Raw genomic sequence first — 57,671 nt, forward strand, 5'->3', positions numbered from 1 at the left:
GTTACAGTAGCGGTATCTGTTCCACCGTTCCCATCAGAAATGGTATAGGTAAACGTATCAGTTCCGTTGAAGTTTTCGTTTGGAGTATAAGTAACTGTTCCGTCAGTATTGATTACTGCAATTCCGTTTCCAGGCTGAGTTACTTCAGTAATTGTTAGTTCATCTCCATCAGGATCAGAATCGTTGTTTAGTACATCGATTTGTACAGGAGTATCTTCAGAAGTAGTAGCCGAATCGTCCACAGCCACCGGCGCATCATTTTCAGCACCAATAGTTACGGTTACAGTAGCGGTATCTGTTCCACCGTTCCCATCAGAAATGGTATAGGTAAACGTATCAGTTCCGTTGAAGTTTTCGTTTGGAGTATAAGTTACTGTTCCGTCAGTATTGATTACTGCAGTTCCATTTCCTGGTTGAGTTACTTCAGTAACGGTTAGTTCATCTCCATCAGGATCAGAATCGTTGTTTAGCACTTCGATCTGTACAGGAGTATCTTCAGAAGTAGTAGCCGAATCGTCCACAGCAACCGGTGCATCATTCACTGGGTTGATAGTGATCGTTACAGTTGCAGTTAAATTACCACACTCTCCATTAGTGATTGTATAAGAGAAAGTATCCTCTCCATTATAATTCTCATTTGGAGTATATTCGAAAGTATCATCATCATTTTTAGTAACAGAACCATTTCCAGGCTGAGTGAAATCTACAATTGTTAAGTTTCCATCTCCTGGATTAGTATCGTTAGCTAGAACGTTAATAGTTACAATGTTGTCCTCGTTGGTAGAAGCAGCATCATTATTGGCAGTTGCGCCGATAGGCTGCTGATTTATAGTTACAGAAGTAGCTGTTGAAATACATCCGTCAGCATTTTTAGCAGTTACATTGTATGTGCCAGCGGCAAGACCTGTAAAAGAACCGCTGGTTTGATAATCACCTCCAATACTATATTGAAGACCATTAACTGTATTTACTGTAAAAGATCCGGTTGCAGTCTCACAAGTCGGTTGAACTGTAGCAGAAACTACTGGTGCATCCGGAGTGTTTGGTTGCTCCTGAATTACTACTGAAGTAGCTGGCGAGATACAACCATCAGCATTTTTAGCAGTTACATTATATGTTCCAGCAGTAAGACCTGTAAAAGAACCGCTGGTTTGATAATCACCTCCAATACTATATTGAAGACCATTAACTGTAGTTACGGTAAAAGAACCAGTTTCAGTTTCACAAGTTGGTTGCACTGTAGCAGAAACTACTGGTGCATCCGGAGTGTTTGGTTGCTCCTGAATTACTACTGAAGTAGCTGGCGAAATACATCCGTCAGCATTTTTAGCAGTTACATTGTATGTGCCAGCGGCAAGATCTGTAAAAGAACCGCTGGTTTGATAATCACCTCCAATACTATATTGAAGACCATTAACTGTATTTACTGTAAAAGATCCGGTTGCAGTCTCACAAGTTGGTTGAACTGTAGCAGAAACTACCGGAGCATCCGGAGTGTTTGGTTGCTCCTGAATTACTACTGAAGTAGCTGGCGAAATACATCCATCAGCATTTTTAGCAGTTACATTATATGTTCCAGCGGCAAGACCCGTAAAAGATCCGCTTGATTGATAATCAGTTCCATTGATGCTATAGGTAAATCCTTGAGCAGTCGTTACTGTGATGGATCCAGTTTCAGTTTCACAAGTTGGTTGCACTGTAGCAGAAACTACTGGTGCATCCGGAGTGTTTGGTTGCTCCTGAATTACTACTGAAGTAGCTGTTGAAAGACATCCGTCAGTATTTTTAGCAGTTACATTGTATGTGCCAGCGGCAAGATCTGTAAAAGAACCGCTAGTTTGATAATCACCTCCAATACTATATTGAAGACCATTAACTGTATTTACTGTAAAAGATCCGGTTGCAGTCTCACAAGTCGGTTGAACTGTAGAAGAAACTACCGGAGCATCAGGAGTATTAGGCTGCTGATTTATAGTTACAGAAGTAGCTGTTGAAACACATCCGTCAGCATTTCTAGCAGTTACCTGATATGTACCAGCACTAAGACCTGTAAAGGATCCGCTGGTTTGATAATCACCTCCAATACTATATTGAAGACCATTAACTGTATTTACTGTAAAAGATCCGGTCGCAGTCTCACAAGTCGGTTGAACTGTTGTAGAAACTACGGGAGCATCAGGAGTGTTTGGTTGCTCCTGAATTACTACTGAAGTAGTCTGAGACTCACATCCATCAGTATTTTTAGCGGTTACATTATATGTTCCAGCAGCAAGACCTGTAAAAGATCCGCTTTCTTGGTAATCACCACCAATACTATAAGTAAATCCTTGAGTAGTCGATACGGTAAAAGATCCAGTTGCAGTTTCACAAGTTGGTTGCACTGTAGCAGAAACTACTGGTGCATCAGGTCTTGAAGAGCTATTTGCGATGGCAATGTCTTCAGAGGTTTTACTACAACTACCTTTGTCTACTCTTACCGAATAGGTTCCTGGGGAAAGGTTGGTAAACATTCCAGCACTATTTATTGACTGCTGGATACTTTGTCCATCCTCATCAAGAAGCGTATAGTTATAATTTAAGTTGAAATTTAGAATTGAAACTTTTCCATTTTCCTGATCACAAGTAGCACTGATTGATTCGATTGAAATATCAATCGACTCCACTTCGATTTCAAATGGAATGAAGCAATCATTTGTACCTGGTACAATAGCATTGTACATATCGTTTTGTACAGGAAATGGATTGTTCGTGGTATACTCAATAGTATTAGCATCTATTGGGAAACTATCATAAAATCTTGTTCCTGATGGAAATGCATTTCTAATTTCACTTACAGGAATATTAGTAAGTGAGTCACAAAATTTGAACTTCTTTCTATCCGATGAGTCAGAACAATTTTCTTCAATATAGCTTTGTGCATCAATTGGTATAGATAACGATCTTGTGATTGGCTGACCATCACAGGCTCCAGACTGATCAAAACCCTGGATGAAATCTGTGTTTTCAAAGTTTACTCCAGATAACTTCCCTTTACCGTTAAGAGATCCTTTAAAATCTAAACTAGCTTCACTAGAACAATTCAAAAATTTAAGGATGTCACAATCTTCAGTTACTTTTATTTTTAAAGTTATTTCAGCCAGTACCGTTGAATTGTCTGCAGTGGTAGGTAGATCACCCAGATTCCATACTACAGAACCTGTTGCACCAAGAGTGTTATTAAAACTAATGGAGTTGGGAGTAGGTGTTGGTGAGTAGAATATCTCGCTTTGTCCTGAATTTTCGACGTAACTTCCATTATACGGTAGTGGTATAACCAGTTTTACATTTTCCAGGTCTTCTGAACCTTTATTACGTAATTCAACCTTGTAGGTGATTTCATCACCAGGTTGAACAGATTCCGAGCCGGTGTAAGGTTGGCCATTTATAGATTCAATCGAGTTAATCCCTTCGATCTTAGGTTGATAGGCATCAACAGACATTGCAAGAGAATATATGATGTAAGTATCTTGCGTTGTACCATACCTGAAGGTAGCTTCACTTTGATTATTGCCAATAACTGAATTGTTCTGGTTCGGTACATTGAACATACTAATATCCAATCCAGTGTTATTTACCAGATCCGGATTTCTATCACCATCTGTATTAATAGAAGAGTTGAAGAAGTTTCCGTTAGAATTTTGATCATGAGACAGTCTCTGCCACTGGTTGTTTCTTTTTTTAATTTCAAAATAATCTCCGGAAATACCTCGATCTCCTTCACCAGCCATCAATCCCAGTTTGATATTGATATCTCCATCTTGAGCAGTATTAAAACCCTCAACATCAATTTCGTAATCCTCGGTAGCATTTCCACGAACGTAGGCATATCCATCGAATATTGTTACATCCCTCGGGTTCATTAAGGCATTTTCGTAAACAACGACCATTCCCCAGCCCCCATAATATCCCGTAGATCCACCATTACCTTCACTTAAAGCAATATCAGCAACCCAGTACTCACCAGCGCCAGAATTTTTAACTAGATCGGTAACTTCAGAATATCCTACATACATATTGTTATCACCCGGATACCGTATCTCATTCTGAGCTGCAATAATATCCTGATAATTTCCATTTGGTGTTCTGAATTTAATCGAACGTTTCCGGTTGGTAGTAACTGAGGAATTCGCTCTTCCAGTCCAGTATAAACCCGCGTAAACTACATTAGAGCATTCTGATGATGCTCCATTCTCGGTAGAAAAAGTTAATTCCGCACTAGATGAGTTATCAGTTCCATCATTATTGTCGGTATCCACGAAAACCATAGTATTGTTACTATTCAACCGGTTTTCATTATAAAACTGAAGTGTAAGATTGGAATTTCCAATAAGCGTAAAATCTCCATTTACATTATAGATTTTCTTATTGTCTGAGTTTTCGGATACTCTTGGCTCAAATTCTTCACGAACCTGGGCTTGTAAACTACCAGCGCACAGAAGACCAAAGAAAAATAATAGCGCATAGCTATTCAATTTTTCAGAAATATTGTTGTAAACGTAGAAATGTTTCATATTACTCGTTTTGTAGTATTATTATTCGGACTGGATTACTTGATAAAGGATAGAAATTCCTTTCGCATTAGTGAAAATATTTGCTAATTCCTTTTCAGTACATGAGGATTCACATTGGATAAAGAAATATTTCAAGCTTGAAAAACTGTTCATTTTTGAAACATCAATATTTATGTTGCTATTCTTGTTATAACGTAATTTCACCATTTCGATATTTTGAAATAGATCGTTTTCAGTATAGATAATACGATAACTGTCATCTTCAATACTTGCCATAATAGGTGTAGTATTTTCGAATTGATGAACATTATTATCCTGAATATATATTGTAGGAGACACATCAAATACTAGTGTCTCTATCTTTTCAATATTTAAGGAATTGTCAGTATTTTTTTTATTAAGAGAAGACTTTTGAGAAGAAACTTTTTGAGCTCTTTGCTTACTATTTAATAAGGTTTCTAGGTTAATTACCTCATAATCTTGAGCTGTTCCTTTCAGTGTAAATGCGAAAAGGAAAACCAATAAAGCTGTTATAAATTTGGAATTACTTGACATAGCTATGACTTTAAAATAGATTGTTCTTAATTTTCCATTAAGTATTGATATATAATATCTTCACTTAATAGTACGTGGGGAGTACATTAAATATGTTATTAGTAATTGCTTTTGCAGTTTAGCAAGACTACTTTAGAGAAGTGTGGGGGTGACTCTGTAGTTGCAATTCTGAAGTAAAATTAGAGAGAATAAATGCCTCAAATGTGCAATAATCATCTTTTTAGATATAGAGCGTTATAATCTCGTTCAAAGACTGTATACAATCCCTAGACTGGGAAATAAAATGCAATCTAAAAAGTCATCTGTCAGAATTTTGTAGGAATTTAAGATTTGTCGCAGAATAAATAACCTAAATTTATTGACTAAATAAGCTGTAAACAATTGATTGACAGTTGCAAAGCAAATAAAAATTTTGTAGTCCGTTAAATTTTAGAATTGTGGGTAAAAAAGAAGATTTGTGTACAATATCCGACAAAATGCATGTTTATTATTTCCGACATTAAATGTTCCAGAATCCGTCAGAAACATTTCAATCTTACTTTCGAAACTCGTAAATTGCAGAAAAAGCGGCCTATACATGAGCAAAAATCTCAACCATTATCGTAAATCCTACAAAAAGGATCGAATAGAGGATAATGCTATTCCTGAAGATCCTTTACAATTTTTTCAGGAGTGGTTTAAACAGGCTGATAACTCAGAAGACATTCTTGAAGCCAATGCGATGAACATTGCTACGGTTGGAAAAGACTTGATCCCAAAGTCACGAATTATTTTATTAAAAGCTTTCGGACTGGAGGGATTTCATTTCTATACAAACTACTCTTCAGATAAAGGTAAGGCACTGGCTGAAAATCCTAACTGTTGCCTGTCATTTTTCTGGCCAGAGATGGAAAAACAGGTCATCATCCAGGGAACCGCAGTAAAAATTTCCGAAGAAGAGTCGGAAGAATATTTTCATTCGAGACCTAAAGGCAGTCAGTTAGGGGCAATGGCTTCAGATCAAAGTTCTGTGATTCCTTCGAGGGCGTATCTTGAAGAAAAATTATCCAGTCTTGAGGACAAATATGATTCAGAAGAAATTCCGAAGCCAAAAGACTGGGGAGGATATGTTTTCCAACCAGAAACTTATGAATTCTGGCAGGGAAGGGAAAGCCGCCTGCATGACCGGATACGTTACAAAAAAACTACCAACTCCTGGAAATACGAACGTTTAGCACCTTAATTTATGAAGCGACTAATTTTAGTAAGACACGGTAAATCATCCTGGGCGAATGAACTTCCGGATCATAAGCGACCACTTAAGAAAAGAGCTTATAAAGATGCTGAGCTGGTTCTAAAAAAATTCCAGAATTTCTATCAGCAAGGTGGTTTGTTCTGGACCAGTTACGCCGTTCGCGCGCATGAAACTGCGAAGTTATTTAAGAAGAATCTGAATATAAAAGATCCAGATTTCAAGGTGAAAGAAGAACTCTATACCTTTAACCAGAATGAACTACTCAGAGAAATACAGGAGTGTCCAGATGATCGGGATCAATTGATCGTTTTTGGTCATAATCCTGCCATGACCATTCTGGTAAATTTTCTTGGAGATAAGAAATTCGATAATGTTCCAACGACCGGTCTTACTGTGATCGATTTTGAAACGGAATCCTGGAAAAATATTAACCAAGGCAAAACTATTTTGCATCTGTTCCCGAAAAATCTTCGCTAAACCTTATGGCTAATAAGAAATATACTAACCGCGAGCTAAGCTGGTTAAGCTTTAACGCAAGAGTTTTACAGGAAGCGGCAGACGAAACAGTGCCTTTGATAGAAAGATTGAGATTCCTGGGAATTTTCTCCAATAACCTTGACGAATTTTTTAAGGTACGTTACGCAACCGTTAAACGAATTGATCTTGCCGGGAAAGCTGCCAAAAGTGTTCTTGGCGGAATCAAGGCGAGTAAACTTCTAGAGGCCATAACTAAAATTGTAATAGATCAACAATCTGAAAGTCTTAAGATCCTCGAAGATATCCAGGAAAAGCTGAAGGAGAATAATATCCATGTCATTAATGAGAATGAAGTAACCTACAAACAGCAGGACTTTATCAAAAATTTCTTTCTGAGTAAAGTAAGTCCGGCTCTAGTTACCATTATTCTGAATGAACTTCCGGAAATGCCGTCATTGAAAGATTCTGCAGCATATCTGGCGGTGAAGATGGTGATGACCGAGGAAGTTGAGCAGAAAGATGGAATAGACAGGATTTTAAAGAGAAAAACTAAGGAAAAGCGATATGTTTTAATTGAGATCCCGCGCAATATCGAACGTTTTGTGGTACTTCCAGAGGATGATGGTAAGCAATACATCATTCTTCTGGATGACCTTATTCGGTATAACCTGCATACGATTTTCAATATTTTTGACTATGAAAGTCTTTCAGCTCATATGATTAAAATTACGCGGGACGCTGGACTGGATCTGGATAGTGACCTTAGTAAAAGCTTTATTGAAAAGATTTCAGACAGTGTAAAGGATCGAATAAAAGGAGATCCTGTTCGCTTTGTTTATGATAAAAATATTGATAGCGAGACTCTTACTTATTTGATGAATAAAATGGGTATCGATTCTACCGATAGTATCATTCCCGGTGGAAGGTATCATAACAGGAGGGATTATATGGATTTTCCAAGTCTGGGGAGGCCAGAGCTACAATTCGAAAAACGGGAGCCCTTGCCAATTCCCGGCTTGATTCTCCAAACTAGCGTTCTAAAAGGTATTGCTGAAAAGGATTACTTATTATATACTCCTTACCAGAGTTTTGCTTATGTAGTTAAATTCCTGAGAGAAGCAGCACTGGATCCTAAAGTTAAGACCATAAAGATCACAATTTACAGGCTGGCAAAGATTTCCCATATTGCGAGCTCCCTGATCAACGCTGTCAAGAACGGTAAGAAAGTAACCGTACAAATCGAATTGAGAGCACGGTTCGATGAAGTGGCGAATATTCGTTACGCCGAACAAATGCAGGAAGAAGGTGTGAATTTGATTTTTGGAGTTCCAGGACTGAAAGTACACTGTAAAACCTGTGTGATAGAGCGTGAAGAAGAAGGTAAACTCAAGAGATACGGTTTTATAAGTACCGGAAACTTTAATGAAAATACCTCTAAATTATATACAGATTATACGCTGTTCACCGCAGATGCTGCTATTCTAAAGGAAGTAGATATGCTCTTTGAATTTTTCGAGACAAATTACAAGGTAAACAAGTACAAGCACTTGATCGTTTCGCCACATTATACAAGACATGTAATTTATAATCTTATTCAAACTGAAATTGATAATGCGAAAAATGGAAAACCTTCAGGTATCAGGCTAAAGTTAAATAGTCTATCAGATAATGGAGTAATTGATAAATTATACATGGCCAGTAAAGCCGGTGTAAAAATTAAATTGATCGTTCGTGGAATCTGTTGTTTAAATCCGGGCATCGAAGGAATTAGTGATAATATAGAAGCTATTAGTATTGTAGATAAATTTCTGGAACATCCAAGAGTTTATATTTTTGAGAATGGTGGAAATCGTAAGCTTTACATTTCATCTGCAGACCTTATGACTAGAAATCTGGATCAACGGGTCGAAATTTCCTGTCCAATCTACGATGAGGATATCAAGCAGGAACTTATAGAAACCTTCGAAATTAGCTGGAGCGATAATGTGAAAGCCAGAACACATTGTAGAGGTATGGACAATCCTTACAGACGTACCGATGGTGAAAAGGTAAGATCCCAGTTCGCACTTTATGATTATTATTTAAGAAAAACTGAAATTTACGAATGATCAAACAAAAGAATTTCGCCGCTATAGATATTGGATCCAATGCCGTAAGACTATTGGTGTCAACTATTACCGAAAAAGAGGGTAAAGAACCAATGTTTCGGAAGACATCCCTGGTGCGTGTTCCTATAAGATTAGGTGCAGATGTGTTCCTGAAGAAGAAAGTTTCAGAAAAGAATACTATGCGAATGATCGATACCATGCATGCCTTTAATCTATTAATGAAATCTCATGGCGTAGAAAAGTATAAAGCATATGCAACTTCGGCGATGCGGGAAGCTACTAATGGTAACGACATTGCTGCTATAATTAAGGAGAAATCTGGAATTGATATAGAGATCATTGATGGATCGCATGAAGCTGCGATCATTGCCGCTACAGATCTTCACGCACTTATCCAGAACGATTGTAATTATTTATATGTAGATGTTGGTGGTGGAAGTACAGAGTACACCATGTATAGTCATGGGAAAACGGTTGCTTCCAGATCTTTCAAAGTTGGAACTGTTAGAATGATGGAAGATCTCGTTGAGCATCATACCTGGGAAGAAATGCGGGAATGGGTTAAAGAAACTACCAGGGATTACAATGATATCGATCTTATAGGTTCTGGAGGAAACATCAACAATATTTTCAAAACCAGTGGAAAGAAGGAAGGAAAGGCTCTTAGTTTGAAGTATATGAAAGACTACGATGAAAAGCTAAATTCTTATACTTACGAGGAGCGAATTACCGAACTGGATCTAAAGAATGACCGTGCAGATGTGATCATTCCAGCCACAAAGATCTACGTAAATTCCATGAAATGGGCTCGAGCCAACTGGATCCATGTACCCAAAATCGGACTCGCAGATGGCATAATTAAATCTCTTTATAATGATTCTAAGAGGAAAAAAGGTTAACCGTGAATGCTTTCCTTTGTTCCCAGATCCTTCATGATTTTAGCTTCAAATTCCAGTAGATCCTCCCATTTTTGATCTACTACTTGCCGGTCTTCACCATATTGCCGGGCGAATTTCAGAAACATCGTATAGTGGTTCGCTTCGCTTATCATCAAATCCCGGTAAAATTTGGCCAGATCTTTATCTTTCAGTTCTTCAGAAAGTAGTCTGAAACGTTCGCAGCTACGGGCTTCGATCAAACCAGCGATAAGAAGACGATGAACCAGTTGAGTGGATCTGCTACCACCTTTAGGGAAAAACTTCAAAAGTTGTACGACATATTCATCTTTACGGTCCCAACCCATTTTGAAACCCATATTCAGCAGCCGGTCGTGTACCATTTTGAAATGCCCCATTTCTTCTCTTGCAAGCGCAGTCATAGCGTTAACAAGGTCTGAATATTCCGGGAAACTAACAATGAGGGAGATCGCTGTAGAAGCTGCTTTTTGTTCACAATAAGCATGATCAACAAGAATTTCTTCAATATTTTTCTCAGCAATATCAGCCCATCTCGGGTCGGTAGGTAATTTTAATCCTAACATATTTATACATCTAAATCAAAAGTTGCTCGCAATTTGTCGAGTAGAGGATTGGCCTCTTTCAGTTTTTCGTATTTTTCCTGCGGAGTAAAGGCGTATTTTTTGGAAACAGCTTCGTCCACATGAATGATCAGCCGGATATGCGTATTTCTAAGTCTGGCTTTAAGAAAATTCATCAGTCTGTTTTCTTCCCTTTCAAGATCGATCTTCATCGTTTCATTAGGAAAGGTGAGATGAATATCTCTATTTTCAAGGCTGGGTATTTGCGATTCGAAAATAGAAGCGAGAATCTTTTCACCTTTATTCTTCAGTTTTTCTGAATAATTTTTCCATTCCCGTACCATATCTACTTCGGAAAACTCATCATCCATTACCTCTTCAAAAGGTAACATCGCTTTTTGTTTTTCCGCCAGTTCCTTTTTCTTACCAATACTTTTTAAAGATAGGCCAGAGACTTTTTCCCGGTTGATCTTCGGAAGAATCTTTTTTGTTCTAACAGGTTCCTCTTCAATAACTTTCCTAACCTCCTGTACTTCAGTTTTTTCAGTAGCGTTCGATGTTTGCTTCGGAAGGTTTAAAGAATCTTGATTTGCAACTGCTTCAGATCTGGTTTCAGGAGTATAAATCTTAGTATCAGCTGAAGTTTCCGTAGAATCTGAAGGACTCTCGTTCGAATAATAGGATGCCTCTTCTGGTTTAGCACATGATTCTGGTGCTTTTTTAGGATCTGGAAGGCTAATTTCTTCAGCAGGAGTAGAGCTGTCATGCTCATTTTCCCTGAGCAATTCCTTTTTATCGTTCGATATCTGAACCGAATGCTGAGCGAAATGTTCCGGAGGGACTATGTTGCGATCAGACTTTTTTTTTTGAGTATCGAAAGTGATCGATGCCAGTTGCATTAAGCAAAGTTCAACCAGCAATCTTTGATTCTGACTCGTTTTATATTTCAAATCGCAGGAATTTGCCAGTTCGATTGCTTCCATCAAAAATTGATGCGAAGTTTGTTGAGACTGTTCAAAATAACGGGATTTCGTCTGTTCTCCGACTTCTAGTAATTGAATGGTTTTTTGATCTTTGCAAACCAGTAGATCTCTAAAGTGAGATGCCAATCCTGCAATAAAATGATGTCCATCAAACCCTGTAGATAGGATGTCATTGAATTTCAGAAGTAATTGAGGAATATCATTCACGAGAATCATATCGGTGACCTGCATATAGGTGTCATAATCCAATACATTCAGGTTTTCTGTAACTGCCTGTCTGGTAAGCTCATTTCCGCTGAAACTAACCACACGATCATAGATAGACAATGCATCACGCATGGCACCATCAGCTTTTTGAGCGATAATATGCAAGGCGTCATCTTCTGCTTTTACACCTTCCTGTTCAGCGATATAACCAAGATAGTTCTTCGCATCTGTAACAGTAATTCTCTTAAAATCAAAAATCTGGCAACGAGACAGGATCGTTGGAATTATCTTGTGCTTTTCAGTCGTGGCCAGTATAAAAATAGCGTGTTTTGGCGGTTCTTCTAAAGTCTTTAAAAATGCATTGAATGCAGAGGCAGATAGCATATGCACCTCATCTATAATATAGACCTTATATTTTCCAACCTGCGGCGGGATACGAACCTGGTCAATTAGATTTCGAATATCATCTACCGAGTTGTTCGAAGCCGCATCCAGTTCAAAAATATTAAAAGCAAAATCTTCGTCTGGAGCCTGGGTGCCATCATGATTGATCATTTTTGCAAGGATACGCGCACAGGTAGTTTTACCTACACCTCGTGGTCCAGTAAATAATAGAGCCTGGGCGAGATGATTGTTATGGATAGCGTTCGCGAGCGTATTGGTGATCGCTTGCTGTCCAACAACATCTTTAAATGTTTGAGGCCTGTATTTACGTGCTGATACTACAAAATGTTCCATCAAAATCTATTGAACTACAAATATAAAAATCCCATTTCTAATCGTAGTGGACCGTGGTGTATTTTATGAACAAATGACTTGAGAAATGAACATAATTTGACTTACATTTGCCGGAAGCAGGCCGCCTTATCGCTTCGACATATACCTCGGAGAGGAAAGTCCGGACACCACAGGGCAGTATAGTGGGTAACGCCCACCGATCGTGAGATCAGGACCAGTGCAACAGAAAGAATGTACAGGTTATGCTGTAGTGAAACCAGGTAAACTCTATGCGGTGCAATGCCATGTAAACCGGCATTTAAGGATCGCCCGTCCGTTGCCGGAGGGTAGGCAGCTCAAGATTAGTGGTAACGCTAATTTTAGATAAATGATAAGGAATCCGATCTTTTTATCGGATGACAGAATCCGGCTTACAGGCCTGCTTTTTTATTCTCAATTTGTTGGTACACCCGTACGTAATCGATCATGAATTTCTGCGGAAACTTTGAATCATCGATCTCACCAGCCCATTTTCCTCCAAGTGCGAAATTGATCAATATAAAGAATGGTTTCCTAAACGGATTGTTCCTGCTTCCGGCATCTGAAATTTTAAACGTATGGTAAACCATATTATCTACCAGAAATTGTATGCGATCTCTATTCCAGTCTACTGAATACACATGGAATTCTTCTGAAGCGTTAGGAACAAAAGTGGTGTCAGTTTTTGAAACAATCTCATTTTACTCATTCGCATAATGAACACTTCCATAAATTTCTCCCTGGTTTTTCCCAACGTGTTCCATAATATCGATCTCACCAGCTTCCGGGTACACTACGTCTTCGAAGTTTGAACCTAACATCCATATAGCTGGCCAGGATCCCGCTGCCTTTGGTAAACTAGCGCGAACATCTATTCGGCCATATTTGAAATCAAACTTTCCTGAGGTGTGAATGCTACCAGAAGTGTAATTAGTTTCCGGTGTGTTCATTCGATAATCTTTTATCTCAGGATCGTAATCTGGGTTTTCATAATACTCATTTCTGGCCGTTATGATCAGCTTGCCATTTCTAACACGTACGTTTTTCTTTCGTGAAGTATAATACTGTGCCTCCAGATTTCTTATGAACCCAGTCTCGTAACTCCATTTTTCCGGATCTGGTTTTCCAGATTTCTCAAATTCATCCTGCCATACCAGTTGCATTTTCTGAGCATTCATCATAGCGCTTGTAAAAAGTAGAATAGTAAACGTAGCGGTTAAATGTAACCCTCTAATACTTCTAATTTTGGGACAGAATTCCATTGGCCCAGGCAAGAGCTTCATATTTGTTATCAAACATCTCGAAAGGAATTGTTGCGAATTGTTTTTCAAAATTTGCAGTAAGAGCACCATCACTTTCACGTAGGACAATTGCGATCCCTATTAGAGATTTTCTCTGTATTAGATCAATATATATAACTGGGTTAACGTTATACTTGTTCTTCCTATTGCTAACATATACCCATTTTCTATCTCCAAAATGATCATAGAAGATCTCCCTCATTTCTTCGATCTGTTCCTTATCCAGAACCTGATCTTCTTTGATCGTCGAAATCACATATTGCTCATGTAGTTCAAGATCGGAATACGTGAGGCTAAGTATTCTTACCTAGTGTGTCATAGTATGAAGGTAATAATTATTCGAAGAAACTAAAAACGCTGCTTCCGTATTTTCTTTGATGACTATAATGAGAAAACTGACTTAGATCGGTGTGTTTGGAGTGTTCAATGATCAAGGCACCATCCTCGTTTAGTAGGTCACGATCAAAGATGATTTCGGCTATCTTTCCAAATTGATCGGTCGTAAAATCGTAGGGAGGGTCTGCAAATATTAGATCAGATTTCATGGCTCCTTTTTCAAGATATTTATAAACATCACTTTTAATGGCCATTATTGGAAGCTCCAGTTCTTCAGAAGTTTTTTTTATAAATTTAACGCAGTCAAAATGAGCATCTACGGCAGTTATATCTTTAGCGCCGCGGGAACCGAATTCAAATGCTAAATTCCCTGTTCCTGAAAATAGATCAAGTACTTTAAGCTCTGAAAGGTGATACTGATTATTCAGTATATTAAACAGCGCTTCTTTAGCCATATCTGTTGTAGGTCTCACTGGCAATTTGGCGGGAGCGGTAATCCGCCTCCCTTTATGCTTTCCTGATATAATTCTCATGATAGACTTTTAATAGTTAAATAATCGGCCAGTGGATACTTCGGCTTCGCTTCTTCGGAAAAACTGAAAGTATGGAATACGTCTAAAAAGGAAATATTTGTGATGTATCTGTACGCTATATTATATTCATCTGAATTCTTTTTGATATCACCCAGCAAGATCAATTCAACCTCTTGAGGTTCTAGTTCAAGTTGTTCCAGAGTAAATAGTAGGTAATAAATAAAATCCTCTTTAGTATCAAATTCAAAGCTATTAGCGAAGATCAACCTTGAATTTTGAATCACTACCAATTCGTAATGATGCAAATGAGTATGTAAATAAGCGATAGGCTTTTCCGAAGATTTTATTTTCAGTAAGCTATCAATAAGAATACTCAGACTATGCCGGTATTCAAATTCACCGAACATATCAAAAAAATAATTAATGATATTGGCGTAGGGGATATATACATTAACCAGTTCATTGTTGATCTGGTCATGAGCAATAAAGTCGGTTTTGAGGATCTTAGTATTAAACTTCAGAAAACTTACTGCCTGTTCTTCATCAAATAAATCTGAAGGAACCAGCGTGAAAAGTGTATTGGTAAAAAATAAACTTGCTTCCTGAACCGGTTGCTGTAGAATGGACTCTTCTTCAATAATAAGTTCTATCCTGGAAAGTACTTTTATAGGATCAAGTTGTTTCTCGAAGTCGAAACTTTTCAAATATTCGATTTCCTGGTGCTCTTTATCCAGAATACAAAAAGAAAGTCCATCCAGGCTAACCTGAATGGACATCTTTTTATTTGCTTTGAAATTACTAGTCGTTGTCGCTATCTCCACCATATCTGTCAAACCCATTACCACTGGTACTAACTTCTGTCATACTACCAACGCTAATGTATCTCCCGTTTACATCATCTACAGACTGTACTTCATTTTCCTGAAGAATTAGAGTTCTATCCTGATCTGATAGTACTACCGCTTTAGGAATTCTAGCCTCGAATACTGGAATTTTATTATCACCTTTTTGAATCGTACCTGCTCTAAGTTCGAACTTTTCGTTCACCCCTTCTACCGGAACATTCATCATAGTTTGATACCGCTCTTTGTTACCTTTAAACAATGAATCACTTACTGGTACGAAACCTAAAGTATCGATGATCACTTTCTCAATGTTCTTATCTACACCGTATGTTTTAGCATACTCCTCGTCTAGCATTACAGTATCACGTCTTTGAGTGATCGCAAATTCAGCAGTGTCAAGGAAACGAACCAGGCTATCCCAGTTACCAGTGAACTTTCCAGTTACTTCCTGATGTGCAAGCTCAGCAGCTCTGATATCCTTAAGATTTTTAATTACTTTGGTATATCTTTTTTCCTTAATCTTATTAAATTGTAGTGGTTCGTAAACCGCGTTGAAAGTAAGATATGCCAGGAAGATAATAACCAACCAAAGAAGTATCTGAATTACAAATCTCATGCTTTTAAAATTTAGTTTAGTTTAAAGGTTAATGGGTTACACGCAAATCTACAACTTTTTTTTATTCGTAAAAGTTTCTGTCATAAAAATCCATTAGTATCTTTGAGTTTTTACGCACTTTCTATGGATAAACCCACGCCGGATTCCTTCTTCAAATTACTTATTCAGGACCTTGAATTTCAACCAACCACAAAACAGGATATAGCATTACAGATGCTTTCTAAATTTGTGGTGGAAGGAGGGCGAGATAAGTTATTCTTACTGAAGGGTTTCGCTGGTACGGGTAAAACTACTATTATAAGTACGCTTACTAAGAACTTATGGAAGATACGAAAGTCCGGAATTCTACTGGCACCGACAGGAAGAGCTGCCAAAGTGATCTCCAATTACTCTAAAAAAGAAGCATTCACTATTCATAAGAAGATCTATTTTCCGAAGAAATCGGGAAATGGGGGTGTTCAATTTACTTTACAACCTAACAAACACAAGAACAGCCTGTTTATAGTGGATGAAGCATCCATGATCTCAGATGATGGTGGAAACTCCAAACTTTTCGAAAATGGATCTCTACTGGATGATTTAATCGAGTATGTCTATGCAGGACACAACTGTCAACTGATTTTAATTGGAGATACTGCGCAGTTACCACCTGTAAAAATGGATCTTAGTCCGGCACTTGAAGAAGAGAAATTGGGACTTAACTATAATAAGGAGGTTTCTTTTATTGAACTTGATGAAGTAGTAAGGCAAAGTGAAGGTAGTGATATTTTACATAATGCAACTCTTATCCGGGAAAGCCTGCAGGAGGAATTCTATGAAAGCTTTCAATTCGAGCTTTCTACAAATGCTGATGTGATTCGATTAACAGATGGATATGAGATCATGGATGCTATTCAGGATTCCTATGGTGAGAATGGACATGAAGATACTAGTATTATTGTACGGTCCAACAAACGGGCGAATATGTACAATCAACAAATAAGATCTCGAATTCTGTTTCAGGAAGATGAACTTTCTCCTGGCGATTATTTGATGGTAGTTAAGAATAATTATTTCTGGATCAAACCAACTAGTGAGGCCGGATTTATTGCCAATGGTGATATTGTAAAAGTGCTGGAGATCTTCGGATTTAAAGAATTGTACGGATTCAGATTTGCTGAAGTGCAGGTGCAAATGGTGGATTATCCTAAAATGAGTCCTTTTGAAACGGTGATTATGCTGGATACTCTAACTACAAATACACCTTCGCTTACTTACGAAGAATCAAACCGACTTTACGAAGAAGTAAAAAAAGATTACGCGCATGAAAGGTCCAAATACAAACAGTTCATGAATGTAAAGAACAATAAATACTTCAACGCTCTCCAGATTAAATTTTCTTATGCGATCACCTGTCATAAGTCCCAGGGTGGCCAGTGGAAAAATGTTTTTATCGAGCAACCTTATTTGCCAAACGGAGTAGGGAAGGAGTACCTAAGATGGTTGTATACTGCAATTACCAGAGCCCAGGAAAAATTATATCTCATTGGATTTGGGGACGATTTTTTCGCTGGCAAGTAATTCCTATTTTTACATAAAATTTCTTACATGCAAGATTCTTCTAAATTACGTGTTATTGCTATGATCCCAGCGAGATATGAAGCTTCCAGGTTTCCGGGTAAATTAATGCAGGATCTAAATGGACAAACGGTGATTGCCACAACCTATAAAGCTGCCAAGAGTACCGGGCTTTTCGACCAAGTTTATGTGGTGACAGATGATGATCGCATTTATGATGAAGTGATCAAAATTGGAGGTAAAGTAGTGCGTAGCCAAAAAGAACACGAATGCGGGAGTGATAGAATCGCTGAAGCTGTGGAAAACATGGATGTGGATATTGTGGTTAATGTGCAGGGAGATGAGCCATTTATTGACACCAATAGTTTAACGAAATTACTGGAAGTATTTCAGCAACCAGGTTCAGAAGCAATTGATCTGGCAAGTTTAAAAACTGAACTTAAAGAGCTGGAAGAAATCAATAATCCTAATAATGTAAAGGTGATCACCGGGAGAGATCAGTCTGCATTATACTTCTCAAGATTCCCTATTCCTTATCCAAGGGATACTTCGGTGGATACCGTTTACTATAAACATGTTGGAATTTACGCGTTTAGAAAATCTGCCTTAATGGATTTCTATCGTTTACCAATGCTGCCATTAGAAGCTTCAGAAAAGATAGAATGTATTCGTTATCTGGAGTATGGAAAGAAGATCAAAATGGTTGAAACCAGTGTAAAAAGTATTGGGATCGATACTCCGGAAGACCTGGAAAAGGCCAGAAAACTGCTAGCTAATTGCTAACAGCCTTCTTGTAAGTTTCCAGAGCTCTTTCACGAGCTTCTTTATGATCTACCATTTTCTCAGGATAATCATCGGTTCCAAATTCCGGGACCCACTCCTTAATATATTCGTGGTCCTTATCATACTTATCAATTTGAGTGGTAGGGTTAAAAATCCTGAAGTATGGAGTTGCATCCACACCACTTCCAGCAATCCACTGCCAGTTACCAACATTTGATGACATTTCATAGTCTAATAGCTTTTCAGCAAAATAGGCTTCACCCCATCGCCAGTCAATAAGCAAATGTTTACAAAGAAAGGAACCTACTAACATTCTAACCCGGTTATGCATGAAACCAGACTTATTCAATTGTCGCATTCCAGCATCCACTAAAGGATAACCGGTTTCTCCTTTTTTCCATTTTTCAAATTCCTCCTTATTATTACGCCACTTTATCCGGTCGTACTTAGATTTAAAAGCATCGGTCACAGTATCTGGATAGTGATATAGAATTTGCATGAAAAATTCTCTCCAAACTAATTCCTCGAGAAAGGTTTTGTTGTGTTCTTTATTTGCATCCCGAACCATTTGACGCACGCTTACCGTACCAAAACGCAAATGTGGACCTAGTCTTGAAGTTCCTTCCACAGCTGGAAAATTACGTTTGCCTTCGTAATCTTTGATCAAACCCGGAGTAACCTGGTAATCTGGAACTTTCAAATCTGATTCCTTAAAACCAATGACACTTAAGCTTAAATTAGGCAGTCTGCTATTTTCGTAAAAATTATCCATGAATCTGGTCGTATAGTGAAAATCGAGATCCTTTTTTTTGAACTCTTCCATCCAGAGATTCTTGTAAGGAGTATAAACTTTGTAGGGATCGCCGTCACCTTTAACCACTTCATCTTTTTCAAAAATCACCTGATCTTTGAAATCACAGAATTCGATCTCTTTCTTTTCCAGTAATTCTAAAATCTCCTTGTCACGCTCCTTGGCATAAGGTTCATAATCACGATTGGTGAAAACCTTCTTTATGTCATAAGATCTCAGTAGCTCCTGAAATATCTTTTCAGGCTTACCATGGTACATCGCAATAGAGCTTCCGTATTTATCCTGAAGCTCATCACGCATTTTCTGAAGGTTCTCGAAAATAAAAGTCACCCGGGCATCGTCCTCGGGAAGCTTATCAAGAATTTCAGAATCAAAAATAAAAATAGGCAGCACAGGATGGTCATCCCGCAATGCTGCCTTCAATCCCGCATTGTCATCTAATCTAAGATCCCTTCGGAACCAGAAAATATTCACTGTTTTCATTAATTAATGTTTAATGTAGAGAGACCTCCATCTACTCCTAATACCTGCCCGGTGATCCATGAACTTTTTTCAGTAAGTAAGAATCCGGCAAGGTTAGCAATATCTTTTGCCTGTCCAACCCTTTTTAAAGGATGACGCTGATCCATTTTCTTTCTCTTATCATCACTGGAAAGTAATTTTTCTGCTAGTGGTGTATCTGTAAGCGAGGGAGCTATAACATTTACTCTGAAATTTGGTGCATACTCCGCCGCTAAGGATTTAGCAAAACCTTCAATAGCACCTTTTGCTGCTGCAACGCTGGTATGAAATGGCATTCCAACTTTTACCGCTACAGTACTAAAGAAAACAAGACTTGCCTGATCAGATTTTTTTAATTTAGGTAATAATCCGTGAACTGCACGTACAAGTCCGAAGAAATTAAGATTCATCTCTTTTTCAAAACTCTCAGGTTTCATCATTTTGAAAGGTTTCAGATCAATAGATCCTGGGCAATAAACCAGTCCGTCGATTTGCTCCGGAAGATCTATTTCTGAAATATCATTTTCCAATACATCAAATTCAAAATGCTTAACTTGATCTGTGTCCAGATCTCCTTTGGATCTCGAAAGAGCGTAAATCTCATGATCTGCCTTTAGCATTTCTGAAATTTCATTTCCTATTCCACTACTTCCTCCTATAATAACTATATTCTTTCTCATAATGATTAGTTTAAAATATCGTGTTTCTGAGTCTGGATTTGCGTTTCTGGTTCAGAATACTCCCCATATAGCTCAATAAGTTTTTGTCTTCTATAATCAAAGATCTCTTTAAGCTTAGGCTTTACTAGTAGTGGATGAGCCAGACGTCCAAGAAAACCCATAGGAAGTTTGTAATCCACTATATCTTCCATTTCCACACCACCTGGTATTTCCTTGATAAAATGTTTATGGTGCCATAGAGCGTATGGTCCAAATCTTTGTTCGTCTATAAAGAATTCATGATCACGAACCTGTGTGATCTCTGTAACCCATTTTGTCTTAATACCGGCGACGGGTGTTACTATATATTGAATTAACTGACCTGGATACATGGGTCTATCTGCTCCTGAAAGTATTTTGAAGCCCATATAATCTGGAGTAATGATCTTAAGGTTTCTTGGATCTGATAAAAACTGCCAGGCTTCTTCCCCAGAAATAGGTAGATTTTGTTTGCTTTTCAGGGTATAAATTTTCATCAGATATATTTTTTATAAAATTACACGCAAAGTTGTTTAAAGTAAAATATAAACAGTTAAACAAAATGTAAATCTGAGAATTATAGATCATTCAGTCTTGATTATCTTTTTATTTAGTTAGCTGAATAAACCTATCTTTATTAAAATTTAAACTACTACATATGAAAAAATTATTAGCATTTGCTTTAGTACTTTGCACTGGCTTTTCAGGCTTCGCACAGGTTGAAGCACCACAACCAAGTCCGCTTGGAAAAATGGAACAAAAAGTTGGGTTAACCGATATCACGCTTGAATATTCCAGGCCTGCAATGAGAGGGCGTACGATTTTTGGGGATTTGGTACCTTTTGACAAGGTTTGGAGAACTGGCGCAAACCTGAACACTATCATTACATTTTCTGATGATGTAAAAATAGGAGGTAAGGAACTGGCTAAAGGTTCGTATGCTATCTACACGAAACCTCAAAAAGACCAATGGACAGTGATGTTCTACGAAACAACCAATAACTGGGGAGTGCCTCAGGAGTGGGATGAATCTAAAGTTGCCCTAACAGCTACTGCAGCCGTAGAGGAGATGCCTTTCAAAATGGAGACTTTCACGATCGTGATCGACGAACTAAAAAATGATTCGGCAAATCTTAACTTTCTATGGGAGAATACCGTAGCTATACTGGAAATTGAAGTTCCTACAGATAATCGTACCATGGCTAGCATAGATAAGGTGATGAATGGACCAACGGCTCAGGATTATTTCGCTGCTGCATCTTATTATCACGAAGCCGGAAAAGATATGGAGAAAGCATATACCTGGGTTAAAAAGGCGAACGAGATGAGTGAAGGTAAAGCATACTGGATGCTTAGAAGACAATCATTAATCGAAGCTGAAATGGGTAAAACTAAGGAAGCTATTGCCACTGCAAAAAAATCTCTTTCTGCTGCAGAAGCTGCAAACAATGCAGATTATGTGAAAATGAATAAAGAATCAATCGCTGAGTGGGAAGCGAAATAAGCTGAAGACACTATGTATTGAAAAAGGCTTCAGTTCGAACTGAAGCCTTTTTTTAATATTCCAATTTAATCTCTTTCCTGATGGAATCCAGCAATTGCATTAATTCCAGGGTGTTTTCTGTAGACCAGATATCACTTTCGGTTTTATTATTCAGAAGCATTTCTCCTACATGCTCCGCTTCGTATGTGTAGCCATTATTTTCTACTCCGTAATCACGCACTTCATGCTTACCATCTTTATGAGTAGTGATCGATGTTGGCTCATGGAACCTTGAATTCATGATCACTTTAGATTCTTCAAATTCGAGGATAGCTTCAGTAGGAGTTTTTTCCTTAAAAGTTGAAGTAAGCCCTACATCAATATCCTGGTCATAATGAAATTTGATATCACAGGATTCGTCAACTCCTGTTTCTGCTAATTGCGCTTCCGCAGTGATTCTATTGGGCATACCGAGTAAACGATAGGCAAGAAATACGGGATAGATTCCAATATCAAGAAGACTACCGCCTCCAAGGGATTTATTAAACAGTCTTTTAGTTTCGTCAAATTCTGCAGGAAACCCGAAGTCTGCTTTTAAAGATTTTAGTTTTCCATACTCCTTATTTTTAAACTTGGTTTCCAAGTCACGAAAGTGAGGTAGAAAGGCGGTCCAGAGTGCTTCCATGATAAAAATATTCTTTTCCCTGGCCAGGCTTATCATCTCGTTCGCCTGCTTATAATTCAAAGCAAATGGTTTTTCACAAAGTACTGCTTTACCATGCTCGATACATTTGATAGCGAGTTCATGATGGAAGGCATGGGGTGTCGCGATATAAACTACCTGTACCTGTTCATCTTTTAATAGCTCTTCATAGCTGCCATAAGATTTCTCTGCTTCAAACTCTGATGCGAATTCTTCCGCTTTGTTTAGATCACGACTTGCTACTGCATAAAGTTCAGCATTAGAAGCATGTTGTAATCCATCACAGAATTTTCCAGCGATCTTTCCAAGACCCAGAATTCCCCATTTTATTTTTTGACTCATGTTGTGCTTACTTGAGGTTTATCATTTCGAAAAAGTTGAATAAGTAGCGCTATGGACATTACCAATACACATCCTAGAACATTCAACCATAAGTAGGGCATTATATTCATTTTAAAAACAATGATCACGATGATCTGTGTAATGATCGCTGCTATAAAAACGGCATTGCTGCGTACATATTTTATAAAAAATGCTAGTAGGAAGATACCTAGTACATTTCCATAAAAGATACTTCCAATGATGTTTACTAACTGAATTAAATTATCAAATAGATCAGCAAGACTAGCAAACAGGATCGCGATAGCTCCCCACATTAATGTAAACCATTTGGAAGCTGCCAGGTAATGCTCATCACTTTTATTCTCTTTATGATTTCTACGGTATAGATCGATCACGGTGGTGGACGCCAGCGCATTCAATTCTGAAGCAGTGGAAGACATTGCAGCCGATAAAATCACGGCAAGGAGTAATCCAATAAATCCCCTCGGAAGATTGTTCAGAATAAAATGAATAAATACGTAATCTTTATCATTGCTTTCTGCTTTCACATCTGAAGCATCTATAAAAGTCTTTGCTTCCTCCCGAATTTCGAACTGTTTTTTCTCAAGATTCGAGTATTGTTCTCTAAAATTTGCAGTTTCAGTTTCATCCAGAGAAGTTCTCGAGGCGTATTCGAGTCCCAGTTCCTTTTTCTTCTCCTGAACATCATCATGCTCCAGCATAAGATCTTTGTACTGCTCGGCATAATTTGAATTTAAAACAGTTTCGGTCGCTGCTGGATTAAAATTTAAGGGAGCAGGATTGAATTGATAAAAGACAAAAACCATAACTCCAACCAGAAGTATAAAGAACTGCAACGGTACTTTCAGGAGTCCGTTAAAGATCATTCCTAACTGACTTTCCCTGACAGATCCACCAGATAAATAGCGTTGTACCTGGCTTTGATCTGTTCCGAAGTAGGAGAGCATAAGGAAGGTACCACCAATGATTCCACTCCATATCGTGTACCTGTTGTTAAAATCGAAACTAAAATCGAGAACATCCATTTTACCACTGGTGCCAGCAATTTCCAGCGCTTTCGTAAAGGTGACTTCCTCTGGCAGGTAACTAAGAATTATGAAAAAGGCAACGAACATACCTGTGAGGATAACGGCCATTTGCTGTTTATGAGTGACACTTACCGCTTTAGTTCCTCCTGATACCGTGTAGATTATTACCAGTACTCCAATTGCGATGGTAAGATAGGTAAGGTTCCAGCCCAGAACCGCTGAAAGAACGATTGCCGGTGCAAAAATGGTGATCCCTGCCGCCAGTCCACGCTGAATTAAGAATAGTATAGCGGTTAAAGTTCTTGTTTTCTGATCAAAACGTGACTCCAGATATTCATAGGCTGTATAAACCTTTAATCTGTGGTAGATAGGAATAAATACAATACAAATAATAACGATTGCAATAGGAAGGCCAAAATAGAACTGTACAAATCCCATTCCATCATGGTACGCCTGTCCCGGAGTTGATAGAAAGGTAATCGCACTGGCCTGGGTTGCCATTACAGATAAGCCGATGGTCCACCATCTGGCGTCTTTGCCACCTCCAACATAATCTTCAACATTCGAACTTCCGCGAGACTGGTAAACTCCATACCATACTATAAACGCGATCGTACCAATTAGAATGATCCAGTCTATTAATTCCATATTAGGCGAATAGGTTCATGATTAAATAGAAAATAACGATATAAAGAACGTTAGCGATAAGGACGATCGTATAACTTTTCTTCCACTGGTATTTTTCTGGCTTTTCCATTATTTTCCTAGAGAGATCATATTAGCAAAAAGTCGATATGCTCCCGGAACTGCCTCAGGAAATTGTCTGAAAAAACTAAGTCCTGTATAGATATAATATCCTTTTCCATATCTTGCGACCAGTAAACTTCCTGAAGATGGCTCTTCATTAGGATCATTCATATATAAAGGAGCTTCAAATTCTGCTGACCAGGAATCGGCGAAGTATAAACCTCTTTCCTGCACCCAATTCTTGAAATCTGAACTTCCCAGTTTATTCGGGGAATTTAAGAGCTCGTGCTCAGGCAGGTTGAAACCGACTTCCGCATTTTCATTGGTCACTCTATCCCGAGAAAGCTGCAGGTTGAAAGGAGCGATCTGGTCTGTAACTAGTCCGCGATTGGTATTGTATTGTACAATAAGATTCCCGCCTTCTACTACGTATTTGAAAAGTTGTTTTTTCTGAAATTTAAGATCCTCAATAATATTGAAGGCTCGAATTCCAAGAACCACGGCGTCATATTTTTTTAATGAATTCACATTAATTGTTGATGGATTGAGCATGTCGACCTTGTAACCCATCTGGCGTATCGCTTCCGGTACGACGTCACCGGCTCCGGCAATGTAACCTACAATTTCACCTTTTTTCTTGATATCTAATTTAACCAGTTCCAGCTTTGATTTTTGAATGAGGTTCTGCCCGGGAATATAATCGTAGTCGATACTAACAACATTATGATCAAATCGATTATTTTCGGTCTCGAGGACTGGATTTAATGTTATTTCACTTTGACCTTCAGGAGGAAAAATCGAAAATTTAAAGGTTTGTGTGCCACCTTTTGGCGCAATGTTTACTTTAAATTCAGCTGGTTTAATGCTCCAGTCTTTTTCGGATTTTAATTTTAAAATTCCCGAGAGGTCAGCCTGGTTGGCTTGAATCGTGATCTCAGCAGTTTTAGATTCCGAAGAATTAAAAACAAGAATATCTTCGTGTAAATTGAGTTCAGCCTTCGGGATAACCTTAAAATTCTCATAAGTTTCTCCGGAAACCGGGTCGTTGAATTTGTAAAGGATCGGTTTTTCAAAAGTTATTGGCTCGCCATTAATTTCAAGCTTGAATATTGCTTTATTCTGAAGTGGTGTTTGAGGTAAACCTCGAAGATTTTGATCATCTACTTTATACATCCCAATGGAACCTTCAAATTTTAACCAGTATGGATTAGTGAAATCTGCATTTTCCGGAAGTCGGAATTCCAATTTCTCATTCCAGGATGAATTGTTATTTAAATTTTCTGCTGTTTCTGTTTTCGTATTATTCGGAACAAGCTCTACGGAAATTAATTTCACCTGAGCAGCACTTCTATTGATCGCTTCCAGTTTTATAGGAACTTCTTCTGAAGGTGTTACGGAAGCTCGATCTGCAATGGCTTCCAGATAAAGTCCGGAACTGGCATAAATGATATCCTTGATCTCCCGCGTTTTAATCTCCCGCCAGTGTTTATCCTGAAGATCCTGAATGAGATGGTAAGCTTTCAGAAGCTCTGGGAGAATTTTAGAAGGATCTTCAAAATCAAAATTCTCCTGAACCTTGGTTAAAATAGAACCAATTTCTTTCCCTCCCTGAATTCTATTCCAGCTGGTATCAATTCCGTCGAAAATATTAGTTTCATCTGTCGGCATTTCACCTTTGATAAGCTCGATATACTCCATTTGCTTGCCGCGACTTCCGGTACTTCCAAAACCCTGTGATTTATGCTGACTTCTACTAAGACTTGCGATCTCTGGATTAGAGAGTCCTTTCATGGGAAAGTACGTTCCGGTATCGAACCTGAGGAATCCCGATTTATCAGTTTCCTCAAATGCTTCGGTGCCACCATAGAACCATGGAGAGGTGTTAAAGAAAAGTCTCTTTGGATCGTAGGTCCCGACCAATTCAAGCTGATTCTTAAACTTGCTTGCATCACCGGCCATTTCAAAAGCTTCCAGGCTTAACATAGCAGAAGAAGTATGGTGCCCGTGAGTGCTTCCTGGCGTACGATGATCAAACCTGTTAATGATCACATCTGGTCTGAATTTTCGGATAATCCATACAACATCACTAAGAACCTCATTTTTGTTCCAGATTTCCAGCGTTTCTGATGGAGTTTTGGAATAGCCAAAATCATTAGCACGGGTAAAGAATTGCTCTCCGCCATCGATTTTTCTGGCAGCAAGTAATTCCTGAGTTCTTATCATCCCGAGTTGCTCTCTTAATTCTGGTCCAACAAGGTTTTGACCGCCATCACCTCTTGTTAAGGAGAGGTAAGCAGTTCTGGCATTCACTTCATTTGAGAAATGAGAAATCAACCTGGTGTTTTCATCATCTGGATGAGCTGCCACATAGAGAACAGAACCTAAAAAGTTTAGTTTCTGTATTTCTGAATATATATCTGAAGAACTCCATTTTTCAGGAGCCTGTGCATTGGAGAAAGTAAAGCCTAGTAAGAATAGGGTAAAAAGTATTTTCCGCATTGAATAATAGGTTTCATCAAATATAAAAGATTTCACATCGTCCTGAAGCCTATTTTAGATCTTTTAGGTTAGAGAGCATCTTTTCCTTCGTCTTTGCCATCTACGCGATGCTTAAGAGTAACCGCTTTTTGTAGAATAAGGTTGTTAGGATAGGTGACAAGTTCTCCTTCCCGTGTTCGAAGATGAAGATGGAAAGCCTTAATATCCTCGATCTCTGCCTCAATATCCAGATCCTTATCGTGGATCTTGATAGTATCACCTATCTTATATGGAAAGGAAAAGAATAGAATGATTCCGCTGGTTACATTGCTCAAAATAGACCAGATGGCGAACAATGCAACTCCAATTACCGCGAATACAGATGAGAAGATCAATGATAGATCTGTCAATCCAACACCCCAGGCGAGCGCCAGCAGGAATGCCGCGATAAGAATGATAAGAATATTAATGTATTTAAACATTAACCTGGTGCGGGTGATGTTAATCTCGCCTCTACGACCTACCTTGTTCGCGGCCGTTCTCAGTAAAAATTGTATTAGAAGTAAAATAAATAGTACTGCAAGTGAATACAGTAATTCATAGCGGTAGGTGAGAAGTAATTCCTTCATTAATCTAGTTCTAATTTCTCGCGCAAATGTAAATCTTTATTCGAATTTTTATTCCAGTAATCGGTTCTTAATCTTGCTTTTTTCGTGGCAGTGGTCGTTAAAATTTCTGCATTAGGACTATTGTCTACTGGAGCTGATTCTTCCCATTTTTCAATAGTAAAAGGAGGTATTTTATTAAGATAAATCTTTATGGTTCGATTTAATTGCGGATAGTACAACTGGTAGATATGATGCTGCTCACTGGTAAGAAATTGTCCTTCAGCATGTAATGCACTTACAGGTAGATGATTCAGTCTTAAAAATTCCAATGATGGCAGCATCTTAAATGATCCTACCGGAATACGATCAAGATCAATTCTTAGTAAATTCCATATCTCGTTTTCTAGATGAATGGGATTTAATTTTAAATACTGATCTGCTTCTCCGGCGAAATAGGAGTGACTGGTTATATCAAAATCTTCCCGGTTATTTAATTGCATATAAACCTGGCCGCACCACTCCTGTACTGAAGTTGAAATTTTTAGCGCATGTTCATTTCCGTCGAGTGGAAAGAAACTGCTTTGCATAATACTGTAAGGATAGATACCTGTATTGAAATTCTTGGTGCTGTTCAGTTTGAGAACAGAAACTTTGTTGAAAGATTCATCGCTTGATTTCACCTGTTCTGTTGCCGAAAAGTCTTCAGTTACATAAATAAGGGTGGCGGTGCCTTTTCGTAGTTCACCGTACCGGGATTGTTCGAGATCGTAAGTTGTAATTTCTGCTTTTCCGGAATACCAGTAGTCCTTAAAATCTTCAGTTAATCTGAATTCGTTTCCGTAGGATTCCCTGTCTGCACAGGAAATGATAAGCATTGAAATCGCGAAAAGTGTAAGGTATCGTTTCATCGTTATGATGATAATTTACGAATTTTACTGTTTAAGTATGCGTTTCAGGGTTTTATAGACCAGATTCGTAGGTAAACCGACCACATTAAAGTAGCTTCCGCTAATAGATTCGATCCCAATCAAACCTATCCATTCCTGTATGGCATAACCACCAGCTTTATCGAAAGGTTTATAATTAGCTACGTAGAACTCAATCTCTTCTCGCGTAAGATCTGCAAATGTTACTTTGGTGGTGTAATTTAGAACTTCCTGCTTACTTCTGTAAGTAAAGCATACCGAAGTAATGACTTCGTGTTCTTTACCTGTAAGCATGTTGATCATTTCCACGGCGTGATCATGATCTCTTGGTTTTCCAAGTGCCTTAGCATCACAATACACAATGGTATCACTCGTAATCAATATCTGGTTTGCTTTTAGATCTTTGAATGGTTCTGCCTTTAATTTTGAAAGAAAATCTGTGATCTCTCTGCCTTCTAGATTTTCGGGGTAGATCTCGTCTACAGAGCGGACATCTATGGTCACAGGAATTAGAAGATCTTCGAAAAACTTCTGTCTTCTGGGCGAGCCTGAAGCAAGAATAATCTCGTGGTCATTTATTAAATTCTGGATCATAGTTAAAGGATTATAAATTGTAATAGGCCTATAGATAGTAAACCGAAAAATAATACAGCTTTTAAAAGTTTACTTAACCTTGAGTATTCAGATTTTTTTGATGCTGTCCAGATATTTACCTGGAAGAATAGTAGTGGAGCGAGCAAAAGAAATAATGCGTAGACCACAGCAGCCGTGTTTCCGAAGAGATATTCATAAACATAATAGATCAGGAAACCTATAGGTGCAAGACCTAATAAGAACAATATCTGATTTGTGCGTTTTTTACCAAGAGCGATAGGCAATGTCTTATAACCGGCGTTGTAATCTCCATCAATATCCTCCTGATCCTTTACGATTTCACGAAGCAAATTCACCAGGAATGCGAAGATGGAATAATCGATCAAAATAGAGAATATCGTGGATAGTGTAGTTTGATTCAGCGGAGTGATCGCAGGTAGCAGATCATAAAGTCCAACACCAATTGGGATCAGGCCTACAATAAGGCTTACCAGAATGTTTCCTATAAGAATGCTTTGCTGAAACTGGGAATTGTAGAGGTATAAAATTGCCGAGCCAAATATAAAGAATGCTGCAAAACCCGGAACACCAACCATATTGGAAACGTAAAATCCTAAGCCAACACCAATAATGCTCAATACGAAGAACATGCGGTATGCACTTTTTTCAGAAATACCGCTTTGAATATAGGTTTTGGATGGCTTATTTTTTTGATCGGCTTCTACATCAAAAATATCATTGATCACGTAGCCAGAAGCCGCAACCGAAACTACTGCCAGTACCAACATGAAAAATCCAAATAAGTTTAAGGTGATCGCCACACCAAACGGCGCGAACAAACCATATTTAATAAGATACATGGTAAGGGCAATAAACAGCAAATTTCCTGGCCTTATCAGCTTCAAATAATCCAGCATTTATGAATTCTTTTCCATCCATTTTCCCTGAACTTTCATCACTTGCTCGATCACGTCACGAACACAGCCTTCCCCGCCATTTTTATGAGATACATACAACGAAATTTCCTTTAATTCTGCAACTGCATCCTGAGGGCAACAAGGCAATCCCACTAATTTCATAGGATAGTAATCTGGAATATCATCACCCATGTATAAGACCTGCTCCGGTTTAATGTCGTAAATGTCAAAGAATTCATCCATTTGCTCCACTTTATCGTCCACTCCAAGATAAATATCGGTAATACCAAGCCCACGAAGTCGCTCGCGAACCCCTTCATTTTTACCGCCACTAATAATACATACGGTAAATCCAGCTTTTAGAGCCATTTTCATAGCATAACCATCCTTGGTATTCATAGTTCTTAAAAGCTCGCCTTTGGTTGAAATCTGTAATGAACCATCGGTTAATACGCCATCAACATCAAATACGAACGTAGTGATTTGGTTGAGGTATTCTTTATAACTTTTTTCCATGTGTTTTTTGAATAGAGTCGGTTAGTGCTTTATAAATTATTTGTCGGTTCTCATTCAGCATTTGTAAATGAGTTTCAATTGTTTTTTCGTCGTTTCTCAGGGCTGGACCAGTTTGAGCGTCATATGGTGGCAGATCCTGAATCTTATCGAAAGTCTCCTGAATAAGCGGCCTTAAAATATCAAATGGTAATTCGTTTTCATGGCAATAATCTGCCGCTATGGTAAACAGGTGATTTGTGAAATTGTTCACGATCACTGCGGAAAGGTGCAAGGCTCGTCGTTGTTCCGAATTTACCTCGAAAACCTTTGAAGATATTATATTTCCTAACTCCTTCAGTTTCGCAAGATTTTCTTCTGAATTAGCCTCGATACAAAGAGGAATATCTGAAAAACTTACTTCCTTATTTTTACTGAAGGTTTGCAATGGATAGAATATTCCGAAGTTATCTAACATCGATAAATTATCCATCGCTACACTGCCGGAAGTATGAACTACAAGTCCCTTGTTAATACTTAATTTTTGAGCGACCTCAGAAATTGCTTCATCGCGCACCGCAAGAATGTAAATATCTGCTTCAGCCAGCTTAGCGTAATCACTTATGACTTCAGTAGTATTTCCAATAAATTCTAATTTTTCCGGTTTCCGGCTAAACAATTGTATCACATCAACTTCAGGCGTTAACTTGAAGCTTTGGTACAGGTGAATGCCAACATTGCCGGCACCCAGGATTACTACTTTTATCATGCCGCTAAATTACCAAAAATTTCAAGGTATAGAAATTAACACATGTTGACTTGAGATTCGAGGTTTTGGCCGTTAAAAAACGATAAAATATCGTTAAATTTGCAGTCGTTAAAAAGACACTTTTTCATGCAGAAAAAAATAGCCTCTATCCTTTTTTCTACCCGAATAATGGCCGTCCTGTTTATCATCTTTGCAATTGCCATGGCCATGGGAACATTTATAGAAACCTGGTACAGTATCGAAACGGCAAAAATTCTAATTTACAATACCTGGTGGTTCGAAGGGATTATGTTATTTCTTCTTATTAATTTCATTGGGAATATTAAGCGATATAAGCTTCATGAAAAGGAAAAATGGAGTAGTCTACTGCTGCATCTTTCATTTATCCTTATTTTAATTGGAGCATTTATAACCAGGTATATTAGCTACGAAGGGGTGATGCCAATTCGTGAAGGTGAAACCACCAATAAATTCATGACTTACGAGACGTATCTAACCTTCTTTATAGATGGGGAAATCGATGGTGAAGCGAGAAGAAGAGTGCTACAGGAAGATGTTCTTTTTGGTCCTGAAGTAGAGAACGACTATGTTCTTAATACCGATTTTAACGGCACACCTGTAAAATTTGAAGTCACGAATTTTATTCACGGAGCAGAAGAAGCTCTGGTTCCTACAGAGGATGGCGAGAATTATCTTAAGATCGTAGAAGCCGGTGATGGTTCAAGACACGATCATTATCTTAAAGAAGGTGAGGTTAGCAATATTCATAATACCTTATTTACGCTTAATAGTCCGCAGGATGGTGCTATCAATATTCGGCTTACTGAAGATGGTGAATACCAGATAGATTCTCCATTTGAGGGAACCTATATGCGTATGGCTGATCAAAAGCAGGGAACTTTAATTAGTGACTCTACACAAACTCTTATGTTGAGGTCGCTTTATAATATTGGAAGCATGCAATTCGTAATCCCGGAACCAGTGGTCACCGGAGAATATGATGTGGTGCCAACCAACCCTAAAACAAAGCAGGATCTTGATGCCGTAACGCTGAATGTTACAGCCAATGGCAAAACTGAAACGATCACCTTGCTTGGCGGGCAGGGAACTGTAGCAGATCCACATGCGATCAAATTCAACGGACTCGAAGTATTCGTGAATTACGGAAGCATAGAGAAAGAACTGCCATTTGCTTTGAAGCTGAATGATTTCATTGCAGAAAAATACCCTGGTACTGCAGATAGGGCAACGCCTGGTTACGCAAGTTTTAAAAGTGAAGTGGAGATCGTTGAGGAAGGAGAAAAACCTGAACCTTACTCAATATATATGAATCATGTACTGGATCATGAAGGTTATAGATTTTTCCAGTCGAGTTTTGACCCAGATGAAAAGGGTACCGTACTATCAATAAATCATGATTTCTGGGGTACCTGGTTTACTTACATTGGTTACTTCTTATTGTATTTTGGACTTATGTGGATATTGTTTGATAAAGGTTCCCGTTTTGGTAATCTAAAAGTAATGCTGGAAAAGATCAAGAACAAGAAAAAGGCATTGGCAGTAGTAGCATTAATGCTAATGTCTTCTGTTGGTTTTTCTCAAGATGATGATCATGCTCACAATCAGAATTCGAAACAGCAGATCGATAGTATCATTGTATCTAATGCTGTGAAAGAAGAGCACGCCGATAAATTTGGACGATTGATCATTCAGGATGCCGGAGGAAGAATGAAGCCTGCAAATACGTATTCTTCAGAATTACTTCGGAAATTAAGTAAAAGCGATACTTATGCCGGTTTAAGTTCAGACCAGGTGCTGGTTTCAATTACTGAAAATCCTGCATTCTGGTACCAGGCACAGGTTATTTATGTAGAAAAAAAGAACGATAGTCTGCATCACATACTTGGTGTAGAAGAAGGTAGAAAACACCTTGCTTTGATGGACTTTTTTGATGAAAAAGGTGGTTATAAACTTTCTCCCTATCTGGAAGTTGCCTACAAAGCGGCTGTTCCGAATAAATTTCAGAAAGATTACATAGAAACAGATAAGAAAGTAAACCTGCTATACCAGGCGGTACAGGGAAAAGTGCTAAAAGTATTTCCTATTCCTGAAGACGAGAATAATAAATGGGTTTCCTATCCTGAACTGGATGAATCCAACTTCACAGGAATGGACTCAGTTTATACAAAGCAGATCCTTCCGCTATACATGAGTGCTCTTAAAACTGCTCGTGAGACCAGCGATTATGAAAAAGCAGATCAGTATCTGGAAAGCATTCAGAGCTTTCAGGAGAAATTTGGAGGAGATGTAATGCCTTCTGAAAGTAAAGTGAACGCTGAGATTCTGTACAATGAATATGATGTCTTTAGGAATCTGTTCTGGATGTATATGCTAGCCGGAATCATTATGCTTACTATTGTCGTTATTCAAATTTTCAATGATAACAAAATTGTCAGAAATCTTATCAAAGTTGTTGCAATTGCGATCATTGTTCTTTTTGTTGTACATACGGCAGGACTTGCGGCCAGGTGGTATATCTCTGGACACGCTCCCTGGAGTGATGCTTATGAGTCGATGATCTACGTGGCTTGGGCAACCATGTTCTTTGGACTTGCGTTTGGTAGAAAATCAACACTTACGATCGCATCTACTGCATTTGTGGCCTCCATGATTTTAATGGTTGCCCACTGGAACTGGATGGATCCGGCGATTGCGAATCTACAACCAGTTCTAGATTCATACTGGGTAGTTATTCATGTTCCTGTTATCGTAGGTAGTTATGGTCCGTTTACGCTGGGAATGATCCTTGGAGTGGTTTCGCTGCTATTAATGATCCTTACCAATGACAAGAACAAGAAGAAAATGGACATTAATATAAAAGAGATCACGATCATTACTGAAATGGCATTGACGGTTGGTTTAGTAATGTTGACGATCGGAAACTTCTTAGGTGGCCAGTGGGCTAATGAGAGCTGGGGACGTTACTGGGGCTGGGATCCAAAAGAGACCTGGGCTTTGATTAGTATCATGGTATATGCCTTTGTGATCCATATGAGACTGGTTCCAGGTTTACGAAGTAGATGGTTTTTTAATCTAATGGCGATTATTGCTTTTGCAAGTATTATGATGACCTATTTTGGAGTGAATTTCTACCTAAGTGGTTTGCATTCCTATGCGAGTGGAGATAAGGTCATTACTCCAACTTTTATCTATTATACCTTAGGTGCTGTGGCAATTTTAGGAACTGTATCTTACTTTAAATACAAGAAACACTTCGCTAAGAAGTAGATATATCTTTAAAATTCTGATATAAAAAAAAGCCTGCTTCTACAAGCAGGCTTTTTGATTTTAAGGTAATTGATTATTTAAGATTTCCTACCATGTCTTTTGGATCTACCCATTCATCAAATTCTTCGTTCGTGACATAACCTAGATTGGCAGCTTCTTCTTTTAAGGTCGTACCATTCTTATGGGCTGTGTTAGCGATTTCAGCAGCTTTGTAATATCCTATTTTGGTATTCAAAGCAGTAACCAGCATTAATGAGTTATTTAAATGCTCTTTGATACGCTTGTCGTTAGCTTCAATCCCGCGTGCACAATGTTCCTCGAAAGAGAGACAGGCATCACCTATAAGCTGTGCACTTTGCAGCAAAGCGTTTGCCATTACCGGTTTAAAAACGTTTAATTCGAACTGTCCTTGCATTCCGCCTACGCTCATAGTTACATCGTTCCCCATGATCTGGGCACAAACCATGGTAAGTGCTTCACACTGGGTTGGATTAACCTTACCAGGCATGATCGAAGAACCTGGCTCATTCGCCGGAATATTGATCTCTCCAATACCACTTCTTGGTCCGGAAGCAAGCATTCTGATATCGTTTCCAATTTTGTTCAGCGAAACAGCGATCTGTTTTAGTGCTCCGTGAGTTTCCACAAATGCATCATGTGCTGCCAAAGCTTCAAATTTATTTCCAGCAGAGATAAAAGGCATCTCCGTAAATTTTGCGATAAATTCGGCTACCCTTTTTGAATATCCTTTCGGAGTGTTAAGCCCGGTTCCTACCGCAGTTCCACCTAAAGCAACTTCAGATAAATGTGGTAAAGTATTTTCCAATGCTTTAATGCCATAATCTAACTGTGCTACGTATCCACTGAATTCCTGACCTAGAGTTAGGGGAGTGGCGTCCATAAAATGCGTACGCCCAATTTTCACGGTATGCTTGAATTCTTCAGATTTCTTCTTAAGAGTATCTCTTAGTTTCTTCAAACCGGGAAGCGTATTCGTAGTCACTTTTTTGTAAGCAGCAATATGCATTCCGGTCGGGAATGTATCGTTCGAAGATTGAGATTTATTCACATCATCATTTGGTTGAAGTGTTTTTTCCCCTTCACCAATATTCTTACCTGCGATCTGGTGAGCTCGGTTGGCGATCACTTCGTTCACATTCATGTTACTCTGTGTACCACTTCCGGTTTGCCAGATCACCAATGGAAACTGATCATCGTGTTTTCCTTCCAGGATCTCATCACAAACCTGAGCGATAAGGTCTCTCTTTTCCACAGGGAGAACTCCAAGTTCACAGTTGGTATATGCGGCAGCTTTCTTTAAATAAGCGAAACCATATATAATATCCAATGGCATGGAGGACGCAGGTCCAATTTTGAAATTATTCCGGGAACGTTCCGTTTGAGCACCCCAGAGTTTATCTGAAGGAACTTTAACTTCCCCCATGGTATCTTTCTCTATTCTATAGTTCATATTTTAAAAATTGGTTGTTTCGCAAAGTTAATATTTCACTAATCTTATTAATCTAAAAAAACTTTAAAATTGGTGGTTCTTTTATTCTGAAATATATAAATCTTAAATCAGGCTTTAATCTATTAGAAGAGCTTTGAAACACTCGTTATTTCCCCGCTTTGTAGATTTTAAAATACTGTAAACCAATTATCTAAAACAAAATAGGGGGAAATTCCCTTTTCATTGCAACACAACTAGTTTTATCTTTAGACTATTGTTTAACTAAATTCATAATAATGAAAAGACTGCTAGTATTACTCGTTTTTTCATTAGTTGTTTCAATATCCCTCGCAAGTTGTAGTACTAATGATGATGGTCCTGCAGATTCAGATCAATTTCTGAATGCTGATGTAAACGGAGTTCTTTTTAACTCATCTAATAATTCTGCTGCTCTGAGCTTCCACAAAGATTATAATTCCATGGGAACGCTTAGCTTGAATGTACGATCTATTTCTGATAATGGTTAGATTCTCGATTTTCAGATCGAAAATTTTACCGGCATTGGAATTTACAGTCTTGATGACCAGGTTTTCAATAAGAACTGGTTGAGTTTTAGTACTCACGATCATGAGCTATGGGCGATAATGCCTAATGGTGCTCCAAACGATATGACTAACTTTATTGAGATCACGAGTAATTCTGATGATCGTATCGAAGGAAAGATCTCCAGTAGTAAATTGTGGAACGAACAGCAAAGTAATTACGCACCAATAGAGGGGCAATTTAAGTTGAATATTCGGCTTTAATCTCATCAATCAAAAGGCGAACAATTCCCTAAGTTTAATAATTCTTCAAAAAGTGATCAAATTCCTGTGATAAGCGATCAGGTATTTATATCTTTGACCTGATTTTAATCAAACTTTACCATTATGTTCGAATTCGATCAATACCTTGGATTTTTAGCGTTCCTTACGATATTAACGATGGGTTTCTGGCTTATGATCTTCCTGGTAGCTTTCGTTCCTTATTGGATCGGTGGGTCTGTTGGAGAATTGATCAAAGAAAAACGTGAAGCTCGTAAAAAAGCTAAAGCGGAAAAAGCATAAAAAAAAGGGACTAATTTAAGTCCCTTTTTTTATTTCCTGTCATACCAGATTATTAAAATTCACCTTCGTCATAATCTTCGTCATTTCTTCTCTGTTGACGCTGTTTCTTCTGATTAAACCTGTAGATAAAGGATACATTCACTGCCTGACCTTGTCTCCATTGGAATTCACTGTCCTGTTCAAAGAATTCAGTATTGGTATAAGATGATCTCTTTCTACCATTTAGAATATCACTCACATTTAATGCAATGGTAGCTTTTTCATTCAAGATTTCTTTACTCAAGGCTAAATCTATAGAAAGGATACCATCCTGAGTTCCCTGAATTTCATCTGATGGTCCTCTATAAAAAGCATTGGTTTGCCAGTCAATTTTTAGCGGAAGTGTCACTTTTGAACTAAATCGCGCGAACCAGCTTGTGTTTTCGGTATTATAACTATCCCCATTAAATTCACCATCTAGCTTAAATCTAAAGTAATTAAAGCTACCATTTAATCTTAGCCATTCGGCTGGATTGTATAATACCCCAAGTTCACCACCCATTCTATCGTTTATCGCCAGGTTAAAAGGGATGCTCCTAATAACTGTTTGCGGAATTGTTTCTGGTCCCTGTTCAGGAAAATCCGGATTCGCAATCTGTATATCAATTTCCTCTTGTACTCTCTGAAATGCATCAGTTTCTCTCTGATAATAAACTGAAGAAGTTAAAGTAAGCTTCTCCCATCTTTTTAAGTATCCAATATCAAAACTGTTTGAATAAGCTGGTTGAAGATTTGGATTTCCCTGAAAAATATTATTTCGACTGCTTCTAGATGGAAACGGATTAATATACCAACCTCGAGGTCTGTTAATTCTACGGTTATATCCAAATGTGATATTTTCTTCTTCCGCGATTTCGTAGATCACATTTAATGTTGGGAACAACCCAAAGTATTTATTATCAAAATTTGTAGTAATATCAAAACTAAACTCTTCTCTTAATTCTTCCTGAGTAAGTTCAGAATCAATATCACCTTTTAGTTGTGTATGCTCAGCTCTTAACCCTAAAAGAAAACTAAATTCTCCGAATTTTGTACCGTACTGTGTATACCACGCGTGAACATTCTCATCATAGTCAAAAATATTAGTCTGATTACGATTCAGAATAAAATTACTATTACGGTCCTCTTGCAACAGTGAGTAATCGGTTACCTCATTTTCAAAGTTTCCTCGATATCCAGCTTCAAATTGCGAATCCTCTCCTATAGGTCTCACATAATCTGCCTGCAGTAAATACTCTTTTTGATCTTCAGTAGTTAAAGTTCTTTCTCTGGGGATGAAGATCTCTCCAACATTAGTAGCATTAAAATTAATTGGCTCACGGATAAAGGCTTCTTGCTCTTCCTTATCACGTTCTATTTGAAAGTCTGTAGTTAGTTCATGTCCTTTGTTATCAAACTTATTTACATAATTAATGGAGAATTGCCAACTGTTGTCTTCTTCAACTTCATTTTCAAGACGCGTGGTTCCAAGCACCCTGTTTCCATCAAGAAAATAGTCGTTTACATTCGTAGTAAGATCTTCATCATCCCCAAGTCTATAGAATAAAGCTCCGGTTATGGAGGATTGTTCATTCAAATAGTATTCTATTCCTAAATTGGTATTGAAGCCTCTATTGATTCTATCATAATCTCTATCTTCAACATTTCGATCATATTGAAGACCGTCGAGAAAAGTATCCTCACGAGTATCAAAGTATCGAGTATCGAAGAACGCTTCGCCCGGAGATTCTCTATATCTATAACCCGTGGTGGTGAAAAGATTATATTTATCTGTTCGGTAATTAAAGTTTGCGTTAATCCCTGCGTTGGCCGGATTACCACCATTAATTGTTAAGGAACCATTGAATCCTAGAGTTTCCTTCTTTCTAAGAATAATATTAATAATTCCAGCAGTACCTTCAGCATCATATCTTGCGGAAGGTGAGGTGATAACTTCAACTCTCTCGATAGCTTCAGCTGGTAGTTGGCTTAGAACATCTGTACTACCAAAACCGGCCATTGCAGATGGTTTACCGTTTATCAATATTCTTACATTCTCATTCCCTCTAAGACTTATACCTCCTTCTATGTCTACAGTGACAGATGGTACGTTGTTCAAAGCATCACTTACTGTTCCTCCGGCAGTGGTAAGATCTTTTCCAATGTTATAGATCTTCTTGTCAAGTCTAACATCTACTTGTGTAGTTTCTGCCCGAACTACTACCTCATCAAGATTTTCAGATCCTAAGCCAAGTAGAATAGTTCCCAGGTCCAGATCTGAATTTACATTTCGGTTTTTAAAGACTTTAGATTCGTACGAGATAAATTCAACCGTGATCGTATAGGTTCCTTCCTGAACCGTAATCTCAAATTCACCATCTATATTGGTTACAGTACCATCAACCTTTGAAGGATCGTTGGTATTCTGAACTGCGACAGTTGCATATTCCAGAGGAACATTTAGCTCATCGTCCAGAACCTTACCGGAAATGGTGTATTTTTTAAGAGGTGAAGGGCCCTGAGCATAAGATTTAAAACTCAGCAAGCCGATAAACAGGAATAGTAAACTTAAGGTATAGATCTTCCGATTGGTCATTATATAATTTTACCCTATGACCATAGGAAACCCACTTAGTTTAATGAACGAGGGTTAAAATATTGTTAAGCGTGAAATTAATTTTCATTAATAACTGCAGCTATTTGTAAATCAGGATTTTCTGGTTAGCTGTTTATTTAAATGAATATATCTATCAAATTGATCCTCATTCATAAATCTTTGAAGTGATTTGTATTCACTCTTCTGAATAGTTTTCAATTTATTCACTTGCTGTCCTGTTCCTAAACTGGAATTAATGATCTCGTTCTTCTTAATAGTGTATTCTATGATCGCATCTTCCAGAAGTTGCGTCTGGCCCAAAGTCAGGTTTAACTGATTTTTCCAGGTTAGAGCAAGCTCAGCGGCGATTTCTCTAATTTCTCTGCGATTTTTTTCGTGAATATGGATCTGAGAGTATACGAAACCAGCTACTGCCGCAGCGGCCAGACCAATAATTGTAATCCTGTATTGTAGTTTCATATGAATAGTTCTTATAGCAATTTATCAATTTCAGTAGCAGGTCTTCCAACTACTGCATTTTTATCATTTTCAACGATAGGTCTTTCGATCAATTTAGGATTTTCCACCGTAATATGGATTAATTCATCCTCACTTAGATCTTTACCTTTATAATTTTCTTTCCAGACCTTTTCACCAGTTCGCACTAATTGAATAGGGGCATAACTTAATTTCGCAAGTAGCTGTTCAAGCTCTTTTGCTGAAAGTGGATCTTTAAGGTACTCCCTGATTACAAATTCCTTACCAGAATTCTTCAGAAGTTCGAGTCCTTCCCTGGATTTCTTACATCTTGCGTTATGGTAAATAGTGTGTTTCATCAAGTCTTAATATAAACATTTCAGATTAAAAAATAAAAGCTTTAATATGAACTAATCTTCATTTTTCTGTCCCATCATCATTAAAAAAGCTTTCAGAAAAGGATCAATAGCGCCGTCCATTACGGCATCGACATTTCCGGTTTCTTCCGCAGTTCTAACATCTTTTACCAGCTTATAAGGATGCATCACGTAATTACGTATCTGCGATCCCCATTCTATCTTCATTTTAGAATCTTCGATCTCTCTTCGTTGAGCCTGTCTCTTCTGAAGTTCAATTTCAAATAACTGACTCTTCAATAACTGCATCGCCTTATTCTTATTTTCAAGCTGAGACCTGGTTTCAGAATTTTCAATAACGATTCCAGTCGGCTCATGACGAAGACGCACAGCGGTCTCCACTTTATTTACGTTCTGTCCACCTGCTCCGGAAGATCTCATGGTTTCCCAGCTAAGATCTGAAGGATTGATGTCAATTTCTATAGTATCATCTACAAGTGGGTACACATACACAGAAGCAAATGAAGTGTGCCTTTTGGCATTACTGTCAAAAGGAGAGATCCTAACAAGCCTGTGGACTCCATTTTCACCTTTTAGCCAGCCAAAAGCGAATTCACCTTCGATTTCAAGTGTAACGGTTTTAATTCCAGCTACATCACCGTCCTGATAATTGAGTTCCCTGATTTTATACTTTCGCTTTTCAGCCCACATCATGTACATACGCATAAGCATTTCAGCCCAGTCGCAACTTTCAGTACCACCAGCACCCGCCGTAATTTGTAAAACCGCGCTCATGCTGTCTCCTTCTTCGGAAAGCATATTTTTGAACTCAAGGTCTTCTATAAGATCAAGAGCATCGTCATTTCTTTTCTGAACATCTTCTGCAGAAGCCTCATCCTCTTTATAGAACTCGTAGAGGACCTCAAGATCTTCTACTAAGGTTTCGGCTTTTGCATATTCATTTACCCAACTTTTTTCAGCATTGACCTCTCTCATGATCTGTTCAGCCTTTTTAGGGTCATCCCAGAAGTCTGGAGCAAAGGTCTTTTCCTCCATGTTAGTTATTTCAATCTTCTTGGCATCAATGTCAAAGATACCTCCTTAACGCAACCAGGCGCTCTTTGAGATCTCTTATGTTCTCGGTAGTAATCATATGTTCGATTTGACGTAAAAATAGAATTTAGGGGTGTTTCGGGAAAGTATTTAACGAATAATTTTTAGCTTTAGACGGCTTTAAAAAATCCATCTATGCGCTACTTCTTATCTATCTTTCTGGCATTCAGTATATCCATGTCATTAAATGCCCAGTTCCTTGAGAAAAAAGAGGATCTTAAATCTTATGACGGATTTTTTGATTTTCACTATAACGAAAATGAGGACGAGATCTACCTTGAAGTTGACAGCTTAAATACTGCTTTTTTGTACACTCAGTTCTTAACTACCGGAGTAGGATCAAATGATATTGGACTTGACAGGGGGCAACTTGGTAATACGAAGGTTCTGGAATTTAGAAAGGCAGGTAATAAATTGCTATTAGTGGAGCCCAATCAAAATTATCGCGCGATCACTTCCAATCAGGCAGAAAAGAATAGTGTAAAAGAAGCATTTGCAGAGTCGGTCATATTTGGTTTTGAAATCAAAGAAACTAAAGATTCAACTTATATCATTGATCTTACACCGTTTCTAATGCAAGATGCACATGGTGTTAGTGAGAAACTGAAGAAAGGTAAGTTCGGTACTTACAGCCTCGACAAGTCCAAGAGTGCTCTTAGTCTGGATCGAACAAAAGCCTTTCCTGAGAATGTGGAGTTTGAAGCACTTCTTACATTTTCAGGAAAACCTACAGGAAGAACAGTAAATTCTGTAGTACCAGATGCCAGTAATATCTCTGTTAAACAGCATCATTCTTTTGTGAAATTGCCAGACGATAAGTATAAGAAACGCGTATTCGATCCCAGAAGCGGTGCGATTTTTATTTCTTACCAGGACTATGCAAGTCCGGTTTATGAACCAATCACAAAACGTTATGCGATACGGCATAGGCTGGAAAAAAAGACACCAGATTCCTTAGTCAGCGAAGCTGTTGAACCTATTATTTATTATTTGGACCCTGGGACTCCGGAGCCTGTTCGCTCTGCATTATTGGAAGGTGCATCCTGGTGGAATGAAGCTTACGAAGCCATTGGGTATAAAGATGCATTTCAGGTCAAAATGCTGCCTGAAGACGCTGATCCTCTAGATGTTAGATATAATGTGATCCAATGGGTTCATAGATCTACCAGGGGCTGGAGCTATGGAGCGAGCGTTGTAGATCCAAGAACTGGAGAGATCATTAAGGGACACGTAAGTTTGGGTAGTTTGAGGATTCGCCAGGATTTTATGATCGCACAGGCACTTTTAAATAAACCATTTTCAGAATCTGATGAGAATATTGAACCTATGATGGAACTTGCGCTAGCTAGAATTAGACAATTGTCTGCGCATGAGGTTGGGCACACAATTGGATTTGCACATAATTTTGCGGCAAGTACAAGTGACCGCGCATCTGTAATGGACTATCCTCATCCACAATTCAGTTTGAAAAATGGCGAAATTTCTGCGGAAGATGCCTATGCTACAGGGATAGGGGAATGGGACAAGGTTACTGTTCACTATAGTTATGGGGATATACCGAAGGGTAAAGAAGAAATTGAATATTTGAATGAGACTCTTGAAGAAGCTCAAGAAAACGGACTCATTTTTATTTCTGATGCTGATGCCCGGACTTCAGGCGGAGCAAATGCTCAAGCTCATTTATGGGATAATGGAAAAAATGCGATTGATGAGCTTGTAGATGTTCTAAAGATTCGCAAACAGGCAATACAAAACTTTTCAGCTGATAATATTAGAATCGGAGAGCCATTTTCAGTGCTGGAAGATGTATTTGTACCGCTATATTTTTTCCACAGGTATCAAACTGAAGCCGCAGTAAAACTTGTGGGCGGACTCGAATATGAATATGCAGTCAAAGGAGCGGAGAACTTAAACGTGAAAATTCTGGATGGTAATATTCAGAAGAAGGCGATTAAAGAGATATTGAAAACTTTAAAAGCTGAAGAAATCGCAATTCCGAAGGAAAAGTTGGAGCTATTTCCGCCACGTGCTTTTGGATATAGTCGTGACCGGGAAAGTTTTAAAAGCAATACCGATGTTGCTTTTGATCATTTTGGAGCTCCAGCGACCGCTGCAGGAATGACCATGCAATTCCTTTTTCACCCGGCAAGAGCTGAAAGATTAATTCAGCAGAAGGCAGTAGATAACAATAATCCAGGTCTGGAATTTTTGTTGCAGGAAACTGTGAGCAATACGATCAAGTCAGACTATAAAGATGAGTATCTTAATAAAGTACAGCAAACGGTAAATTTCGTAGTTTTTAAACACCTTCTTAATCTTGCAGCCAATGACAAATCTACGAGCCTGGTAAAATCAATTGCGAACGCTGAAATTGATGAGTTACAACAATGGCTTCGGAAGAACAATTCCGCAGTAAACAGAGAAATGCTAAGAAATATCAAAGAATTCAGAGAACATCCAGAGCAATTTCAGTTGGAAATGAATATTCCGAAGATACCTGATGGGTCACCGATTGGTAACTAAATGTTTTATCCAGGCTGAATTTGGATTGGCAGGAGTTTTTAAGTTTTTAACTTAGCGAACAGTAAAAACGATGCAATGAAAGAAATTGATTTAAGAAGTGATACGGTAACCAGGCCAACGAAAGGAATGATGCAGGCGATGATGACTGCGGAAGTTGGTGATGATGTTTATAAAGAAGATCCGACTATCAATGCTCTCGAGAAAAAGCTAGCTGATATGTTTGGGATGGATGAAGCCTTATTTTTTCCTACCGGAAGTATGGCGAACCAGGCAGCGATTAAATTACATACACAACCCGGGGAACAGCTCATTTGCGATAAATGGGCGCATGTTTTCAATTATGAGGGTGGTGGTGTGTCTTTTAATAGTGGTGTTTCCTGTAAACTTGTAGATGGAGATCGTGGGATGATCACAGCTTCTCAGGTAGAAGAAAATATAAACGCGCCAGATTTTTATCATAGTCCGTTGACCACTCTTGTCTGCCTTGAAAACACTACGAACAAAGGTGGAGGAGCATGTTATGAGCTTGAAACCATTCAGGAGATTCGCAAAGTGTGCGATCGCCATGAACTTGGTTTGCATCTTGATGGAGCGAGGCTTTTCAATGCTTTTGCTGAAAAAGATTATACTCCTAAAGACTTCGGAAAAGTATTCGATACCATTTCGGTTTGTCTTTCCAAAGGTTTGGGAACTCCGATGGGATCAGTTCTCATAGGTAAAAAATCTATGATGAAAAATGCCATTAGAGTGCGAAAAGTTCTTGGAGGAGGAATGCGCCAGGTAGGTTTTATGGCTGCCGCGGGAATCTATGCTCTGGATAATCATCTTGAGCAACTGAAGAAAGATAATGATCGCGCAGCAGAACTTTCAGAATTATTAGCGCAACAACCTTATGTCAAAAATCTTGAACCAACCGAAACTAATATTATTATTTTCTATCTGAAGGATGATGTAAAAGAATTGGAGTTTATGCAAAAGCTTGATGAGAAAAACATACGAATTAGTAATATGGGACAGGGAAAACTTAGAATTGTAACACATCATGATTATACTGAGGAGATGCACCAATTCTTTATGGAAACCTTGAAGGAAATACGTTTCTAGAGTTTCTTAACTAAATATTAGCAGGGCTTTATCACAGAAGAAATAGACTTTCCTGTAATTTTCGAAAAAACTTAAAGCAATGAAAAATTTAAGACCAAGACAGGCAGTTCCAGAACTTATAGTGAAAACTACTAATGGTATGGACTGGAACCTGAGAGATAATCAACCTGAGAATTTTACCATGCTTATTTTTTACCGAGGGATACACTGCCCGGTTTGTAAAAGCTACCTGGAAGAATTGAACACCATGGTCGGTGATTTCAAAGATAAAGGAGTCAATATTATCTGTGTAAGTTCCAATACGAAGGAGTTAGCTGAGAAAACTTTGGAAGAATGGGATGTCGATAACTTAACTATAGGTCATAGTTTTGATGTGGAAGATGGAAGAAAATGGGATTTATATGTATCTGAAGGGATCAAGGATTCTGAACCTGCTGAATTCGTAGAGCCAGCTCTATTCCTGATAAGACCCGACAGCACTTTATATTCAGCGAGCATACAGTCAATGCCGTTCGCAAGACCACAATTTGTGGATCTCATTAAGTCGATCTCTTTTGTGAATAAAGAAGATTACCCTGCCAGAGGAGAGGCATAGTAATTTTAGAATAAACAAAAAAAAAGCGGGCATTGCCCGCTTTTTTTTTATTTGAACATATCCATTCCGGGAATGTCTGGCATTCCGTCTTTGGCTGCCGAACCAATTTCAGCTTCGTTGATATCTGTAGCTTTTTTAATCGCTTTGTTCATGGTAAGAACCAGGTAATCTTCCAATTGTTCTTTATCATCCAGTAATTGCTCGTCTACACTAATATTTTTGACTTCGCGATTTGCGGTGATAGTAACTTTTAGCAGTCCATCTGCAGATTGTTCGTCTATTAATACAGTATCAAGTCTCTTTTTGGTTTGCTCTACTTTTTCCTGGGCTTCTTTCAGCTTATTCATCATGCCCATCATATCTCCAAACATATCTATTTCGTTTTAAAAATTGGTAAGCTCAAATTTACTAAATTCAGGTTTGAAATATGCCATTATGAAAAGACTATTCGTTATTCTATTAGGATGCATTACATTTGCAAGCGCTCAAAAAAACAATGATTTGGAAAAAAATTTGCAGGCTCCGGTCGCCAAAAAGATCGAGAAAAAATTAGAGAAGCACGGTGATGTGCGTATCGATAATTATTTCTGGATGAATCAGCGGGAAGATCAGGAAGTGCTGGATTACTTGAATGCTGAAAATGCATACAACGATAAAATGACTTCCCATACAAAGGATTTTCAGAAGAAATTATTCCTGGAGATGAAGGGCCGTATCAAAGAAGATGACGAGTCTGTTCCGTATAAGTTAAATGGTTACTGGTATATTACCCGGTTCGAGAAAGGATTTGATTACCCGGTATATAGTCGTAAGAAGGAAACTCTTGAGGCAGATGAAGAGGTGATGTTCAATGTGAACGAGATGGCGAAAGACTTTGATTATTATAGTCTTGGAGGTCTCAATGTATCACCAGATAACACGATGGTGGTTTTTGGAACTGATACGGTAAGCCGAAGACAGTATACCATTAGGATCAAAAACCTGGAAACAGGTGAGATCTATGATGAAAATATTGAAAATACTACAGGTGGTTCCACCTGGGCGAATGACAATAGAACGCTTTATTATACTAAAAAGGATCCTCAAACTTTAAGATCCTTCAGAATCTATAAGCACATTCTGGGAACAGATCCCGAAACCGATGAGCTTGTATATGAAGAGGAGGATGAAACATTTAACTCTTATGTTTACAAATCTAAATCCAGGGAATACATCATTATAGGTTCTCATAGTACGTTAACTACCGAGTACCGTATTCTTGACGCTAATACGCCAGACAAAGAATTTAAAATTTTCCAGCCTCGTGAGCGCGGACTAGAATATAGCATTGCGCATTACAAGGACGATTTTTATATAGTCACCAATAAGGATGATGCTACCAATTTCAAATTGATGAAGACTCCGCTTGCTCAAACTGAAAAAGAGCACTGGGAAGATGTAATTCCTCATCGAAAGGATTTCTTATTGGAGGATATCGATATCTTTCAGAAATATCTAGTGGTAAGCGAAAGAACAAACGGACTTAATAAGATAAGGATCATCGAGTGGGAAGGTAATAAGGAATACTACATTCCGTTCGATAACGAAACCTATACTGCTTACACTTCCATAAATCCTGATTTTGACACAGATTTGTTGAGGTATACCTACAACAGTCTTACTACTCCAACTTCAGTCGTGGAATATAATATGAAGACCGGAGACAAGACAATATTGAAAGAGCAGGAAGTTCTGGGTGGAAATTTTGATAAAGATAATTACATTTCAGAACGTATCTGGGCTACAGCGAAAGATGGTACTAGCATTCCTGTTTCTTTGGTTTATAAAAAAGGACTTCAGAAAGATCAAAAAAATCCCATGCTACAATATGCTTACGGTTCTTATGGTTCTACAATAGATCCTTACTTTTCAACTGTGCGACTGAGTTTGCTGGATCGCGGATTCATTTATGCCATTGCACATATTCGAGGTGGTGAATATCTGGGCAGGGAATGGTATGAGAATGGTAAACTTTTTCAGAAGAAAAACACATTCACAGATTTTATAGATGTATCTGAATTTCTAATTCAGGAGAATTATACTTCTTCCAATCATTTATATGCCATGGGAGGTTCAGCTGGAGGTTTATTGATGGGTGCAGTTGTAAATATGGCTCCCAATTTATATAATGGGGTAATTGCGGCCGTACCGTTTGTAGATGTCATCACTACAATGCTGGATGATAGTATTCCTCTTACCACTGGTGAATATGACGAATGGGGTAATCCTAATGAAAAGTCATATTATGATTATATGAAATCCTATTCTCCTTATGATAATGTTGTAAAACAGGATTATCCAAATATGCTGGTCACTACAGGTCTACACGATAGCCAGGTGCAATACTGGGAACCTGCTAAATGGATTGCGAAACTTAGAGAATATAAGACAGATCAAAACGTTTTATTATTACATACCAATATGGATGCTGGCCATGGTGGTGCTTCAGGAAGGTTTGAAGCGCTTAAGGAAGTGGCTGAAGAATACGCGTTTTTGCTGGATCTGGAGGGTATTAAGGAGTAATTAAAAAATTTGACTTAAATTTGTCGATTAGTAAAATGTGTGAAAATGCATTTTATTTAAAGATCATTTTATGAGAGAAGATTTGCATGTTTACGATAACGTATTGCAATTAGTTGGAAACACCCCGTTGATCAACTTAAATAAAATCACTAAAGATTTCCCCGGAAAGTACTCCGCAAAGATCGAAGCTTTCAATCCAGGTCATTCCTCGAAGGACAGGATCGCTTTGTACATTATTGAAGAAGCTGAAAGAAAAGGAATTCTGAAGCCCGGAGATACTATAATTGAAACAACTTCAGGTAATACAGGTTTTAGTATTGCGATGGTAAGTTGCATCAAAGGATATGACTGTATTCTTGCTGTAAGTTCTAAATCGTCCAAGGATAAGATCGATATGCTGAAGACAATGGGAGCGAAGGTACATGTGTGCCCGGCGAACGTTCCAGCAGATGATCCAAGGTCTTATTACGAAGTTGCAAAAAGACTTCATTCTGAAATTAAAGGATCGGTGTACATTAATCAGTATTTTAATGAGCTAAATATCGATGCTCATTTTAATTCTACAGGACCGGAAATCTGGAAGCAAACTGAAGGGTCTATTACGCACCTCGTTGCCTGTAGTGGTACTGGTGGAACAATTTCTGGAACTGCAAGATTTTTAAAGTCTAAAAATCCTGAAGTAAAGATCCTTGGGATCGATGCATTTGGTTCAGTTTTGAAGAAATATCACGAAACCAAAGAGTTCGATAAAGATGAGATCTATCCTTATAGGATCGAAGGGCTTGGTAAGAACCTGATCCCATCAGCTACAGATTTTGACATGATCGATAAGTTCATGAAAGTTAGTGATGAAGATGCTGCGCATACTGCCAGGGAACTTGCACGTACCGAAGGTCTATTCGTAGGTTATACCAGTGGAGCAGCAATGCAGGGATTGAAACAATACCAGGAAGACGGTGAATTTGATGAAAATTCTAATGTGGTATTGATCTTTCCAGATCATGGTTCCAGGTATATGAGCAAAATTTATAGTGATGACTGGATGAATGAACAAGGTTTTCTCGATACTCAAAAAGATTCAAAATCTCAATCTATAGAGATCATCAAATAAAATATTAACAATTATTAACAAAAGCATCCTGTTCTTTGCAGGATGCTTTTGTTTTTGTTAGATTTCGATGTTTATAATTTACCTTGTAAAATTGGGCCAATTTTCAGTATTTTTGCGGCTCGTCTAAAAAATGACCGATGAAGGATTTATTTGATAAGATTTACAAAGACAAAGGACCGTTAGGAAAGTGGGCGGAACAGGCAGAAGGATATTTTGTATTTCCTAAACTTGAAGGACCTATTTCCAATAGAATGAAGTTTCGAGGTAAGAATGTAATTACCTGGAGTATTAACGATTACCTTGGTCTTGCCAATCATCCGGAAGTTCGTAAAGTAGATGCTGAGGCAGCTGCAGATTATGGATCGGCTTACCCAATGGGAGCTAGAATGATGAGTGGTCATACAGATCTTCATGAAAAGTTGCAGGATGAACTGGCTTCATTCGTAAATAAACAGGCAGCATACCTGTTGAATTTTGGATACCAGGGAATGGTATCTACGATCGATGCATTAGTATCCAAGCAGGATGTTATTGTATATGATGTTGATGCTCACGCATGTATCATTGATGGAGTTCGTCTTCACCTTGGACAGCGATTTACTTACAAGCACAACGATTTGGAAAGTATCGAGAAGAACCTGCAGCGTGCAACTAAGATTGCTGAACAAACAGGTGGCGGTATTTTGCTTATTTCTGAAGGAGTTTTCGGTATGCGAGGAGAGCAGGGAAGACTGAAGGAGATCGTTGAATTAAAGAAAAAATATAATTTCAGACTTTTCGTTGATGATGCTCATGGTTTTGGAACTCTTGGAAAGACAGGAGCCGGAGCAGGTGAGGAGCAAGGCGTTCAGGATGATATTGATGTATACTTTGCAACTTTTGCGAAATCCCTGGCAAGTACTGGTGCATTCATCGCTGGAGATAAAGAGATCATGGATTATTTAAAGTATAACCTAAGATCTCAAATGTTCGCTAAATCGCTACAAATGCAATTGGTAGTTGGAGCTTTAAAGCGTCTGGACATGTTAAGAACTATGCCAGAACTTAAAGAAAAACTTTGGGAGAACGTGAATGCCTTACAAAACGGATTAAAAGAGAATGGTTTCGATATTGGAACTACGCAAAGTTGTGTGACTCCTGTATACCTGAAAGGAAGTATTCCGGAAGCGATGGCTCTGGTAAAAGATCTTCGTGAAAATCATGGTGTTTTCTGTTCGATTGTAGTTTATCCGGTAATTCCTAAAGGTCTTATTCTGCTTAGAATGATTCCTACGGCAACGCATACGCTACAAGATATTGAAGAGACCTTAACTGCCTTTTCAGCAATTAGAGAAAGACTTGAAAATGGTACTTATAAAAGACTTTCAGCTTCAGTAGAAGCAGCGATGTCTAATAAGTAAGGATTATCAACTATCATAATAAAAAAAGGCCGGAATTTCCGGCCTTTTTTTATTGATCATTATCTTCAGAATCTTCCTCAGCTTCACGGCTAAGTTTTCTGCTCCTTGCACGTCTCTTATTTCCTTCATTAGATTCCTCCAGGAATTCATCAACTTTATGTAGATCCAATCGATATGATACACCGAGAGCAACCTGCCAGCGGGAAGGAGTGTCTTTGAAGTTTACCAGTCCGCTTACATCAAACTGAAGGTTTTCACCCACCAGATAAGCAGCACCTCCACGAAGTAGATCATCAGCATACAGGTCACTTTTGATCCCCTGGTATTCTCCAAAGATCGCAAAGTTTGGGGTGACTGTATGAGTTACCGTTGCAATTCCGGTGTAGGTTCTATATTCCTCAGTTAGTTTATCGGCAATAATATTCATCACCAATACCCATCGACCCCAGTTGTTTTGAGTGATAAGAGCTACCTTCGGACTAAATTTATTCTCTCCTTCGACCAGGTAAGGATTATCACCAAAGGCGAAGTTTGCCCCCGCGTAGATCGAAACTGCAGGAATCAGGGTTTTCCACTTAAACTTTCTGTTCGCATACCAGCTTCGAATATTTGGTTTCTCCTCTTCCATATTCTTATACGGATCATAGAAGAGATATTTAAGACCAAGCGTATTGGATTTAAAATTTCTTCCCGAAGTTTCCACTGTATTCCTAAGAAAATTCCGAACGATATCCTGATTTTCAAAAGCACCAGTAAGATTGATCTCAAGGTTTTCCATCAACAGTCCGTATCGCAGTTGGTAGTCCACTCCCCAAATGTCGATATCGGCGCCCAGACCTTCATGCATATCATTTCCAAGGTAGAATCCCGATTCCAGCTGAATTACATTGGTTCCAACAGCGAAAGCCCCCTGTGATTGTCCCGGGCGGTTGGAGTTTATAGTTTCAGTATATTGTGCCTGAACGGTGAAGCCTGCCATTAGCAGAATTAGGCTGAAGATGCATGTATTGCGCATAACTTGCGGAGTTAATTCAATCAAAGATATAAGTTTTATTATAATTTTATTGCTGAAGCTACTTCCAATCTGAACGCTTATTTTTATTTTTGCCAAAAGCATTAGAATGTTAGAAGCATCCTTATCTGGAGTATTAAAATTTGTACTTGTAGTATTACTTATATATTTCGGATTTAAAATAATAATTCGATTTTTTGGCCCTCTTATTCTCAAATATTTCATGCGAAAAATGGGTAAAAAGTTCGAACAGCAGTTCGGCCAGCAATTTGGTAACCAGTTTGGAGGTGCGGCTTCCAAGAAGTCAAAGTCGAATCCTACAAATATTGGTAAGGAATCTAAAGCCAAACCCAATAAAGATAAAAAGGTAGGGGAATATATCGATTACGAAGAAATTGATTAATTTCGAAACTTAGCAGGTTTTAGATCCTGCATTAAAATTTTCAGTTTCAAAAGACTTGTGAATGCCTGATATCAAGAAATTCATACCACACCTGCTAGTCCTGGCAGGATTTGTTGTTTTATCCCTATTCTACTTTCATCCTGTCTTACAGGGCAAGGAAATTTATCAAAGCGATATCATTCAGTATATCGGGATGGCCAAGGAGCAGAATGACTTCAGGGAACAAACGGGAGAAGAGCCTTACTGGACCGACTCTGCTTTTGGAGGAATGCCAACTTTCCAGTTAGGAGCATACTATCCGCATAATTATGTCAAGAAGCTCGATTCTACCTTGAGGTTTTTACCCCGACCAGCAGACTACCTGTTTCTTTATTTTATAGGCTTTTATATTTTACTCCTCTGTTTAAAGATAGATTACCGGGTTGCCTTTGTAGGCTCTCTTGCTTTTGGTTTTTCCACTTATCTCATAATTATTCTTGGAATTGGTCATAATGCCAAAGCTCATGCCATTGCGTATATGCCCGTTGTGCTTGCCGGTATCATATCAATATTCAGAAACCGAAATGTTTGGGGTTTCCTGCTCTTAAGTGTTGGGATGGCTCTAGAGATCCAGGCAAACCATTTCCAGATGACCTATTACCTGTTGCTTCTGGTCATAGTTCTTGGCATCGTTTATTTTATAGATGCGTTTAAAAAAGCATGGATAGGTAATTATTTCAAATCACTTGGAGTTATGGTTCTTGCGGTGGTTCTTGCCTTGGCTATGAATGCAACCAGCTTGCTTGCTACCAGCGAATATGCCAGTTACAGCACCAGGGGGGAGTCAGATTTAAGTATTGGACCAGACGGCGCTGCTAAAACAGAATCGGGTCTTAGCTACGATTATATCACGGAGTACAGTTACGGAATTTTAGAAAGCTTTAATCTGATGGTTCCTCGTTTACTTGGTGGTGGTAGTTCAGAAAATATTGGTAGCGATTCCAATTTATACGATGCTATTTTAAAACTTGGTGCTGCACCGGCTCAGGCTAAAGATTTTGCAGAATCGGCTCCAACCTACTGGGGAGATCAACCATTTGTTGGCGCACCTGCATATATAGGAGCGAGTGTCATCTTTTTATTCATTTTCGCTTTATTTCTTATAAAAGGAAGGTTAAAATGGTGGGTAGTTAGTGGCAGTATGCTTGCTTTGATCCTGAGTTGGGGAAAAAACTGGTTTGCCGGTTCCAATCCTGTCACCAATCTTTTTATAGACTATGTACCATTATATGATAAATTCCGTGCAGTGTCATCGATTCAGGTGCTGCTGGAATTATGTTTACCCTTATTAGCGATTGTAGGACTGCATAAATTACTATCAAAGAAAATATCTTCGGAAGAAAAATTAAATGCCTTGAAATATTCAGGGTTTATTTCCGGAGGCCTGCTTATCTTCTTTTTACTGCTGAGTTCAGTATTCGATTTTGCCGGTGTTAACGACTCGTTGTACAGGGAACAGTTCGGTATGGATTTTATCAATGCTTTGAAGGAAGATAGAAAGGATATCTTCTTCAGTGATGTAATGAGATCTTTACTTTTTACCGGAATTGGAGTTGGTTTGATCTGGGCATATCTTAAGAATAAGCTACAGACCAATCTACTAATCGCAGGTTTTGCAGTGCTTATACTCGTTGATTTAATTGGGGTGGACAGGCGTTATGTAAATAGTGATGACTTTGTGCAATCCAGAAAGATCAACCAGCCATACGAGCGATATACTGCAGATGATCAAATCCTGGAGGATACAACGCACTATCGCGTTTTCGATGTTTCCGGAAGTCCGTTTAATACAGGAAGAACTTCTTATTATCACAATGCCTTAGGTGGTTATCACGCTGCCAAACCGGGCAGGATACAGGATCTGTTTGATTTCTATATTGCTAAGAATGATATGGAAATTCTGAGCATGCTCAATGTGAAGTACTTTATTGTTCCTACGGAAAATGGAGTACAGGCGCAACAGAATCCGCAAGCTTTTGGAAATGCCTGGGCGGTTCAAACGATTAAATGGGTGGATACCCAGGACGAGGAAATTCAAATTCTGAAGGATGTCAACCTGATGAACACCGCTGTTGTAAATTCTGAATTTAAAGACGTGGTGAGTAATGAATTTGTATACAGTTCCAGCACTAAAATAGATCTGGTGTCACAGAAACCGAATGAACTCAAATACAAATACGAAGCAGATACCGCTCAGTTCATTGTTTTTTCTGAAAATTATTATCAACCCGGTTGGCAGGCTTATATTGATGGAAAGGAAGTAGATCATATTCAGGCAAACTATACATTAAGAGCTATGAATGTGCCTGCAGGGAATCATGAAATTACTTTCAAATTTGAACCTCAGGTTGTTGATACCGGAAGCACGATAGTTCTGATAAGTTCTATTTTATTTGGCTTGATATTATTTGGAGGACTGGGGTACGAGCTGAAAAATCGTTACCAAATTTAAATCTCTGAATGAAGAAAGCTCTTATTGTTACTTATTATTGGCCACCTGCCGGAGGACCGGGAGTTCAACGCTGGTTGAAATTCGTAACTTACTTAAGAGAATTTGATATTGAACCTGTTGTTTATATTCCTGAAAATCCAGGTTACCCACTTTTAGATAAAAGTTTACTTGCCGAAATCCCAACAGGAATCCGAATATTCAAGCAACCAATTTTTGAACCATACAAAGTTGCAGAGATTTTTTCTAAAGGTGATTCTAAAACTATAAGTTCTGGAATTATAGCCAAAGAGCAGGAGCAAAGTGCCATCCAGAAGTTGATGTTATTTGTTCGCGGAAACTTTTTTATCCCGGACGCTAGAAAATTCTGGATCAAACCCTCGGTGAGTTATTTAAAGTCTGTCTTGGAGAAGGAGAAGTTCGATGTTCTTATAACAACCGGACCTCCGCATAGTCTGCATTTGATTGGTTTGGAACTTCAGAAAAGTTTAGGCATAAAGTGGATAGCCGATTTTAGAGATCCCTGGACAGAAATTGGATATCACAAAAAACTTAAACTCACTCAGTCTAGTAAACAAAACCACCTGGACCTTGAGTATAAAGTCCTCAATAAAGCTGATCAAATTGTCACTACCAGCTATACTACCAAAGCTGAATTTGAATCTAAAACTACAAGACCTATTCGAGTAATTACGAATGGCTTCGATAATCTACAGAAGGAGCCGATCACATCAGATCATTTTGAGATTTCTCATATTGGTTCTTTACTTTCAGGTAGAAGTCCTGAAATTTTGTGGAAAGCTATCGCAGAGATCGTAGAAAATGTTTCTGACTTCAGAAATAAACTAAAGATTCGATTGGCGGGAAAAATAAGTTCCGAAGTAAAGGAAAGTATTGAAGAACTGGGACTTCAGGAATATCTTCAAATTGATGGATATGTTAGCCATAAAGAAGCTCTGGAAATGCAAAATCGAGCTGCAATTCTATTACTTTTGGAAATTGACAGTGTAGAAACCAGGGGAATCATACCCGGTAAGATCTTCGAATATTTTGCTGCAAAAAAACCAATTCTGGCGATAGGTCCCGAAAGCTGGGAAGCAGGAAAAATGGTTCTGGATACGCAAAGCGGAACTTACTTGTTATTTCGTGATAAGGAAAAGGTCAAATCCTGGATTATAGATCAGTTTTATCGAAAAGAGGCACAGGGAGTTAAGCAAATAAATAGTGATATTTCAAAATATCATCGTAGAGAGCTTACAGCTGAGCTGGCAGATTTAATCAAAAAGATCTAATGGGAATAATTATTAATCAGTCCATCAAAAATATGGTGACTACCTACTTGGGTTTTGCCATTGGAGCTGTAAATACATTATTTCTATTCACCTATTTCCTTACTAAAGAATATTACGGATTGGTGAGTTTTCTCCTTTCTGCAGCAAACCTTATCTGGCCGTTTCTGGTTTTTGGGGTACACAGCACGCTAATTAAATTCTTTACCTCTTACAAAACACGAAAAGAACAGGATCGCTTACTTACATTGATGTTGATTCTACCGGCACTGGCGGCTTTACTCTTAGGTTTAGTCGGTTTATTATTTTATACGGAATTGCTGGAATATTTTAAAGGTGAAAATGAGCTCGTCCAGCCCTATATCTGGTTGATTTTCCTGATCGCTTTTGCTACCGCTTATTTTGAAGTATTTTTTGCCTGGTCCAAGATATACTATAAAAGTTCCTTTGGTAATTTTATGAAGGAGGTCTTTCATAGGTTTTGCATAAGCGTTCTACTGCTTATGGTCTATAAGGACTGGATCAGCGTTTCTGATTTCATCTACGCTATCTCTGGCGTTTTCGTATTTAGGATGATTGTAATGGCATTGTATGCTTTTTCCTTACATCCACCAAGAATTAGCCTGCAAGCTCCTGAAAACCTATCCAGTTTGCTTAAATATTCAGCATTAATACTAATCGCGGCCTCAGTAGCTACTGTGTTGCTGGATCTGGATAAAGTGATGATTGAATATTACATGCCTATCGAAAATGTTGCGATCTACGGTATTGCAGTCTATATCGCGACCGTGATCTCCGTCCCACAAAAAGCAATGCATCAGATCACGCATCCAATGACTGCCGAAATGCTGAATACCAAAGATAAGGCCGGATTGAAGAACCTATATCAGAAAAGTTCGCTTAACCTTCTTATTATTAGCGCCTTGATCTTCATCTGGATAATCACGAATGTAGAATCTTTATATGAACTTATTCCGCAGCAATATCAAATTTCAGTATTTGTAGTACTCCTGATTTCAATCGTTAAACTTTACGATAACCTACTGGGGAATAACAATAGTATTCTATTCAATTCAGATTATTATAGAATTGTCCTCGGTATTGGTGTCATCCTCGTATTGCTTGCATTTATCCTGAATTATTTACTTATTCCAAAATTCGGACTCGAAGGTGCTGCGATCGCTAGTTTTCTGGCCTTCTTTGTTTACAATACTTCCAAAATATATCTGGTCTACCTCAAGTTCAGGATTCAGCCATTTTCGAGGTCTACGTGGTTGATGTTAGTATTAACGTTCGTCCTAACGGCTGGCTTTTATTATATCGACATCTCGGCCCTACCAGTTC

48 protein-coding genes, 1 other RNA gene and 1 pseudogene (1 of these 50 running past the window's edge) are annotated in these 57,671 nt (G+C 38.3%); 22 read left to right on the forward strand and 28 right to left on the reverse strand.

From position 1 onward, the window contains the following. Together ACSHZO_RS08140 and ACSHZO_RS08145 are read right to left on the reverse strand one after the other, a co-directional pair. A partial coding sequence (locus ACSHZO_RS08140) for an Ig-like domain-containing protein (protein ID WP_435066894.1) occupies nt 1–4,550 on the reverse strand: 4,550 nt, incomplete at its 3' end. A 21-nt stretch (nt 4,551–4,571) separates the two neighbouring features. Then, complete coding sequence (locus ACSHZO_RS08145; protein WP_298246985.1) at nt 4,572–5,105, reverse strand: hypothetical protein; 534 nt, start codon at nt 5,103–5,105, stop codon at nt 4,572–4,574. A 577-nt stretch (nt 5,106–5,682) separates the two neighbouring features. Between ACSHZO_RS08145 and pdxH the strand changes: the two genes are divergently transcribed. The 4 genes from pdxH to ACSHZO_RS08165 are packed head-to-tail and all read left to right on the forward strand — an operon-like array spanning nt 5,683 to nt 9,823. Next, on the forward strand, nt 5,683–6,327 hold the full coding sequence (gene pdxH / locus ACSHZO_RS08150) for a pyridoxamine 5'-phosphate oxidase (RefSeq protein ID WP_298246986.1): 645 nt from the start codon (nt 5,683–5,685) through the stop codon (nt 6,325–6,327). A gap of 3 nt (nt 6,328–6,330) precedes the next feature. Next, nucleotides 6,331–6,816: a SixA phosphatase family protein gene (locus ACSHZO_RS08155; RefSeq protein WP_298246987.1), complete on the forward strand. Its 486-nt coding sequence runs from the start codon at nt 6,331–6,333 to the stop codon at nt 6,814–6,816. 5 nt (nt 6,817–6,821) lie between these two features. Then, the gene (ppk1, locus tag ACSHZO_RS08160; RefSeq protein WP_298246988.1) at nt 6,822–8,924 is read left to right on the forward strand and encodes a polyphosphate kinase 1; all 2,103 of its coding nucleotides are present in this window, start codon (nt 6,822–6,824) and stop codon (nt 8,922–8,924) included. Further along, nucleotides 8,921–9,823 (forward strand): Ppx/GppA phosphatase family protein, encoded by a 903-nt coding sequence (locus tag ACSHZO_RS08165; protein WP_295180048.1) that lies wholly within the window; start codon nt 8,921–8,923, stop codon nt 9,821–9,823. The genes ppk1 and ACSHZO_RS08165 overlap by 4 nt, the downstream gene beginning before the upstream one ends. On the opposite strand, the gene ACSHZO_RS08170 is transcribed toward ACSHZO_RS08165, so the two are convergent. Together ACSHZO_RS08170 and ACSHZO_RS08175 are read right to left on the reverse strand one after the other, a co-directional pair. Beyond that, on the reverse strand, nt 9,820–10,404 hold the full coding sequence (locus ACSHZO_RS08170; RefSeq protein WP_295180047.1) for a tRNA-(ms[2]io[6]A)-hydroxylase: 585 nt from the start codon (nt 10,402–10,404) through the stop codon (nt 9,820–9,822). The two genes, ACSHZO_RS08165 and ACSHZO_RS08170, sit on opposite strands and share 4 nt — an antisense overlap. A gap of 2 nt (nt 10,405–10,406) precedes the next feature. Next, nucleotides 10,407–12,329: a DNA polymerase III subunit gamma/tau gene (locus ACSHZO_RS08175; protein ID WP_298246989.1), complete on the reverse strand. Its 1,923-nt coding sequence runs from the start codon at nt 12,327–12,329 to the stop codon at nt 10,407–10,409. A gap of 113 nt (nt 12,330–12,442) precedes the next feature. Between ACSHZO_RS08175 and rnpB the strand changes: the two genes are divergently transcribed. Next, nucleotides 12,443–12,758: RNase P RNA component class A (rnpB, locus tag ACSHZO_RS08180), an RNA gene on the forward strand. 35 nt (nt 12,759–12,793) lie between these two features. Here rnpB and ACSHZO_RS08185 read toward each other — a convergent pair. From ACSHZO_RS08185 to ACSHZO_RS08205, 5 genes and pseudogenes are all read right to left on the reverse strand, one after another. Next, nucleotides 12,794–13,699: pseudogene (locus tag ACSHZO_RS08185) on the reverse strand (glycoside hydrolase family 16 protein); the annotation flags it as partial. Further along, on the reverse strand, nt 13,587–13,904 hold the full coding sequence (locus ACSHZO_RS08190) for a hypothetical protein (RefSeq protein WP_298246990.1): 318 nt from the start codon (nt 13,902–13,904) through the stop codon (nt 13,587–13,589). The gene ACSHZO_RS08190 and the pseudogene ACSHZO_RS08185, both read right to left, overlap by 113 nt. A gap of 79 nt (nt 13,905–13,983) precedes the next feature. Continuing rightward, nucleotides 13,984–14,517, reverse strand: a complete 534-nt coding sequence (locus ACSHZO_RS08195) for an RsmD family RNA methyltransferase (RefSeq protein ID WP_295180041.1) — start codon at nt 14,515–14,517, stop codon at nt 13,984–13,986. Next, the gene (locus tag ACSHZO_RS08200; protein WP_298246991.1) at nt 14,514–15,356 is read right to left on the reverse strand and encodes a DUF3822 family protein; all 843 of its coding nucleotides are present in this window, start codon (nt 15,354–15,356) and stop codon (nt 14,514–14,516) included. The genes ACSHZO_RS08195 and ACSHZO_RS08200 overlap by 4 nt, the downstream gene beginning before the upstream one ends. Continuing rightward, entirely contained in the window at nt 15,316–15,978 is a 663-nt protein-coding gene (locus tag ACSHZO_RS08205; RefSeq protein ID WP_298246992.1) for a hypothetical protein, read from the reverse strand. Before ACSHZO_RS08205 ends, ACSHZO_RS08200 begins: the two co-directional genes overlap by 41 nt. A gap of 123 nt (nt 15,979–16,101) precedes the next feature. Between ACSHZO_RS08205 and ACSHZO_RS08210 the strand changes: the two genes are divergently transcribed. Together ACSHZO_RS08210 and kdsB are read left to right on the forward strand one after the other, a co-directional pair. Next, a complete protein-coding gene (locus ACSHZO_RS08210) occupies nt 16,102–17,538 on the forward strand; it encodes an ATP-dependent DNA helicase (RefSeq protein WP_298247273.1) in 1,437 nt (478 codons plus the stop codon). Nucleotides 17,539–17,565: 27 nt separating this feature from the next. Next, nucleotides 17,566–18,318 carry a 3-deoxy-manno-octulosonate cytidylyltransferase gene (gene kdsB, locus ACSHZO_RS08215; protein WP_295180035.1) on the forward strand — a complete coding sequence of 251 codons (753 nt, stop codon included), beginning with the start codon at nt 17,566–17,568 and terminating at the stop codon, nt 18,316–18,318. On the opposite strand, the gene ACSHZO_RS08220 is transcribed toward kdsB, so the two are convergent. From ACSHZO_RS08220 to ACSHZO_RS08230, 3 genes are read right to left on the reverse strand one after another with little or no spacing between them, the layout of a single operon-like run. After that, nucleotides 18,308–19,612, reverse strand: a complete 1,305-nt coding sequence (locus ACSHZO_RS08220; protein ID WP_298246993.1) for a cryptochrome/photolyase family protein — start codon at nt 19,610–19,612, stop codon at nt 18,308–18,310. The two genes, kdsB and ACSHZO_RS08220, sit on opposite strands and share 11 nt — an antisense overlap. Then, nucleotides 19,612–20,310: an SDR family NAD(P)-dependent oxidoreductase gene (locus tag ACSHZO_RS08225; RefSeq protein ID WP_298246994.1), complete on the reverse strand. Its 699-nt coding sequence runs from the start codon at nt 20,308–20,310 to the stop codon at nt 19,612–19,614. Before ACSHZO_RS08225 ends, ACSHZO_RS08220 begins: the two co-directional genes overlap by 1 nt. A gap of 5 nt (nt 20,311–20,315) precedes the next feature. Beyond that, nucleotides 20,316–20,825, reverse strand: a complete 510-nt coding sequence (locus tag ACSHZO_RS08230) for an SRPBCC family protein (protein WP_298246995.1) — start codon at nt 20,823–20,825, stop codon at nt 20,316–20,318. Between the two features lie 161 nt (nt 20,826–20,986). On the opposite strand from ACSHZO_RS08230, the gene ACSHZO_RS08235 reads away from it, so the two are divergent. Continuing rightward, nucleotides 20,987–21,832: a DUF2911 domain-containing protein gene (locus ACSHZO_RS08235; RefSeq protein WP_298246996.1), complete on the forward strand. Its 846-nt coding sequence runs from the start codon at nt 20,987–20,989 to the stop codon at nt 21,830–21,832. Between the two features lie 52 nt (nt 21,833–21,884). On the opposite strand, the gene ACSHZO_RS08240 is transcribed toward ACSHZO_RS08235, so the two are convergent. The 9 genes from ACSHZO_RS08240 to ACSHZO_RS08280 all read right to left on the reverse strand — a co-directional run bounded on the left by ACSHZO_RS08240 (nt 21,885) and on the right by ACSHZO_RS08280 (nt 31,436). Then, nucleotides 21,885–22,856, reverse strand: coding sequence for a Gfo/Idh/MocA family protein (locus tag ACSHZO_RS08240; protein ID WP_298246997.1), 972 nt, complete (start codon nt 22,854–22,856; stop codon nt 21,885–21,887). Continuing rightward, complete coding sequence (locus tag ACSHZO_RS08245) at nt 22,853–24,553, reverse strand: sodium:solute symporter (RefSeq protein WP_298246998.1); 1,701 nt, start codon at nt 24,551–24,553, stop codon at nt 22,853–22,855. Before ACSHZO_RS08245 ends, ACSHZO_RS08240 begins: the two co-directional genes overlap by 4 nt. A 108-nt stretch (nt 24,554–24,661) precedes the next feature. Further along, a complete protein-coding gene (locus ACSHZO_RS08250; RefSeq protein ID WP_298246999.1) occupies nt 24,662–27,151 on the reverse strand; it encodes a PIG-L family deacetylase in 2,490 nt (829 codons plus the stop codon). Between the two features lie 68 nt (nt 27,152–27,219). Then, nucleotides 27,220–27,759 (reverse strand): mechanosensitive ion channel domain-containing protein, encoded by a 540-nt coding sequence (locus tag ACSHZO_RS08255; RefSeq protein WP_295180240.1) that lies wholly within the window; start codon nt 27,757–27,759, stop codon nt 27,220–27,222. Further along, on the reverse strand, nt 27,759–28,646 hold the full coding sequence (locus ACSHZO_RS08260; protein ID WP_298247000.1) for a septum formation inhibitor Maf: 888 nt from the start codon (nt 28,644–28,646) through the stop codon (nt 27,759–27,761). The genes ACSHZO_RS08255 and ACSHZO_RS08260 overlap by 1 nt, the downstream gene beginning before the upstream one ends. Nucleotides 28,647–28,670: 24 nt before the next feature. Beyond that, nucleotides 28,671–29,258 (reverse strand): Maf family nucleotide pyrophosphatase, encoded by a 588-nt coding sequence (locus ACSHZO_RS08265; protein WP_298247001.1) that lies wholly within the window; start codon nt 29,256–29,258, stop codon nt 28,671–28,673. Between the two features lie 2 nt (nt 29,259–29,260). Then, nucleotides 29,261–30,175 (reverse strand): geranylgeranylglycerol-phosphate geranylgeranyltransferase, encoded by a 915-nt coding sequence (locus ACSHZO_RS08270; protein WP_298247002.1) that lies wholly within the window; start codon nt 30,173–30,175, stop codon nt 29,261–29,263. Further along, complete coding sequence (locus ACSHZO_RS08275; RefSeq protein ID WP_298247003.1) at nt 30,176–30,691, reverse strand: KdsC family phosphatase; 516 nt, start codon at nt 30,689–30,691, stop codon at nt 30,176–30,178. Beyond that, complete coding sequence (locus ACSHZO_RS08280; protein WP_298247004.1) at nt 30,675–31,436, reverse strand: Rossmann-like and DUF2520 domain-containing protein; 762 nt, start codon at nt 31,434–31,436, stop codon at nt 30,675–30,677. The genes ACSHZO_RS08275 and ACSHZO_RS08280 overlap by 17 nt, the downstream gene beginning before the upstream one ends. A gap of 126 nt (nt 31,437–31,562) precedes the next feature. Between ACSHZO_RS08280 and ccsA the strand changes: the two genes are divergently transcribed. After that, on the forward strand, nt 31,563–34,724 hold the full coding sequence (gene ccsA, locus ACSHZO_RS08285; protein ID WP_298247005.1) for a cytochrome c biogenesis protein CcsA: 3,162 nt from the start codon (nt 31,563–31,565) through the stop codon (nt 34,722–34,724). Between the two features lie 73 nt (nt 34,725–34,797). Here the strand turns inward: ccsA and fumC are convergent, their stop codons facing one another. Continuing rightward, nucleotides 34,798–36,195: a class II fumarate hydratase gene (gene fumC / locus ACSHZO_RS08290; protein ID WP_298247006.1), complete on the reverse strand. Its 1,398-nt coding sequence runs from the start codon at nt 36,193–36,195 to the stop codon at nt 34,798–34,800. Between the two features lie 275 nt (nt 36,196–36,470). Between fumC and ACSHZO_RS08295 the strand changes: the two genes are divergently transcribed. The 3 genes from ACSHZO_RS08295 (at nt 36,471) to ACSHZO_RS08305 (ending at nt 37,280) form a co-directional block, all read left to right on the forward strand. Continuing rightward, on the forward strand, nt 36,471–36,701 hold the full coding sequence (locus ACSHZO_RS08295) for a hypothetical protein (protein ID WP_298247007.1): 231 nt from the start codon (nt 36,471–36,473) through the stop codon (nt 36,699–36,701). A gap of 78 nt (nt 36,702–36,779) precedes the next feature. Next, nucleotides 36,780–36,980, forward strand: coding sequence for a hypothetical protein (locus tag ACSHZO_RS08300; protein ID WP_298247008.1), 201 nt, complete (start codon nt 36,780–36,782; stop codon nt 36,978–36,980). A gap of 123 nt (nt 36,981–37,103) precedes the next feature. After that, nucleotides 37,104–37,280, forward strand: coding sequence for a hypothetical protein (locus tag ACSHZO_RS08305; protein ID WP_026916335.1), 177 nt, complete (start codon nt 37,104–37,106; stop codon nt 37,278–37,280). Between the two features lie 52 nt (nt 37,281–37,332). Here ACSHZO_RS08305 and ACSHZO_RS08310 read toward each other — a convergent pair whose 3' ends face one another. From ACSHZO_RS08310 to prfB, 4 genes are all read right to left on the reverse strand, one after another. Next, nucleotides 37,333–39,894 carry a TonB-dependent receptor domain-containing protein gene (locus ACSHZO_RS08310; protein ID WP_298247009.1) on the reverse strand — a complete coding sequence of 854 codons (2,562 nt, stop codon included), beginning with the start codon at nt 39,892–39,894 and terminating at the stop codon, nt 37,333–37,335. Between the two features lie 111 nt (nt 39,895–40,005). Further along, nucleotides 40,006–40,374 (reverse strand): hypothetical protein, encoded by a 369-nt coding sequence (locus tag ACSHZO_RS08315; protein ID WP_298247010.1) that lies wholly within the window; start codon nt 40,372–40,374, stop codon nt 40,006–40,008. 11 nt (nt 40,375–40,385) lie between these two features. Continuing rightward, complete coding sequence (gene arsC, locus ACSHZO_RS08320) at nt 40,386–40,730, reverse strand: arsenate reductase (glutaredoxin) (protein WP_435066907.1); 345 nt, start codon at nt 40,728–40,730, stop codon at nt 40,386–40,388. Between the two features lie 51 nt (nt 40,731–40,781). Continuing rightward, a protein-coding gene (prfB, locus tag ACSHZO_RS08325; protein WP_298247012.1) for a peptide chain release factor 2 occupies nt 40,782–41,880 on the reverse strand; the annotation gives its coding sequence in 2 pieces (ribosomal slippage) (nt 40,782–41,816 and nt 41,818–41,880; 1,098 coding nt in all). Between the two features lie 95 nt (nt 41,881–41,975). On the opposite strand from prfB, the gene ACSHZO_RS08330 reads away from it, so the two are divergent. The 3 genes from ACSHZO_RS08330 to ACSHZO_RS08340 all read left to right on the forward strand — a co-directional run bounded on the left by ACSHZO_RS08330 (nt 41,976) and on the right by ACSHZO_RS08340 (nt 46,062). After that, complete coding sequence (locus ACSHZO_RS08330) at nt 41,976–44,363, forward strand: zinc-dependent metalloprotease (protein ID WP_298247013.1); 2,388 nt, start codon at nt 41,976–41,978, stop codon at nt 44,361–44,363. Between the two features lie 75 nt (nt 44,364–44,438). Continuing rightward, nucleotides 44,439–45,467 carry a threonine aldolase family protein gene (locus ACSHZO_RS08335; RefSeq protein WP_298247014.1) on the forward strand — a complete coding sequence of 343 codons (1,029 nt, stop codon included), beginning with the start codon at nt 44,439–44,441 and terminating at the stop codon, nt 45,465–45,467. A 79-nt stretch (nt 45,468–45,546) separates the two neighbouring features. Then, nucleotides 45,547–46,062: a redoxin domain-containing protein gene (locus tag ACSHZO_RS08340; protein WP_298247015.1), complete on the forward strand. Its 516-nt coding sequence runs from the start codon at nt 45,547–45,549 to the stop codon at nt 46,060–46,062. 47 nt (nt 46,063–46,109) lie between these two features. On the opposite strand, the gene ACSHZO_RS08345 is transcribed toward ACSHZO_RS08340, so the two are convergent. Continuing rightward, nucleotides 46,110–46,433 carry a YbaB/EbfC family nucleoid-associated protein gene (locus ACSHZO_RS08345; RefSeq protein ID WP_141877619.1) on the reverse strand — a complete coding sequence of 108 codons (324 nt, stop codon included), beginning with the start codon at nt 46,431–46,433 and terminating at the stop codon, nt 46,110–46,112. Nucleotides 46,434–46,497: 64 nt separating this feature from the next. Here ACSHZO_RS08345 and ACSHZO_RS08350 point away from each other — a divergent pair, with 64 nt between their 5' ends. From ACSHZO_RS08350 to ACSHZO_RS08360, 3 genes are all read left to right on the forward strand, one after another. After that, on the forward strand, nt 46,498–48,624 hold the full coding sequence (locus ACSHZO_RS08350) for a S9 family peptidase (protein WP_298247016.1): 2,127 nt from the start codon (nt 46,498–46,500) through the stop codon (nt 48,622–48,624). 70 nt (nt 48,625–48,694) lie between these two features. Then, nucleotides 48,695–49,735, forward strand: a complete 1,041-nt coding sequence (locus ACSHZO_RS08355; RefSeq protein WP_298247017.1) for a PLP-dependent cysteine synthase family protein — start codon at nt 48,695–48,697, stop codon at nt 49,733–49,735. Nucleotides 49,736–49,872: 137 nt separating this feature from the next. After that, nucleotides 49,873–51,135, forward strand: coding sequence for an aminotransferase class I/II-fold pyridoxal phosphate-dependent enzyme (locus tag ACSHZO_RS08360; RefSeq protein WP_298247018.1), 1,263 nt, complete (start codon nt 49,873–49,875; stop codon nt 51,133–51,135). A 49-nt stretch (nt 51,136–51,184) separates the two neighbouring features. Here ACSHZO_RS08360 and ACSHZO_RS08365 read toward each other — a convergent pair whose 3' ends face one another. Beyond that, the gene (locus ACSHZO_RS08365) at nt 51,185–52,114 is read right to left on the reverse strand and encodes a transporter (protein WP_298247019.1); all 930 of its coding nucleotides are present in this window, start codon (nt 52,112–52,114) and stop codon (nt 51,185–51,187) included. Between the two features lie 142 nt (nt 52,115–52,256). On the opposite strand from ACSHZO_RS08365, the gene ACSHZO_RS08370 reads away from it, so the two are divergent. From ACSHZO_RS08370 to ACSHZO_RS08385, 4 genes are all read left to right on the forward strand, one after another. Next, complete coding sequence (locus ACSHZO_RS08370; protein WP_298247020.1) at nt 52,257–52,550, forward strand: DUF4834 family protein; 294 nt, start codon at nt 52,257–52,259, stop codon at nt 52,548–52,550. 61 nt (nt 52,551–52,611) lie between these two features. Further along, nucleotides 52,612–55,041: a YfhO family protein gene (locus tag ACSHZO_RS08375; RefSeq protein ID WP_298247021.1), complete on the forward strand. Its 2,430-nt coding sequence runs from the start codon at nt 52,612–52,614 to the stop codon at nt 55,039–55,041. Between the two features lie 8 nt (nt 55,042–55,049). Next, complete coding sequence (locus ACSHZO_RS08380) at nt 55,050–56,330, forward strand: glycosyltransferase (protein WP_298247022.1); 1,281 nt, start codon at nt 55,050–55,052, stop codon at nt 56,328–56,330. Next, nucleotides 56,330–57,671: the 5' portion of an oligosaccharide flippase family protein gene (locus ACSHZO_RS08385; RefSeq protein ID WP_298247023.1), read on the forward strand. 116 nt of this gene lie beyond the right edge of the window; the window shows 1,342 of its 1,458 coding nt (coding positions 1–1,342); it begins with the start codon at nt 56,330–56,332; the stop codon falls past the right edge of the window. Before ACSHZO_RS08380 ends, ACSHZO_RS08385 begins: the two co-directional genes overlap by 1 nt.

It is taken from the genome of Christiangramia sp. 3-2217-3z (assembly GCF_051195275.1).
In the GTDB taxonomy this organism is placed as follows: domain Bacteria; phylum Bacteroidota; class Bacteroidia; order Flavobacteriales; family Flavobacteriaceae; genus Christiangramia; species Christiangramia marina.

What these genes read in the sequence shown, in the direction of transcription:
- ACSHZO_RS08245 (WP_298246998.1), bottom strand. Translation starts at nt 24,553, where the DNA reads ATGGAATTAATAGACTGGATCATTCTAATTGGTACGATCGCGTTTATA.
- ACSHZO_RS08240 (WP_298246997.1), bottom strand. Translation starts at nt 22,856, where the DNA reads ATGAGTCAAAAAATAAAATGGGGAATTCTGGGTCTTGGAAAGATCGCT.
- ACSHZO_RS08275 (WP_298247003.1), bottom strand. Translation starts at nt 30,691, where the DNA reads ATGGAAAAAAGTTATAAAGAATACCTCAACCAAATCACTACGTTCGTA.
- ACSHZO_RS08155 (WP_298246987.1), top strand. Translation starts at nt 6,331, where the DNA reads ATGAAGCGACTAATTTTAGTAAGACACGGTAAATCATCCTGGGCGAAT.
- ACSHZO_RS08370 (WP_298247020.1), top strand. Translation starts at nt 52,257, where the DNA reads ATGTTAGAAGCATCCTTATCTGGAGTATTAAAATTTGTACTTGTAGTA.
- ACSHZO_RS08260 (WP_298247000.1), bottom strand. Translation starts at nt 28,646, where the DNA reads ATGAAACGATACCTTACACTTTTCGCGATTTCAATGCTTATCATTTCC.
- fumC (WP_298247006.1), bottom strand. Translation starts at nt 36,195, where the DNA reads ATGAACTATAGAATAGAGAAAGATACCATGGGGGAAGTTAAAGTTCCT.
- arsC (WP_435066907.1), bottom strand. Translation starts at nt 40,730, where the DNA reads ATGAAACACACTATTTACCATAACGCAAGATGTAAGAAATCCAGGGAA.
- ACSHZO_RS08380 (WP_298247022.1), top strand. Translation starts at nt 55,050, where the DNA reads ATGAAGAAAGCTCTTATTGTTACTTATTATTGGCCACCTGCCGGAGGA.
- ACSHZO_RS08305 (WP_026916335.1), top strand. Translation starts at nt 37,104, where the DNA reads ATGTTCGAATTCGATCAATACCTTGGATTTTTAGCGTTCCTTACGATA.
- ACSHZO_RS08265 (WP_298247001.1), bottom strand. Translation starts at nt 29,258, where the DNA reads ATGATCCAGAATTTAATAAATGACCACGAGATTATTCTTGCTTCAGGC.
- kdsB (WP_295180035.1), top strand. Translation starts at nt 17,566, where the DNA reads ATGCAAGATTCTTCTAAATTACGTGTTATTGCTATGATCCCAGCGAGA.
- pdxH (WP_298246986.1), top strand. Translation starts at nt 5,683, where the DNA reads ATGAGCAAAAATCTCAACCATTATCGTAAATCCTACAAAAAGGATCGA.
- ACSHZO_RS08165 (WP_295180048.1), top strand. Translation starts at nt 8,921, where the DNA reads ATGATCAAACAAAAGAATTTCGCCGCTATAGATATTGGATCCAATGCC.
- ACSHZO_RS08315 (WP_298247010.1), bottom strand. Translation starts at nt 40,374, where the DNA reads ATGAAACTACAATACAGGATTACAATTATTGGTCTGGCCGCTGCGGCA.
- ACSHZO_RS08250 (WP_298246999.1), bottom strand. Translation starts at nt 27,151, where the DNA reads ATGCGGAAAATACTTTTTACCCTATTCTTACTAGGCTTTACTTTCTCC.
- ACSHZO_RS08170 (WP_295180047.1), bottom strand. Translation starts at nt 10,404, where the DNA reads ATGTTAGGATTAAAATTACCTACCGACCCGAGATGGGCTGATATTGCT.
- ACSHZO_RS08280 (WP_298247004.1), bottom strand. Translation starts at nt 31,436, where the DNA reads ATGATAAAAGTAGTAATCCTGGGTGCCGGCAATGTTGGCATTCACCTG.
- ACSHZO_RS08200 (WP_298246991.1), bottom strand. Translation starts at nt 15,356, where the DNA reads ATGGGTTTGACAGATATGGTGGAGATAGCGACAACGACTAGTAATTTC.
- ACSHZO_RS08255 (WP_295180240.1), bottom strand. Translation starts at nt 27,759, where the DNA reads ATGAAGGAATTACTTCTCACCTACCGCTATGAATTACTGTATTCACTT.
- ACSHZO_RS08330 (WP_298247013.1), top strand. Translation starts at nt 41,976, where the DNA reads ATGCGCTACTTCTTATCTATCTTTCTGGCATTCAGTATATCCATGTCA.
- ACSHZO_RS08360 (WP_298247018.1), top strand. Translation starts at nt 49,873, where the DNA reads ATGAAGGATTTATTTGATAAGATTTACAAAGACAAAGGACCGTTAGGA.
- ACSHZO_RS08225 (WP_298246994.1), bottom strand. Translation starts at nt 20,310, where the DNA reads ATGAGAAAGAATATAGTTATTATAGGAGGAAGTAGTGGAATAGGAAAT.
- ACSHZO_RS08345 (WP_141877619.1), bottom strand. Translation starts at nt 46,433, where the DNA reads ATGTTTGGAGATATGATGGGCATGATGAATAAGCTGAAAGAAGCCCAG.
- ACSHZO_RS08335 (WP_298247014.1), top strand. Translation starts at nt 44,439, where the DNA reads ATGAAAGAAATTGATTTAAGAAGTGATACGGTAACCAGGCCAACGAAA.
- ACSHZO_RS08270 (WP_298247002.1), bottom strand. Translation starts at nt 30,175, where the DNA reads ATGCTGGATTATTTGAAGCTGATAAGGCCAGGAAATTTGCTGTTTATT.
- ACSHZO_RS08340 (WP_298247015.1), top strand. Translation starts at nt 45,547, where the DNA reads ATGAAAAATTTAAGACCAAGACAGGCAGTTCCAGAACTTATAGTGAAA.
- ACSHZO_RS08350 (WP_298247016.1), top strand. Translation starts at nt 46,498, where the DNA reads ATGAAAAGACTATTCGTTATTCTATTAGGATGCATTACATTTGCAAGC.
- ACSHZO_RS08145 (WP_298246985.1), bottom strand. Translation starts at nt 5,105, where the DNA reads ATGTCAAGTAATTCCAAATTTATAACAGCTTTATTGGTTTTCCTTTTC.
- ccsA (WP_298247005.1), top strand. Translation starts at nt 31,563, where the DNA reads ATGCAGAAAAAAATAGCCTCTATCCTTTTTTCTACCCGAATAATGGCC.
- ACSHZO_RS08235 (WP_298246996.1), top strand. Translation starts at nt 20,987, where the DNA reads ATGAAAAAATTATTAGCATTTGCTTTAGTACTTTGCACTGGCTTTTCA.
- ACSHZO_RS08295 (WP_298247007.1), top strand. Translation starts at nt 36,471, where the DNA reads ATGAAAAGACTGCTAGTATTACTCGTTTTTTCATTAGTTGTTTCAATA.
- ppk1 (WP_298246988.1), top strand. Translation starts at nt 6,822, where the DNA reads ATGGCTAATAAGAAATATACTAACCGCGAGCTAAGCTGGTTAAGCTTT.
- ACSHZO_RS08355 (WP_298247017.1), top strand. Translation starts at nt 48,695, where the DNA reads ATGAGAGAAGATTTGCATGTTTACGATAACGTATTGCAATTAGTTGGA.
- ACSHZO_RS08210 (WP_298247273.1), top strand. Translation starts at nt 16,102, where the DNA reads ATGGATAAACCCACGCCGGATTCCTTCTTCAAATTACTTATTCAGGAC.
- ACSHZO_RS08365 (WP_298247019.1), bottom strand. Translation starts at nt 52,114, where the DNA reads ATGGCAGGCTTCACCGTTCAGGCACAATATACTGAAACTATAAACTCC.
- ACSHZO_RS08195 (WP_295180041.1), bottom strand. Translation starts at nt 14,517, where the DNA reads ATGAGAATTATATCAGGAAAGCATAAAGGGAGGCGGATTACCGCTCCC.
- ACSHZO_RS08175 (WP_298246989.1), bottom strand. Translation starts at nt 12,329, where the DNA reads ATGGAACATTTTGTAGTATCAGCACGTAAATACAGGCCTCAAACATTT.
- ACSHZO_RS08205 (WP_298246992.1), bottom strand. Translation starts at nt 15,978, where the DNA reads ATGAGATTTGTAATTCAGATACTTCTTTGGTTGGTTATTATCTTCCTG.
- ACSHZO_RS08220 (WP_298246993.1), bottom strand. Translation starts at nt 19,612, where the DNA reads ATGAAAACAGTGAATATTTTCTGGTTCCGAAGGGATCTTAGATTAGAT.
- ACSHZO_RS08310 (WP_298247009.1), bottom strand. Translation starts at nt 39,894, where the DNA reads ATGACCAATCGGAAGATCTATACCTTAAGTTTACTATTCCTGTTTATC.
- ACSHZO_RS08375 (WP_298247021.1), top strand. Translation starts at nt 52,612, where the DNA reads ATGCCTGATATCAAGAAATTCATACCACACCTGCTAGTCCTGGCAGGA.
- ACSHZO_RS08230 (WP_298246995.1), bottom strand. Translation starts at nt 20,825, where the DNA reads ATGAAAATTTATACCCTGAAAAGCAAACAAAATCTACCTATTTCTGGG.